50 protein-coding genes, 1 tRNA gene and 1 riboswitch (1 of these 52 running past the window's edge) are annotated in these 56,420 nt (G+C 76.4%); of the genes, 31 read left to right on the plus strand and 20 right to left on the minus strand.

Going from position 1 to position 56,420, the window contains the following annotated elements; genetic code table 11:
- Positions 1-323 precede the first annotated feature (323 nt).
- The gene (locus IEY94_RS10150; RefSeq protein ID WP_189169874.1) at positions 324-1,076 is read left to right on the plus strand and encodes a class I SAM-dependent methyltransferase; all 753 of its coding nucleotides are present in this window, start codon (positions 324-326) and stop codon (positions 1,074-1,076) included.
- Positions 1,077-1,177: 101 nt separating this feature from the next.
- Entirely contained in the window at positions 1,178-2,623 is a 1,446-nt protein-coding gene (locus IEY94_RS10155) for an MFS transporter (RefSeq protein ID WP_229783498.1), read from the plus strand.
- Positions 2,624-2,767: 144 nt separating this feature from the next.
- Here IEY94_RS10155 and IEY94_RS10160 read toward each other — a convergent pair whose 3' ends face one another.
- The gene (locus IEY94_RS10160; RefSeq protein WP_189169875.1) at positions 2,768-3,343 is read right to left on the minus strand and encodes an RICIN domain-containing protein; all 576 of its coding nucleotides are present in this window, start codon (positions 3,341-3,343) and stop codon (positions 2,768-2,770) included.
- A 645-nt stretch (positions 3,344-3,988) separates the two neighbouring features.
- Here IEY94_RS10160 and IEY94_RS10165 point away from each other — a divergent pair.
- The 4 genes from IEY94_RS10165 to IEY94_RS10180 all read left to right on the plus strand — a co-directional run bounded on the left by IEY94_RS10165 (position 3,989) and on the right by IEY94_RS10180 (position 9,183).
- Positions 3,989-6,421 carry a ribonucleoside-diphosphate reductase subunit alpha gene (locus IEY94_RS10165; protein WP_189170226.1) on the plus strand — a complete coding sequence of 811 codons (2,433 nt, stop codon included), beginning with the start codon at positions 3,989-3,991 and terminating at the stop codon, positions 6,419-6,421.
- Between the two features lie 65 nt (positions 6,422-6,486).
- Positions 6,487-7,482, plus strand: coding sequence for a ribonucleotide-diphosphate reductase subunit beta (locus tag IEY94_RS10170; RefSeq protein WP_373291266.1), 996 nt, complete (start codon positions 6,487-6,489; stop codon positions 7,480-7,482).
- A 416-nt stretch (positions 7,483-7,898) separates the two neighbouring features.
- Positions 7,899-8,711, plus strand: coding sequence for a hypothetical protein (locus IEY94_RS10175; protein WP_189169877.1), 813 nt, complete (start codon positions 7,899-7,901; stop codon positions 8,709-8,711).
- Positions 8,712-8,820: 109 nt separating this feature from the next.
- Positions 8,821-9,183 (plus strand): hypothetical protein, encoded by a 363-nt coding sequence (locus tag IEY94_RS10180; RefSeq protein ID WP_189169878.1) that lies wholly within the window; start codon positions 8,821-8,823, stop codon positions 9,181-9,183.
- 82 nt (positions 9,184-9,265) lie between these two features.
- Here the strand turns inward: IEY94_RS10180 and IEY94_RS10185 are convergent, their stop codons facing one another.
- The 3 genes from IEY94_RS10185 to IEY94_RS10195 form a co-directional block, all read right to left on the minus strand.
- Positions 9,266-10,198: a phosphotransferase family protein gene (locus IEY94_RS10185; protein WP_189170227.1), complete on the minus strand. Its 933-nt coding sequence runs from the start codon at positions 10,196-10,198 to the stop codon at positions 9,266-9,268.
- A 102-nt stretch (positions 10,199-10,300) separates the two neighbouring features.
- Positions 10,301-10,648, minus strand: coding sequence for a hypothetical protein (locus IEY94_RS10190; RefSeq protein WP_189169879.1), 348 nt, complete (start codon positions 10,646-10,648; stop codon positions 10,301-10,303).
- A gap of 10 nt (positions 10,649-10,658) precedes the next feature.
- Entirely contained in the window at positions 10,659-12,062 is a 1,404-nt protein-coding gene (locus IEY94_RS10195) for a ferredoxin reductase family protein (protein WP_189169880.1), read from the minus strand.
- A 168-nt stretch (positions 12,063-12,230) separates the two neighbouring features.
- On the opposite strand from IEY94_RS10195, the gene IEY94_RS10200 reads away from it, so the two are divergent.
- Positions 12,231-13,595, plus strand: coding sequence for an MBL fold metallo-hydrolase (locus tag IEY94_RS10200; protein ID WP_189169881.1), 1,365 nt, complete (start codon positions 12,231-12,233; stop codon positions 13,593-13,595).
- 83 nt (positions 13,596-13,678) lie between these two features.
- On the opposite strand, the gene IEY94_RS10205 is transcribed toward IEY94_RS10200, so the two are convergent.
- Both IEY94_RS10205 and IEY94_RS10210 read right to left on the minus strand, forming a co-directional pair.
- Positions 13,679-15,085, minus strand: a complete 1,407-nt coding sequence (locus tag IEY94_RS10205) for a D-glucuronyl C5-epimerase family protein (protein ID WP_189169882.1) — start codon at positions 15,083-15,085, stop codon at positions 13,679-13,681.
- 91 nt (positions 15,086-15,176) lie between these two features.
- Positions 15,177-15,794 carry a superoxide dismutase gene (locus IEY94_RS10210; protein WP_189169883.1) on the minus strand — a complete coding sequence of 206 codons (618 nt, stop codon included), beginning with the start codon at positions 15,792-15,794 and terminating at the stop codon, positions 15,177-15,179.
- Between the two features lie 112 nt (positions 15,795-15,906).
- On the opposite strand from IEY94_RS10210, the gene def reads away from it, so the two are divergent.
- The 3 genes from def (at position 15,907) to IEY94_RS10225 (ending at position 18,051) form a co-directional block, all read left to right on the plus strand.
- Positions 15,907-16,434, plus strand: coding sequence for a peptide deformylase (def, locus tag IEY94_RS10215; RefSeq protein WP_189169884.1), 528 nt, complete (start codon positions 15,907-15,909; stop codon positions 16,432-16,434).
- Complete coding sequence (gene tsaD / locus IEY94_RS10220; protein WP_229783673.1) at positions 16,431-17,471, plus strand: tRNA (adenosine(37)-N6)-threonylcarbamoyltransferase complex transferase subunit TsaD; 1,041 nt, start codon at positions 16,431-16,433, stop codon at positions 17,469-17,471. Before def ends, tsaD begins: the two co-directional genes overlap by 4 nt.
- A gap of 241 nt (positions 17,472-17,712) precedes the next feature.
- On the plus strand, positions 17,713-18,051 hold the full coding sequence (locus tag IEY94_RS10225; RefSeq protein ID WP_229783500.1) for a hypothetical protein: 339 nt from the start codon (positions 17,713-17,715) through the stop codon (positions 18,049-18,051).
- Positions 18,052-18,061: 10 nt separating this feature from the next.
- On the opposite strand, the gene IEY94_RS10230 is transcribed toward IEY94_RS10225, so the two are convergent.
- Positions 18,062-18,514 (minus strand): hypothetical protein, encoded by a 453-nt coding sequence (locus IEY94_RS10230; protein ID WP_189169887.1) that lies wholly within the window; start codon positions 18,512-18,514, stop codon positions 18,062-18,064.
- A gap of 388 nt (positions 18,515-18,902) precedes the next feature.
- Here IEY94_RS10230 and IEY94_RS10235 point away from each other — a divergent pair, with 388 nt between their 5' ends.
- The 4 genes from IEY94_RS10235 to IEY94_RS10250 all read left to right on the plus strand — a co-directional run bounded on the left by IEY94_RS10235 (position 18,903) and on the right by IEY94_RS10250 (position 22,353).
- Positions 18,903-19,295 carry a pyridoxamine 5'-phosphate oxidase family protein gene (locus IEY94_RS10235; protein ID WP_189169888.1) on the plus strand — a complete coding sequence of 131 codons (393 nt, stop codon included), beginning with the start codon at positions 18,903-18,905 and terminating at the stop codon, positions 19,293-19,295.
- A gap of 210 nt (positions 19,296-19,505) precedes the next feature.
- Positions 19,506-20,723, plus strand: a complete 1,218-nt coding sequence (gene cbiE, locus IEY94_RS10240) for a precorrin-6y C5,15-methyltransferase (decarboxylating) subunit CbiE (RefSeq protein WP_189169889.1) — start codon at positions 19,506-19,508, stop codon at positions 20,721-20,723.
- Positions 20,720-21,469, plus strand: coding sequence for a precorrin-4 C(11)-methyltransferase (cobM, locus tag IEY94_RS10245; RefSeq protein WP_189169890.1), 750 nt, complete (start codon positions 20,720-20,722; stop codon positions 21,467-21,469). The genes cbiE and cobM overlap by 4 nt, the downstream gene beginning before the upstream one ends.
- Entirely contained in the window at positions 21,466-22,353 is an 888-nt protein-coding gene (locus tag IEY94_RS10250; protein WP_229783501.1) for a cobalt-precorrin-6A reductase, read from the plus strand. Before cobM ends, IEY94_RS10250 begins: the two co-directional genes overlap by 4 nt.
- A gap of 75 nt (positions 22,354-22,428) precedes the next feature.
- Here IEY94_RS10250 and IEY94_RS10255 read toward each other — a convergent pair whose 3' ends face one another.
- The 6 genes from IEY94_RS10255 to IEY94_RS10280 all read right to left on the minus strand — a co-directional run bounded on the left by IEY94_RS10255 (position 22,429) and on the right by IEY94_RS10280 (position 28,396).
- Positions 22,429-23,256, minus strand: coding sequence for a sugar nucleotide-binding protein (locus tag IEY94_RS10255; RefSeq protein WP_189169891.1), 828 nt, complete (start codon positions 23,254-23,256; stop codon positions 22,429-22,431).
- Positions 23,257-23,289: 33 nt separating this feature from the next.
- On the minus strand, positions 23,290-23,583 hold the full coding sequence (locus tag IEY94_RS10260) for a hypothetical protein (protein WP_189169892.1): 294 nt from the start codon (positions 23,581-23,583) through the stop codon (positions 23,290-23,292).
- Between the two features lie 168 nt (positions 23,584-23,751).
- Positions 23,752-25,413, minus strand: coding sequence for a precorrin-3B C(17)-methyltransferase (gene cobJ, locus IEY94_RS10265; protein ID WP_189169893.1), 1,662 nt, complete (start codon positions 25,411-25,413; stop codon positions 23,752-23,754).
- Entirely contained in the window at positions 25,410-26,048 is a 639-nt protein-coding gene (locus IEY94_RS10270; RefSeq protein ID WP_189169894.1) for a precorrin-8X methylmutase, read from the minus strand. The genes cobJ and IEY94_RS10270 overlap by 4 nt, the downstream gene beginning before the upstream one ends.
- Positions 26,049-26,237: 189 nt before the next feature.
- Complete coding sequence (gene cobG / locus IEY94_RS10275; protein ID WP_229783502.1) at positions 26,238-27,494, minus strand: precorrin-3B synthase; 1,257 nt, start codon at positions 27,492-27,494, stop codon at positions 26,238-26,240.
- Between the two features lie 134 nt (positions 27,495-27,628).
- Complete coding sequence (locus tag IEY94_RS10280; protein WP_189169896.1) at positions 27,629-28,396, minus strand: VOC family protein; 768 nt, start codon at positions 28,394-28,396, stop codon at positions 27,629-27,631.
- A gap of 127 nt (positions 28,397-28,523) precedes the next feature.
- Positions 28,524-28,642: riboswitch (cobalamin riboswitch) on the plus strand.
- Positions 28,643-28,714: 72 nt separating this feature from the next.
- On the opposite strand from IEY94_RS10280, the gene cobN reads away from it, so the two are divergent.
- Positions 28,715-32,353, plus strand: a complete 3,639-nt coding sequence (cobN, locus tag IEY94_RS10285; RefSeq protein ID WP_189169897.1) for a cobaltochelatase subunit CobN — start codon at positions 28,715-28,717, stop codon at positions 32,351-32,353.
- Positions 32,354-32,362: 9 nt separating this feature from the next.
- Here the strand turns inward: cobN and cofC are convergent, their stop codons facing one another.
- On the minus strand, positions 32,363-33,019 hold the full coding sequence (cofC, locus tag IEY94_RS10290) for a 2-phospho-L-lactate guanylyltransferase (RefSeq protein WP_189169898.1): 657 nt from the start codon (positions 33,017-33,019) through the stop codon (positions 32,363-32,365).
- 42 nt (positions 33,020-33,061) lie between these two features.
- Between cofC and IEY94_RS10295 the strand changes: the two genes are divergently transcribed.
- The gene (locus IEY94_RS10295) at positions 33,062-34,078 is read left to right on the plus strand and encodes an LLM class flavin-dependent oxidoreductase (protein ID WP_189169899.1); all 1,017 of its coding nucleotides are present in this window, start codon (positions 33,062-33,064) and stop codon (positions 34,076-34,078) included.
- A gap of 96 nt (positions 34,079-34,174) precedes the next feature.
- Here the strand turns inward: IEY94_RS10295 and IEY94_RS10300 are convergent, their stop codons facing one another.
- Entirely contained in the window at positions 34,175-34,855 is a 681-nt protein-coding gene (locus IEY94_RS10300) for a dTMP kinase (protein ID WP_189169900.1), read from the minus strand.
- A gap of 175 nt (positions 34,856-35,030) precedes the next feature.
- On the opposite strand from IEY94_RS10300, the gene IEY94_RS10305 reads away from it, so the two are divergent.
- The 3 genes from IEY94_RS10305 to IEY94_RS10315 all read left to right on the plus strand — a co-directional run bounded on the left by IEY94_RS10305 (position 35,031) and on the right by IEY94_RS10315 (position 40,169).
- On the plus strand, positions 35,031-38,006 hold the full coding sequence (locus tag IEY94_RS10305; protein ID WP_189169901.1) for an AfsR/SARP family transcriptional regulator: 2,976 nt from the start codon (positions 35,031-35,033) through the stop codon (positions 38,004-38,006).
- Positions 38,007-38,109: 103 nt separating this feature from the next.
- Positions 38,110-39,465, plus strand: a complete 1,356-nt coding sequence (locus IEY94_RS10310) for a class II fumarate hydratase (RefSeq protein WP_229783676.1) — start codon at positions 38,110-38,112, stop codon at positions 39,463-39,465.
- Entirely contained in the window at positions 39,462-40,169 is a 708-nt protein-coding gene (locus IEY94_RS10315; protein WP_189169903.1) for an HAD family hydrolase, read from the plus strand. The genes IEY94_RS10310 and IEY94_RS10315 overlap by 4 nt, the downstream gene beginning before the upstream one ends.
- 73 nt (positions 40,170-40,242) lie before the next feature.
- Here IEY94_RS10315 and IEY94_RS10320 read toward each other — a convergent pair whose 3' ends face one another.
- On the minus strand, positions 40,243-40,632 hold the full coding sequence (locus tag IEY94_RS10320) for a MerR family transcriptional regulator (RefSeq protein WP_189169904.1): 390 nt from the start codon (positions 40,630-40,632) through the stop codon (positions 40,243-40,245).
- Between the two features lie 190 nt (positions 40,633-40,822).
- Between IEY94_RS10320 and IEY94_RS10325 the strand changes: the two genes are divergently transcribed.
- Positions 40,823-41,581 carry a sporulation protein gene (locus tag IEY94_RS10325; RefSeq protein WP_189169905.1) on the plus strand — a complete coding sequence of 253 codons (759 nt, stop codon included), beginning with the start codon at positions 40,823-40,825 and terminating at the stop codon, positions 41,579-41,581.
- A gap of 64 nt (positions 41,582-41,645) precedes the next feature.
- Here the strand turns inward: IEY94_RS10325 and IEY94_RS10330 are convergent, their stop codons facing one another.
- Positions 41,646-42,296, minus strand: coding sequence for a helix-turn-helix domain-containing protein (locus tag IEY94_RS10330; RefSeq protein ID WP_189169906.1), 651 nt, complete (start codon positions 42,294-42,296; stop codon positions 41,646-41,648).
- 312 nt (positions 42,297-42,608) lie between these two features.
- Complete coding sequence (locus IEY94_RS10335) at positions 42,609-43,622, minus strand: S1 family peptidase (RefSeq protein WP_268244831.1); 1,014 nt, start codon at positions 43,620-43,622, stop codon at positions 42,609-42,611.
- On the opposite strand from IEY94_RS10335, the gene cysS reads away from it, so the two are divergent.
- From cysS to IEY94_RS10350, 3 genes are all read left to right on the plus strand, one after another.
- Positions 43,546-44,949: a cysteine--tRNA ligase gene (cysS, locus tag IEY94_RS10340; protein WP_189169908.1), complete on the plus strand. Its 1,404-nt coding sequence runs from the start codon at positions 43,546-43,548 to the stop codon at positions 44,947-44,949. The genes IEY94_RS10335 and cysS overlap by 77 nt on opposite strands.
- On the plus strand, positions 44,949-46,067 hold the full coding sequence (rlmB, locus tag IEY94_RS10345; protein ID WP_189169909.1) for a 23S rRNA (guanosine(2251)-2'-O)-methyltransferase RlmB: 1,119 nt from the start codon (positions 44,949-44,951) through the stop codon (positions 46,065-46,067). Before cysS ends, rlmB begins: the two co-directional genes overlap by 1 nt.
- 31 nt (positions 46,068-46,098) lie before the next feature.
- Positions 46,099-46,175, plus strand: a tRNA-Thr gene (locus IEY94_RS10350).
- Between the two features lie 125 nt (positions 46,176-46,300).
- Here IEY94_RS10350 and IEY94_RS10355 read toward each other — a convergent pair.
- Complete coding sequence (locus IEY94_RS10355; RefSeq protein WP_189169910.1) at positions 46,301-46,906, minus strand: hypothetical protein; 606 nt, start codon at positions 46,904-46,906, stop codon at positions 46,301-46,303.
- A 139-nt stretch (positions 46,907-47,045) separates the two neighbouring features.
- Here IEY94_RS10355 and IEY94_RS10360 point away from each other — a divergent pair, with 139 nt between their 5' ends.
- The 8 genes from IEY94_RS10360 (at position 47,046) to paaN (ending at position 56,215) form a co-directional block, all read left to right on the plus strand.
- On the plus strand, positions 47,046-48,797 hold the full coding sequence (locus tag IEY94_RS10360) for an NAD-binding protein (RefSeq protein WP_189169911.1): 1,752 nt from the start codon (positions 47,046-47,048) through the stop codon (positions 48,795-48,797).
- A gap of 110 nt (positions 48,798-48,907) precedes the next feature.
- Complete coding sequence (locus IEY94_RS10365) at positions 48,908-49,612, plus strand: phosphatase PAP2 family protein (RefSeq protein ID WP_189169912.1); 705 nt, start codon at positions 48,908-48,910, stop codon at positions 49,610-49,612.
- Positions 49,613-49,747: 135 nt separating this feature from the next.
- Positions 49,748-50,533 (plus strand): DeoR/GlpR family DNA-binding transcription regulator, encoded by a 786-nt coding sequence (locus IEY94_RS10370; RefSeq protein ID WP_189169913.1) that lies wholly within the window; start codon positions 49,748-49,750, stop codon positions 50,531-50,533.
- Between the two features lie 71 nt (positions 50,534-50,604).
- Entirely contained in the window at positions 50,605-51,579 is a 975-nt protein-coding gene (locus IEY94_RS10375; RefSeq protein ID WP_189169914.1) for an ABC transporter ATP-binding protein, read from the plus strand.
- The gene (locus tag IEY94_RS10380) at positions 51,576-52,577 is read left to right on the plus strand and encodes an ABC transporter permease subunit (protein WP_189169915.1); all 1,002 of its coding nucleotides are present in this window, start codon (positions 51,576-51,578) and stop codon (positions 52,575-52,577) included. The genes IEY94_RS10375 and IEY94_RS10380 overlap by 4 nt, the downstream gene beginning before the upstream one ends.
- Complete coding sequence (locus tag IEY94_RS23455; RefSeq protein ID WP_229783504.1) at positions 52,574-53,104, plus strand: DUF3263 domain-containing protein; 531 nt, start codon at positions 52,574-52,576, stop codon at positions 53,102-53,104. The genes IEY94_RS10380 and IEY94_RS23455 overlap by 4 nt, the downstream gene beginning before the upstream one ends.
- A 368-nt stretch (positions 53,105-53,472) precedes the next feature.
- Positions 53,473-54,519 (plus strand): GNAT family N-acetyltransferase, encoded by a 1,047-nt coding sequence (locus IEY94_RS10390; protein WP_189169916.1) that lies wholly within the window; start codon positions 53,473-53,475, stop codon positions 54,517-54,519.
- Between the two features lie 28 nt (positions 54,520-54,547).
- Positions 54,548-56,215, plus strand: coding sequence for a phenylacetic acid degradation protein PaaN (gene paaN, locus IEY94_RS10395; protein WP_189169917.1), 1,668 nt, complete (start codon positions 54,548-54,550; stop codon positions 56,213-56,215).
- 41 nt (positions 56,216-56,256) lie between these two features.
- Here paaN and IEY94_RS10400 read toward each other — a convergent pair whose 3' ends face one another.
- Positions 56,257-56,420, minus strand: partial view of a GNAT family N-acetyltransferase gene (locus IEY94_RS10400; protein ID WP_189169918.1) — the 3' portion only. Its footprint extends 340 nt past the window's final position; only the last 164 of its 504 coding nucleotides appear in the window; its start codon lies off the right edge, out of view — the gene reads right to left on this strand; the stop codon is at positions 56,257-56,259.

Genomic DNA, 56,420 nt, shown 5'->3' on the forward strand with positions numbered 1-56,420 from the left:
GTCGGGAGTATGCGTACTACGACCCGATCGACACGCTGCCGGAGTCCGGCCAGCGCTGGTGGGCGGCCGAGCACGGAGCCACCATCCCGAACCCGCGGGTGGCGGAGTAGGGATGGCACCCGGTCGGTCCGCGGCCCGGTGGGGGGCGCGCGGGAGCGGTGTTTTGGGGACCCGCTCGTAGCCGACAGCCGGCCCGGACGGAGTCCGGGCCGGTATCGAGGGCGGGTCGCCGAGTGGGCGGCCCGCCCTTCGCCATGCCGCCCTACCGCCAGGGTAACGGGCTGGACTAGGCTCGGCTCATTACCCGACGGGAGGGCGGCGAGATGCTGGACGCGAGCGCGGCGCGGGCCTGGGTGGCCCGGTGGGACCGCCAGCAGGAGCGGTACCTGGCGGACCGCGAGGAGCGGTTCACCGTCATCGGCGACGTGGTCACCGCGGCGCTGGCCGACCGGCCCGCCCCGCGCATCCTGGACGTCGCCTGCGGGCCCGGTTCGCTCGCCGCCCGGCTGGCCCGCCGGCTGCCCGCGGCCGAGCTGGTCGGGTTGGACGCCGACCCCGTCCTGCTGGCCCTGGCCGGGGCGGCGTACCCGGCGGCGGCCCGGTTCGCGCACGCCGACCTGCGCGCGGCCGACTGGCCCGAGCGGGCGGGCGTCGCGGGCCCGCTGGACGCCGCCGTCTCCACCACCGCGCTGCACTGGCTGAGCGAGGCCGACCTGGGCGCGCTGTACCGGCGGCTGGGCGCGTTGATCCGGCCCGGCGGGGTGCTGGTCAACGCCGACCACCTGTACGACGACCAGCCCGGCGTGCGCGCGCTCGGCCGGGTCGTGCGCAAGGCCCGGGCCGCGCGTGCCGGGGTCGAGGACAACGAGGACTGGGACGCCTGGTGGGCGGCCGTCGAGGCGGCCCCGGAGCTGGCCGAGCCGGTGGCGCGGCGGCGGGCCAGCGGCTACGCCCACTCCGACGAGGCCGACCTGAGCGCCGACACGCACGCCCGGCTGCTGCGCGCGGCGGGCTTCGCGGAGGTCGGCGTGGTGTGGCGGTCCGGCGACGACACGGTGCTGGTCGCGCTGCGCTGACCGGGTCCGCGGGCCCGCCCGCCGGGCGTGTCGTGCACGGGGAGCACGGGTACTCGCGGGCATGAGCCTCAATGCGTACGCTGAGTGCGGGGGTGATTACCATGACGCCCATCCGTAGCCTGATCCCGGCCCGCCTGGACCGGTTGAACTGGGCCCCGTTCCACACTCGAATGGTGCTCGCGCTGGGCACCGCCTGGATCCTCGACGGCATCGAGATCACGATCGCCAGCGCGGCGACCGCCGTCCTCACCGATGACGCGACCCTCGGCCTGACCGTGGGCGAGGTGTCCGCGATCGCCACCGTGTACCTGCTGGGGCAGGTGTTCGGGGCGCTGTTCTTCGGCCGGCTCGCCGACGCGCTCGGCCGGCGCAAGCTGTTCATCATCACCCTGGGCGTGTACCTCGCCGGCAACGCGCTCACCGCCCTCACCTGGGGCAGCGGCGCCGGGGCGCTGATCTTCCTGTACCTGACCCGGTTCATCGCGGGGGCCGGCATCGGCGGCGAGTACGCCGCCATCAACGCCGCGATCGACGAGATGATGCCGGCCAAGTACCGCGGCCGGGTCGACATCGCCGTCAACGGCACCTACTGGGCCGGCGCGATCATCGGCACGCTCGGCACGTTCATCCTGCTCAACCAGGTCTCGCTGGACCTCGGCTGGCGGATCGGCTTCCTGCTCGGCCCGGTGCTGGGCGCCTGCATCTGGGGCATGCGCCGGCACCTGCCGGAGAGTCCACGGTGGTTGATCGTCCGCGGCCGGGAGGCCGAGGCGGAGGCCAACATCGCCCGGATCGAGGCCGAGGTGCGGGTCAGCGGCCAGGTGCTCGCCGACGTGCCGGACAGCGAGGCGATCGAGGTCCGGCCCAGCCAGCGGCACGGGTACCTGTCGCTGCTGCGGGTCCTGTTCGCCCGGTACCCGCAGCGGTCGGTGCTCAGCGCCACGCTGATGATCACGCAGTCGTTCCTGTACAACGCGATCTTCTTCACGTACGCACTGGTGCTCACCAAGTTCTACGGCGTGGCCGCCGCGGACGCGCCGCTGTACCTGATCGCCTTCGGCGTCGGCAACCTCGCCGGGCCGCTGCTCATCGGCCGCTACTTCGACACCTGGGGCCGGCGAAAGATGATCTCCGGCACGTACATCCTGTCCGGGCTGCTGCTGGCGGTGACCGCCGTCCTGTTCGACGCGGGCGCGCTGACCGCGACCACGCAGACGCTGGCCTGGTGCGTGATCTTCTTCTTCGCCTCGGCGGGGGCCAGCTCGGCGTACCTGACGGTCAGCGAGATCTTCCCGCTCGAGGTGCGCGGCCAGGCCATCGCCGTGTTCTTCGCCATCGCCCAGTGCTTCGGCGCGATCGGCCCGATCTTCTACGGCCACCTGATCGGCGAGGGCGAGGACCCGTCCCGGCTGTTCGTCGGGTACCTCGTCGGCGCCGGCGTGATGGTCGTCGGCGGGGTCGTCGAGTGGCTGCTCGGGGTCGACGCCGAGCAGCGCTCGCTGGAGGATGTCGCGCCGCCGCTGTCGATCGTGGAGCGGCCGGGCTGACCGGCCCCGGCCGTCCCGTCGCCGCCGGCCGGCCGGGGGGCCGTGCCGCCGGCTCCGGCCGGATCGTGCTCGATCGGTGCCGCGGGCCCACGCCGGATTGCCGACGTGGGCCCGCTCCCGGCGGCGGTCACCCGCCGCGGCGGGTCAGCGCTTGGTCCACTTCTGGTTGAGCCAGCCATTGCAGTCCCAGATCTGGACCCTGCTGCCGTTGTGGGTGCCGCCGGCGATGTCGAGGTCGAGGCAGCGGTTGTCGTGCCGGCTGACGACCGAGCCGTCGCCGTTGAACGTCCACTTCTGGTTGAGCCAGCCGTTGCAGTCCCAGAGCTGCACCTTGCTGCCGTTGTGGGTGCCGCCGGCGATGTCGAGGTCGAGGCAGCGGTTGTCGTGCCGGCTGACGACCGAGCCGTCGCCGTTGAACGTCCAGGACTGGTTCGCCCAGCCGTTGCACTGCCAGCCCTGCACCTTGGTCCCGTTGTGGGTGGCCGAGGACACATCGGCGTCCATACAGCGGTCGTCGTGCCGGCTGACGAGGGTGGCGGCGCGTTTGTCGCTCGCGGCCCTGCCGGTGGCGGCCTTGTCCGTTGCGGTCCGGTCGGGTGTGCTCGCGGCCCGGTCGGGCGCGGGGGCGGCGGTGGCCGCGGTCGCGGGGGCGGCGAGGGTGGCGGCCGTGAGCAGGCCGGCGGCGGCGCAGCGCGCGGCCGGGCCGATCAGGTGACGCATGCGGAGACCTCCCAGTGAGGGTGCCGCCCGCGGGGCGGCAGGGTGGGATCGGGCAGCCCTGACGGACAGTGCACAGTGGACGACCCGCGGTCATGCTATGGAGGCGCGTCGGCGCGCAGGGGCGTCCGCGCGCCGTTTCGAGGAGTGCTGGCATTCGGCGATGTCCGACAGATGCCGACGGGTCCGACCGGCCCCGATCGGCGCCCCCGCGGGCCGCCCGGCGGCGGCGTGTCGCACCGGTGAACGGGGTGTGTCGGCACGCCCCGTGGGCGGCTTCGCACAGGGCGTACCGGGGCCGGGAAAAGGCCGGACATCATGCCAGATCGCGGTGCCCCGCGCGGCCTCGACCCCCGATCGGTGCGGAGGAAATCACGACACGCCGACACGACATGTGGGGTTGTACTTTGCGGGCGGCACCCAGATATGGTGTTCGCACGACCGAACCGCCGTACTGACGCGGGGACGGCGAGGCATCACCGTGCGTGGTCGGACATGGGATCGACGCGGGCGGCGAGACGGCGGGTAATCCGGGGCACGACGCAGGTCGGACGGCGCGAGAGGCAGCGCCGCCCGCCGCTGACGCGCGCCCGGAACCGGCCGCGGGCAGAGGCTGAGTACGAGGAGGCAGGGTTGACGGTCACCGACATGCGTACGGCGGTCCGGGCGGCGGGCACCGGGGTGCCCGGCCAGACCCGCTCGGCGGGCGACGCCCCCGCCGAGGGGATCCTGGCGGCCGTCCGGGAGCTGGCCGCCGACCTGGCCGATGTGGAGCCCGAGCGGGTCGTCGCCAAGGCGCTCGCCGGCCTGCCGGCCGGCGCCGACCGGGCCGAGCTGGACCGGCTGCTCATCCACACCAGCGCCGAGCTGATCGGCGAGGAGCCGCAGTACTCCCGGCTCGCCGCCCGGCTGCTCGCCGCCGCCATCGACGGCGAGGTCGGCGCGCAGGGCGTGGCCAGCTTCAGCGAGTCGGTGGCCCTGGGCCACGCCGAGGGCCTGATCGGCGACGCGGCGCTGGAGTTCGTCACCCGGCACGCCGCCCGGCTGGACGCCGCGGTCGACCCGGACCGCAGCCGGCGGTTCGAGTACTTCGGCCTGCGCACGGTCTACGACCGGTACCTGCTGCGCCACCCCGAGTCGCGCAAGGTCACCGAGACCCCGCAGTACTGGCTGCTCCGGGTCGCCTGCGGCCTGTCCCGCACCCCGGACGAGGCCATCGGCTTCTACCGGCTCATGTCGTCGCTGGCCTACCTGCCGTCGTCGCCGACGCTGTTCAACTCCGGCACCCGGCACACCCAGATGTCGTCCTGCTACCTGGTCGACTCGCCGCGCGACGAGCTGGGCTCGATCTACGAGCGGTACGCCCAGGTCGCCCAGCTCTCGAAGTTCGCCGGCGGCATCGGCATCTCCTGGTCCCGGGTGCGCTCGCGCGGCGCGCTGATCCGCGGTACCAACGGCCACTCCAACGGCATCGTGCCCTGGCTGCGCACGCTGGACGCCAGCGTCGCCGCGGTCAACCAGGGCGGCCGGCGCAAGGGCGCGGCCTGCGTGTACCTGGAGCCGTGGCACCCCGACATCGAGGAGTTCCTCCAGCTCCGCGACAACACCGGCGAGGACGCCCGGCGCACCCACAACCTCAACCTGGCCAACTGGATCCCGGACGAGTTCATGCGCCGGGTCGACGCCGACGGGGTGTGGTCGCTGATCGACCCCAACGAGATGCCCGAGCTGGTCGACCTGTGGGGCGACGAGTTCGACGCCGCCTACCGGGCCGCCGAGGCCGCCGGCCGGTACGTCCGGCAGGTCAGGGCCCGCGACCTGTACGGCAAGATGATGCGCACGCTGGCCCAGACCGGCAACGGCTGGATGACGTTCAAGGACGCCGCCAACCGCACCTGCAACCAGACCGCCGGCGGCGACGTCGTGCACCTGTCGAACCTGTGCACCGAGATCATCGAGGTGTCCAGCGACGGCGAGACCGCCGTCTGCAACCTCGGTTCGGTCAACCTGGCCCGGCACCTGGACGCGGCCGGCGAGGTCGACTGGGCGAAGCTGCGGGCAACCGTCCGGACGGCGATCACGTTCCTGGACCGGGTCATCGACATCAACTACTACCCGAGCCCGCAGGCGGCGGCGTCGAACCCGCGCTGGCGCCCGGTCGGCCTCGGCCTGATGGGCCTGCAGGACGTCTTCTTCGCCCACAAGCTGCCGTTCGACTCGCCGGCGGCGCTGGAGCTGTCCACCCGGATCTCCGAGGAGATCTACCTGACGGCGCTGGAGACCTCCTGCGACCTGGCCAAGGAGTACGGGCCGCACCCGGCGTACCCGCAGACCCGGGCCGCGCAGGGGCAGCTCCAGCCCGACCTGTGGGGCGTCAGCGGGGCGCAGGCCGACCGCTGGGCGGCGCTGCGCGAGCGGGTCGAGGCGCACGGGCTGCGCAACTCGCTGCTCATCGCCATCGCCCCGACCGCCACGATCGCCTCCATCGCCGGCTGCTACGAGTGCATCGAGCCGCAGGTCAGCAACCTGTTCAAGCGGGAGACGCTGTCCGGCGAGTTCCTCCAGATCAACAACGCGCTGGTGCAGACGCTCAAGGCCCGCGGTCTGTGGACGGCCGAGGTGCGCGAGGAGATCAAGCGGTCCGAGGGCTCGGTGCAGGGCGTCGCCGCGCTGCCCGCCGACGTCCGCGAGCTGTTCCGTACCGCGTGGGAGCTGCCGCAGCGGGCGCTGATCGACCTGGCGGCGGCGCGGTCGCCGTACATCGACCAGTCGCAGTCGCTGAACCTGTTCCTCGCCTCGCCGACCATCGGCAAGCTGTCGTCGATGTACCGGTACGCCTGGGCGTCCGGCCTCAAGACCACCTACTACCTGCGGTCCCGCCCGGCGACGCGGATCCAGCAGGCCACCGTCAGCGTGGCCGGGCAGCTCTCGCTGAACGGCACCAGCCACGGCCTCGGCGGCGACCCCGCCATCCCGAGCCTGGCGGGCGACGACGCCGCCCTCATCCCGGCCGCCGCCGTCGACGCCGACGCGGTCGCCTGCTCCCTGGAGAACCCCGAATCCTGCGAGGCATGCCAGTGACCACGACCACCACCTCCGCGCCGGTACCCAACCCGCGCAGCGCCGCGTCGGGCGGGGCCAAGCAGATGCTGCTCGACCCCGGCCTGGACCTGACCCTGCGGCCGATGCGGTACCCGCACTTCTTCGACCGGTACCGGGACGCGATCAAGAACACCTGGACCGTCGAGGAGGTCGACCTCCACTCCGACCTCGCCGACCTGGCCAAGCTCACCCCGGCCGAGCAGCACATGGTCAGCCGGCTGGTCGCGTTCTTCGCCACCGGCGACACGATCGTCGCCAACAACCTGGTGCTGAACCTGTACCAGCACATCAACTCCCCGGAGGCGCGGCTGTACCTGTCGCGGCAGCTCTTCGAGGAGGCGGTGCACGTCCAGTTCTACCTCAACCTGCTGGACACGTACGTGCCCGGTGACGAGGACCGGGCGGCGGCATTCTCGGCCATCGAGAACATCCCGTCGATCCGGCGCAAGGGCGAGTTCTGCTTCAAGTGGATCGACAAGGTGTTCGACCTGCGCGAGCTGCGCTCGGCCGACGACCGGCGCAAGTTCCTGCTCAACCTGATCTGCTTCGCCGCCTGCATCGAGGGCCTGTTCTTCTACGGCGCCTTCGCCTACGTGTACTTCCTGCGCTCGCGCGGGCTGCTGCACGGGCTCGCCTCCGGCACCAACTGGGTGTTCCGCGACGAGTCGATGCACATGGCGTTCGCGTTCGACGTGGTGGAGCAGGTCCGGCGGGAGGAGCCGGAGCTGTTCGACGAGGAGATGGCCGAGCAGGTGCGGGCGATGCTGCGCGAGGCCGTCGAGTGCGAGACCCAGTTCGCCGAGGACCTGCTGGAGACCGGCGTCTCCGGGCTGCCGCTGGCGGACATGCGGCAGTACCTGGAGCACGTCGCGGACCGCCGGCTGACCCAGCTCGGCCTGGACCCGATCTACGGCTCGGCGAACCCGTTCGCGTTCATGGAGCTGCAGGACGTGCAGGAGCTGAGCAACTTCTTCGAGCGCCGGGTCTCGTCGTACCAGGTGGGGGTGACCGGCTCGGTCACCTTCGACGACGACTTCTGACCGACGGCATCGGGACGGGCGGCGCGGGCCTTCGGCCCCGCCGCCCGCTTTCGTTCCGGCCCACCCTCGGCCCGGTCCCGCCGCGGGGCGGGGGTCAGGTCGGGTGCCAGCCCGCGGCGCGCAGGGCCGCCGCCGGGTCGGCGGCCACCTCGGCCGGGCGGCGAGCACGCCCCGGATCGCCGTACCGGTCCCATTCGAAACACCCCCGGCGACCGGGTGGGGGTGGCCGGGGGAGTGGGTGCATTCGTGGTGCCGGGAGCGCCGCGGATGCACCCGCTCCGCTCCCGGCCGCGCCGGGGAAGTGGGCGAAAACGCCCACGGGGAAGGGGTCGGGTCAGGGACCATCGGGAGGTCCTCAACCCGGGGGCCGGGCGACCGAAGGGGGTGCTGGTTGTCATCCGTCCCGAGGAGCCCCCGTGCGTCGTCGTCTTCTGTCCGGCCTGCTCGTCGGAGCGCTCGCCGGGAGCTTCTGCGTGGCCGCCCCGGCCGCCGCCGCCGGCAGCGGTCCGAGCCTGGTCCTGCCGATCCTCGCCTCGATGCTGCCCGGCCAGCAGGGCTGGCTGAGCGCGCTGTGGATCAGCTCCGGCGACATCTGCAACGTCAAGATCACCGCGAGCGGCGGGAGCAGCCTCGGGGTGGACTACCCGACGAACACGGACACGTTCACGTCGTTCTACATCAACTCCGCGCTGGCCCACGGGAACATGGACTACAGCGCGATCAAGTTCGACATCCCGGACAACGCCCTGCTGGCGCAGATCGTCACGCTGAAGGTGTCCTGGGTCCAGATGAAGAACGACTCGTTCAAGAAGACCGACGACCTGCGGACGAAGAAGTTCACCTGCACCGGTACGGCCGACAGCGACACCGTGCTGGCCACGATCCCGATCGGCCTGAACCTCGGCGCCGCCGCGACGCAGGAGACCACGACCGCCTCGATCGCCCGCGGCACGCCGGCCTGGGTGAAGCTGACGTACTCCGGCACCAAGCCGGGCCTGGCGAACTTCCGGGTCAAGCTCACCCCGCCCACCGGCCTGACCGTGGCCTACCCGGGCGGCGCCACGTCGGCCGGGTTGAACGACAACACCGCGCTGCCGGTCGGCGGCGAGGACTACGCCTCGGTGTACCTGGACGCGAGCAAGCTCGCCGCCGGCGTGCACAAGATCCCGGTCTCGGCGACCTGGACCGGCGGGTCGCTGGCCGGCAACCTGTCCCTGACCGTCACCTGAGCCCCGACGGTCACCTGAGCCCTGACGGTCACCTGAGCCCTGACGGTCACCTGAGCCCTGACCGTCACCTGAGCCCGGGCCGCGCCGCCGCGGGCCCCGCGGAGGACGCATGAACCGCCGTACCCTCGCCGTGGTCCTCGGGGCCGTCGTCCTGGCCGGCATCGCCGGCACGGCCAGCGCCATGCTGATCGGCGACGACCCCGAACCGGCGCCGCCGAGCGTCGAGCAGGTGTTCCTGGAGGAGACCGCGCGGCACCTGTGCGCGGTGCAGTCCCGGGTGTACCCGGACCCGTCCGCGCTGGCCAGCGCGCACCGGTCGCAGCCGAGCTACGCGGCGGTGCCGGCGCCGTCGGTGTCCCCGCTGCGGGCGAAGCTGGACAGCGACCCGGCGTTCGCGGCCCGGCTCGCCGACGAGCTGCGCCGGAGCTGCCGCCCGGCCACCCCGACCGCCGGCCCCGGCCCCACCGGCTGACCCGCCGCCCGCGTCGCCCGGCCGAAACCGCGGCGGCGCCGGGAACCGCCGGCCGCGGCCGGCGGGCCGGCGGCGGGGCGGGTCAGGACAGGGGGAACAGGTCCGCGGCCGCGGCGGTCAGCGTCGGCGGCATCGCCGGCAGGTGGGTCAGCCAGGCCGGCAGGTTGCTGTAGTAGTGCAGCAGCGACCAGGCCAGCAGCCGCGCGCTGAGCGCGGGGTTCAGCTCGGTGTCCGAGTACCCGTACGCGCACAGCAGCCGGCGCAGGAACCGGGCGTCGCCGCGCGCCGTGAACACCCCGACGCCGACGAACTCGTACTCGGCGTCCCCGCGCATCGCCGGCTCGAAGTCGAACAGGCCGGTGAACCGCCAGCCGCGGCTGTCCCGGTCCACCAGCAGGTGCTCGGCCATGATCTCGGTGTGCAGCAGGACCGGGTCCCGGGTCGGCGGGCGCAGCGCGGCCAGCGCGTCCGGGATCTCCTCGGCCAGCGCGGGCGCCAGCCCGAGCGCGCGCTGCCGCGGCGCGCAGGCCGCCCGCTGCCCGGCCATGAACTCGGCCCAGTCGGTCGGCCACCAGCCGTCGATGTCCGGCAGCGGCAGCGAGTGCAGCACGCCGAGGGCGAGGCCGAGCTGGTCGGCGAGCCGGTCCCGGTCGCCGGGGCCGAGGTGCGGCCAGACGCTCGCCAGCGGCGTGCCGGGCAGCCGGCGCATGAGGACGTACCCCCAGCCGTCGTGCTCGCCGGCCGCGTACAGCTCGGGGGTCGGGATGGGCAGGTTGCCGGCCACGGCGGCGAGCACGCCGGCCTCGACCGGGTACTCGTCGCGGTGCACCTGGGGGAAGAGTTTGAGCACCCGGTCGCCCGCGGCGTACACGGGCAGCGAGCCGGTCGGGTACCGGGTGAGGTCCGCGGTGTCGACGCCGAGGCGCCGGAGCAGCCGGGCGACGCCGGGGCGGAGGGCGTCCTCGTCGTCGCAGATCTCGTCGAACGCGTCCTCGGTGTGAGCTTCGGGCAGCATCGTCACGGCTCCACGGTAGAGCGTCCCCCGATCGCGCTGCGTGACGCACTGCGGGTGTCCGATCCCGCGCAAATCAACCATCCCGACGCGGAGCATCGACGATCAGTTGCCATCCGGCAATCGACCCGGCCGCGTCTTCCCACCGGACCCGCCGTCGCCCTTCCCCTTGCCGCCCTTGCCCTTGCCGCCGCGACCCTCGTCGCCGTCGCCGTCGCCGTCGCCGCCGTCGCCGTCGTCCGCGTCGGTGGCGGCAGCGTCGTCGGGTTCGGCCGGCGAGCCGACCAGGCCGCTGGCCGGGGGGCGGGTCGGGCCGCCGCCGCCCGCCGGGGCCGTGGCCGGCGGGCGCCTCGGCCCGTCCGGTACCGCGGGCGTCTCGATGTGGGCGCGCAGGAAGGTCAGCAGGCCCGTACCGGCGACCAGTCCGATCGCGGCGGCGGTGGCGCGGCGCATCCCGTCCCCCTCACAGCTCGAAGGCGTCGACGTGGATCTGCCGGCGCGGCACCGAGAGCCGGCGGAGCTGGCTGTGCAGCATGCCGAGCAGGCCGGGCGGGCCGCACAGGTAGACGTCCCGCTCGGCGATGTCCGGCACCATCGCGGCCAGGCCGGCGGGGGACAGGGCCGCCCGCGGGCCGGCGTCGTACCGGTCGCCCACCACGTAGTGCACCCGGAGCTGCCGGCGGGCGGCCATCGCGTCCAGCTCGTCGGCCAGCGGCAGCTCGTCCGGGCCGTGCGCGCGGTAGATCACGACGACGTCGGCGGGCAGGGTGTCCAGCAGCGCGCGGACCGGCGCGATGCCGCTGCCGCCGGCGATCAGCAGCGCCTTGCCCCGGGTGCGCCACCGGGCGGTGAACGTGCCGGACGGGTTCGTGGCGATCACCGGCGTGTGCGGACGCAGCGTGCGCAGCAGCCGGGTGTAGTCGCCGCCGGTGTGCACGGTCAGCCGCAGCTCGCCCTCGCGCGGCGCGGCCGACAGCGAGAACGGGTGCGCCTGCCCCCACAGCAGCGGCGTCATGAACCGCCAGGTCAGGTGCTGGCCGGGCTCGATCCGCAGCTTGCGGTGGTGCCGGGCGGCCAGGTAGATCGAGTACACGTCGGCGGACTCGCGGACCAGCGCGGTCACCACGAACCGGTGCCGCAGGTTGAACAGCACCGGCCCGAGCAGCCGGCCCCAGAGCAGGGCGGCGCCGACGGCGGCGTACAGCAGGATCCAGTACGTGCGGGCGACCGGCTCGGCCAGGTCCGGCCCCTCGGTGAACTGGTGGGCGATGCCCAGCAGCAGCACGGCGTACGTGATGCCGTGCAGCAGCCGCCAGTGCTCGTACCGCATCCGCCGGCGCACGGACCGGACGGCCAGCAGCGCCGCCAGCACCAGCAGCCCGGCCGCGATCGTGGCCTGCACCAGCTCGGGCGTACCGGTCATCGTGCCCCACATGACCGGCAGCAGCGGCTGGCCGCGCCGGTTGGCGAAGCCCAGCGACAGCAGGGTGACGTGCGCGACCACCGCGGCCAGTACGGCCGGGCCGAGGTACCGGTGCCAGCGGACCAGCCCCGCGGCGCCCACGGACCGCTCCAGCCAGCCGAGCCGGCTGACGAGGGTGACCTGGGCGAGCATCAGGTACCCGGCGACCAGCCCGACGACCTTGCCGAGCTGGATGAGCTGCACGCCCGGTACCGCCAGCGACGCCGCCGGGGTGCGGAACGCCCACAGCGCCACGGTCCCGGCCAGCAGCACCCAGAACGCCAGCGCCACCAGCAGCCGGTCGCCGACCGCCCGGTCGGCGGGGGGCGCGTGCCGGTCCGCCGCCCAGCGGTGGGCGCCCCGGGTCGGCAGGAGCGGGAAGGGCCGGGGGAGCGCGCTGGCCATGGTCACCTCATTGAGAATCGTCTACGTACCGTGGTCGTACGACTCCGCCCGGGCGCCCCGCGGTTCCGCCGTGTTGCGGAATCGTGCCTACGTCCGTTTTCCCAGGTCACCGGGGGTGCTTGGCTACTGGTCTGGTCGGGGTTGCGGGGTACGTGCGACCATGCGGGTATGCGGCTCAGCCAGTACTACCTAGAGTGTTTGTCGCAGGCGTCGTACCTCGTCGCGGACGAGGCCAGCGGCCGGGCCGTCATCATCGACCCGCGCCGCGACCCGGGTGAGCTGCTGGCCGAGTGCGTCGCCGCGGGGCTGACCGTCGAGGGCGTGATCAACACCCACTTCCACGCCGATTTCGTGTCCGGCCACCTCGAGGTGGCGGCGGCCACCGGCGCCTGGATCGGGTACGGGCGGCGGGCCGAGACCGAGTACCCCATCCGCCGCCTCGCCGACGGCGAGACGATCGTCCTCGGCGACGTCACCCTGACGATCATGGAGACGCCGGGCCACACGCCGGAGTCGATCAGCATCCTGGTCCGCGAGCGCGCCGCCGACCCCGAGCCGCACGCCGTGCTGACCGGCGACACCCTGTTCATCGGCGACGTGGGGCGCCCCGACCTGCTGTCCTCGGCCGGGCTGACCGCGGAGGAGCTGGGCGGGCTGCTGTACGGGTCGATCCAGCGGCTGATGGCCCTGCCGGACGGGGTCCGGGTGCTGCCCGCGCACGGCGCCGGCTCGTCCTGCGGCAAGAACCTGTCCACCGAGCGGCACTCCACGATCGGCGAGCAGCGGCGGACCAACTACGCCTGCGCCCCGATGGGCGAGCGGGAGTTCGTCGCGCTGGTCACCAGCGGGCAGAAGGCGGCGCCGGGGTACTTCGCGTTCGCCGCCGCGCTGAACAAGCAGCAGCGCCCGCTGTACGCCGACCACCGCGTCCCGACGCTGGGCTGGCCCGCCGCGGCGGCCCTGCTGGCCGACGGCGTCGCGGTGCTCGACGCGCGGGACGCGGAGAGCTTCGCGCTGGGCCACCTGCGCGGCGCGGTCAACGTGCCGCTGGACGGCCGGTTCGCCGAGACCGCGGGCACGGTCCTGCGGCCGGACACGCCGCTGCTGGTCCTCGCCCCGGACGGCCGGGCCGACGAGGTGGTGACCCGGCTGGCCCGGGTGGGCTTCGACGCGCTGCGCGGGGTGCTCACCCCGCCGCTGCCGCTGCCGGCGCAGGTCCGCTCGGCCCGGGTGGACGCGCCGGTGCTGCGCGAGCTGCTGGCCGGCGCGGCGCCGCCGGTGGTGCTGGACGTGCGCAACGCCGGCGAGCGCGCGGACGGGGCGTACATCGAGGGGTCCCGGCACATCCCGCTGGCCGAGCTGCCGACCCGGCTGGGTGAGCTGCCGACGGACCGGCCGGTGGTGGTGCACTGCGCGGGCGGGTACCGGTCGTCGGTGGCGGCGTCGCTGCTGCGGCGGGCGACGCCGGACGCGGAGGTCAGCGACCTGCGCGGCGGCTACGCGGCCTGGGCCGCCCGCCAGCCCGCGAACTGACCCGCCACCGCCCGGCAGCGCGGCGGCGGTCCCGGCGTTCGCCGCGCCGGTCCCGGCGTTCGCGCTGACGGCCGGGCGGCCCGTCAGCGGCGGCGGACCAGGCGGCGCAGGCGGGCGCGCATCCGCGGCCGCGGCACGGGCGCCGCGGCCGGGCCGGGCGCCGGGGCGGCGGGCGGCGGCGCGGCCGGGTCGAACCGGGCCAGCTCGACCCCCGCCGCCGCGTACACCGGCAGCTCCGGCCAGCGGTTCGGGTAGTCGGCCCAGCGCCGGGCGTGGTACCCGATCATCTCGTCGCCGCTGCTGCGGTGCAGCGCCGTGAGCGTGTCGACGTGGATGAAGTGGTACACGTTGTACCGCCGCCCGGCGATCCGCTTGTTGAAGTTCGTCGGGTACGCCACCAGCTCCGCGCTGGTCCACGGGATCGGCACGTCGACCGCGTTCGCGCCCGGCGCCAGCTCGACCGTCGCCAGGTCGGCGTACCCCGTCGGCTGCACCCAGCTGTGCGCCGGCCGGTACGGCGCCTGCCCGATCCGGACGGTCAGCCGCGCCGCGGCGGGCACGGTCACGGTGGCGGTGAACCGGTTCGGGGCCGGCCAGGTCAGCCGGCAGAGGAACGCCTGGAGCAGCGCGGTGTGCCCGTCGACCGCGCCGTCGGCGGCGACGTGCGCCAGGAACCGGCTGTTGTCGGTGCCGCCGGCCGGCGCGACCGGGTGGGTGCCGTGGCCGGGCAGGACCACGGCCGCGTCGGCGATCCGCGCGCCCGGCGCGGTGAACTCCAGTTGCAGGGTGCCGTACCCGCCGAGCCGGTACCGGCTGTTGGCCAGCTCCGGCACGTCGTACAGCGGCAGCACCGCGGCCAGCGCCCGGACGCTGTCGGCGTGCAGCTCGGCCGCGAACGGGTCGCCGGTGCGCTCGGCGTGCTCGCCGACCAGGACGGTCGCCGTGGTCCAGCCGTTGAGGGTGTAGTCGGGGGCGGGGTGCGCGTACTCCTCCAGCACCACGCCGCCGTGCGCGGCCCGGGCGACGCCGCCGCGCTCGACCGGGATGCGCAGGCTGCGCAGCACGGCGGCGGTGGCCTCGGCGTACCGCGGGTCGCCGGTGGCGGCGTGCAGCTTGCCCAGGACGGCGACGTACCGGGCCTGGGTGAGGCAGCTGAAGTACTCGTTCGGCAGGTCGTTCAGCGCGCCGGGCTCGTACCGGAACACCAGCGCGTCGGCGTGCGCCGCCATCCGGGCCAGCGCCGCGTCGGCAACCCGGCGGGCGCCGGCGAGGTACGCGGCGTCGCCGGTCTCCGCGTGCCGCGCGAGGTACCCGTTGACCACGTACGTGCCGTACAGCGGGTGCGGCACGACCCGGTCGTCGGTGCGGCGGCCGGGGTAGCCGTCCGGCAGGAAGGCGATGCGGTACATCTCCCAGGCGGCCCGCCGGCCGGCGGGCAGGGGCGGCAGGCCGACCTCGGCCTCGTTGGTGACCATCGGCTCCGCGCTCACGAACCGAGGGTACGCCGTATTTCTACCGAGATGTCCGGTGGGGCGGGGCCGCCGCGCTGGCGGTCTGCGGCGGCCCGTCCGTACCGGTGGTTCAGCCGAGCGGGACGTTCGCGGCGCGGGCCGCGGCGAACCGCTGCTGCACGTCCGACCAGTTGACCAGCTTCCAGAGCTGGTCGACGTAGTCCGGGCGCACGTTGCGGTACTGGAGGTAGTACGCGTGCTCCCACGCGTCGAAGACCAGCACCGGGATGCTGCCCTGGCCGACGTTGCCGTGGTGGTCGTACACCTGCTCGACGAACAGGCGCTGGCCCAGCGGCTCCCAGGCGAGCACGCCCCAGCCGGAGCCCTGCACGCCCTTGGTCGCCGTCGAGAGCTGCGCCGAGAACGACTCGAACGAGCCGAAGTGCTCGTCGATCGCCGCGGCCAGGTCGCCGTCGGGGCGGTCGCCGCCGTCCGGCGACAGGTTCTTCCAGAAGATCGAGTGCAGGACGTGCCCGGACAGGTTGAAGGCCAGGGTCTTCTCCAGCCCGACCAGGCCGCCCAGCGCCCCCTTGTCCCTGGCCTCGGCGATCTGCTCCAGGGTGTCGTTGGTCCCCTTGACGTACGCCGCGTGGTGCTTGCCGTGGTGCAGTTCGAGGATCTCGCCGGACATCGCCGGCTGGAGCGCACCGTAGTCGTACGGCAGATCGGGCAGGGTGTACGTGCTCATCGGTGGAGCCCTCCTGATGCCATCTGATCGGTAAGTGGTGGTCCGTCTCATGCAGCCTACCGACGGCCCACCCGGTGCCGCGCGGGACCGAGCCGCGCGGGAAGATGGGGGCATGACCGAACCATCAGCCGGTGCGGCCCGGCCGATCACGTACTACGGCACCGAGGTGCTGCACCGCCGCTGCGCCGAGGTCACCGCCTTCGACGCGGACCTCGCGCGGCTCGTCGACGACATGTTCGCCAGCATGTACGCCGCCAACGGCGTCGGCCTGGCCGCCAACCAGATCGGCGTCGACGCGCGCGTGTTCGTGTACGACTGCCCCGACGCCACCGGCAAGAACCGGGTCGGGCACGTCGTCAACCCGGTGCTGCACCTGCCCGAGCCCCCGCGCGAGCTGGACGACGACGACGAGGGCTGCCTGTCCGTCCCCGGCCAGCAGGGCGAGCTGGCCCGCCCGGCCAACGCCCGGGTGACCGGCGTGGACAGGGACAACAAGCCGGTCGAGATCGTCGGCACCGGCCTGCTCGCCCGCTGCCTCCAGCACGAGGTGGACCACCTCGAGGGCATGGTCTACGTGGACCGGCTGCCGGCCAAGGAGCGCAAGCGCATCCTCAACGCCGCCGGCCTCAGCCGGGCCTGACCGCCATGCCGCTGATCCTCGGCATCGAGACCTCCTGCGACGAGACCGGCGTCGGCCTGGTCCGCGACGGCGTGCTGCTCGGCGACGCGCTGGCGTCCAGCGTCGACGAGCACGCGCGGTTCGGCGGCGTCGTGCCGGAGATCGCCGCGCGGGCCCACCTGGAGGCGCTCACGCCGATGGTGGACCGGGCCCTGGCCAACGCGGGCGTGACCCTGCGCGACGTCGACGCCGTCGCGGCCACCGCCGGCCCGGGCCTGGCCACGGCCGTCCAGGTCGGGCTGGCCGCGGGCAAGGCGTACGCGGTGGCGCTGGACGTCCCGCTGTACGGCGTGCACCACCTCGCCGGCCACGCCGCCGTGGACGTACTGGAGCACGGGCCGCTGCCGGCCCGCTGCGTGGCGCTGGTCGTCTCCGGCGGGCACACCTCGCTGCTGCTGCTCGGCGACCTCGCCCGGGACCCGGTCGTGCACCTCGGCGACACCGTGGACGACGCCGCCGGCGAGGCGTTCGACAAGGTGGCCCGGCTGCTCGGGCTGCCGTACCCCGGCGGCCCGGTGATCGACCGGGTGGCCCGCGACGGCGACCCGGCGGCGATCGCGTTCCCGCGGCCGATGACCGGGCCGCGCGACCCGGCGTACGGCTTCTCGTTCTCGGGGCTGAAGACCGCGGTGGCCCGCTGGGTCGAGGGGCACCGCGGGCCGGTGCCGGTGCCGGACGTCGCCGCCTCGTTCCAGGAGGCCGTGGCCGACACGCTGACCCGCAAGGCGCTCGCCGCCTGCGCGGCGCACGGCGCGGACACACTGCTGCTGGTCGGCGGCGTCGCGGCGAACAGCCGGGTGCGCGGGCTGGCCGAGCAGCGGTGCGCGGCGGCCGGGGTCCGGCTGCGGGTACCGGCGCCGCGGCTGTGCACGGACAACGGCGCGATGATCGCCGCGGTCGGCGACCTGCTGGTCCGGTCGGGGGCCGAGCCGGCGCCGCTGACGCTCGCCGCCCGGCCCGCCGCGGTGCTGACGAGGGCGTGGATCGGGCCGGCGTGAGCCCCCCCCGCGGGTGGGTTCCGATCAAGTACGCGACGCGGTACCGTCCTTACAGGATGTAACGGGCGGGTGACCGTGCTGCGCTGATCCGACCGGTGGTCGATCCAGGGCCGCCGTGCCGGGGTGGCACGGGCGTCGTCCGGTCGTCCGGACGGTCTGTTCGGTGGAAGCACCCCTGCCAGTCGCGGGAGGCGTCATGCGTCCGTACACGCTCGTCGGTCGGTCCGGTCTCGTTCTCGGAATGGTCCTCGCCGCCCTCTGGGTGGCCAGCCCCGCGCAGGCGTTCGCGCACAACGCCATCAAGAACCCGTACCTGCACGCGCTGTTCGACGGCCTCACCCTCGCCGTCGTGACCGCGCCGCTGTGGTCGGCGTACCTGTGGGGGCGCGGCCGCCGGTCGCTGCTGCTCGCGCTGATCGGGGCGGTGCAGGTACCCGTGGCGGTGATCGCCTTCGTGCCGATCGACTCGCCCGTGCTGCACGCGATCCTGCTGCCCCTGGCCCTGATCATCACGGTCGCGAGCGTCGTCGCGGTCCGCCGGGCGGACGCCGTCCCGGAGCCCGCGCCCGCGCCGCACTGACTGCGTCGGCTCACCCCGGCCCGCGGCTGCCGCGGGCCGGCCCGGCGGTCGGCGCGCTGCCGCTGCGCGCCGACCCGGGGCGGGTGCGGGTGTCCGGGCCGGTGCTGTCGGTACCGGGGTCGCCGATCCAGCGGCCCCGCCGGTCGCGCACGGCGAAGCCCGCCACCGGCCCGTCCGCATCGCCGCCGGCGCGCCGGACCCGGACGGTAGGGCAGCCGCGGGTCGCCGGCTCCCAGCCGTCCGCGCCGCGCACGGCCGAGGCGCGGCAGTGCTCCTCGTCCACGTACCCCCACGCCAGGAGCAGCTCCCGCCCGGCGTACGTGTAGTGGCCCACGCTGGCGATCCGGCGCCCGGCCGGGCGCCGGTAGAAGCGCGCGGTGAGCCCCGGTACGGCGACGCCCTCGAACTCCGCGTCCTCCGCGGTGCGGTGCAGGTCGTACCCGGCGAGATCGGGAATCTTCATGAATACGGATATAGCGTGTGGTGTCGTATGGGTTACCGGAGGGGTATCCGCATCCACTGTCAACAATGCGTCCGCTGTGCAGGCATACGCGCGGGTAGCCCCTAGCATCAGCGGAATCGGAAAGTTGGTCAGCTCGCCTCCCGAACCCGGGAGCGTGTCCCGACAGACAGGGGTAGCCCATGACGGTGCACCGCAACCGCACGACCCCGCCCCGCGACATCGACTGGGTCTGACGATCCTTCGCACGACCGCGTCGACCGGCCCGTCCGGCGGCGCGCCCGGCCCGCGGGGCCGCGGACCGAGGCCCGGCGGCCACCGCGTACGGTGACGCCGGGTGCACGGCCGCGCTCCGGGCAGCCGCCGCCCGCGACGCGGCGGAGGACCGACGATGCGACGCAGTCACCGGCTGACGATGGACGACCCCCGGCTGCGGCGGTTCTGGACCGAGCGGCACCTGTGCACGTTGACGACGCTGCGCCCCGACGGGACGCCCCACGTGGTACCCGTCGGGGCCACGCTCGACCCCGACGCCGGCCTCGCCCGGGTGATCACGTCCGCCGACTCGGCGAAGGCGCGGCACGCCGCGCGCGGGCCGGTCGCGCTGTGCCAGGTCGACGGCGCCCGTTGGTGCACGGTCGAGGGGACGGCGGTGGTCCGCGCGGAGCCCGCGGCGGTGCGGGACGCGGAGGAGCGGTACGCCGCCCGCTACCGGGTCCCGCGGGTGAACCCGCAGCGCGTGGTGGTGGAGATCACGATCAGCCGCATCCTGGGCTCGCTGTAGCCGACCTCGCGGTGGGGCCGGGTAGCCCGACATCCCGGCGGCCCGCTGGGGTGACCCGAGATCCCGACACGCCGACATCCCGGCGGCCGGTCCGCTCGGCGCGACATCGCGGCGGTCGGTTCGGGTGGCCGGCCAGCGCGGCATCCGGACGGCGGCCCGCGCGGCGGGTCCGGTCGCGGCGGTGTCCGGCGGCGGCGCTACGGTCGGGTGGTGAGCGCAGCGGAGATCATCGTCGTCGGCATCGGCGCCGACGGCTGGCCCGGCCTCCCCGAGCCCAGCCGCGCCGCGCTCGCCGCGGCGAACGTCCTGCTCGGCGGCCCCCGGCAGCTCGACCTGCTGCCCGCCGCCGTACCCGGCGAGCGGGTGCCCTGGCCCACCCCGCTGCTGCCGGCCGTCCCCGACCTGCTCGCCCGGTACGGCGGCCGCGGCCTCGCCGTGCTGGCCAGCGGCGACCCCATGCTGTACGGCATCGGCGCCACCCTGGCCCGGATCGCCGGGCCGGACCGCCTGCGCGTGCTCCCGCACCCGTCGTCGACCGCCCTGGCCGCCGCCCGGCTCGGCTGGCCGCTGGACGGCGTGACGGTCGTGTCGGTGTGCGGGCGGCCGCTGTCCCTGCTGCACCCGGCCGTGCAGCCCGGCCAGCGGATCCTCGTGCTCAGCGCCGCCGCGGACACCCCCGGCGCGGCGGCCGCGCTGCTGGTCGCGCGCGGGTACGGCGACAGCGTCCTCACCGCGCTGAGCCGGCTCGGCGCCGCCGACGAGCACCGGGCGACCGGCACCGCCCGGGCGTGGGCGGCCGCGCCGCCAGCGGTGGACGACCTGCACGTCCTCGCCGTCGAGGCCGTCGCCGGGCCGGGCGCGCCGCTGCTGCCGACCACCCCCGGCCTGCCCGACGCCGCGTACGAACACGACGGGCAGCTCACCAAGCGGGAGATCCGGGCGATCACGCTGGCCCGGCTGGCCCCCGTACCGGGGCAGCTCCTCTGGGACGTCGGCGGCGGCGCCGGCAGCATCGCGATCGAGTGGCTGCGCGCCGACCCGCGGTGCCGGGCCGTCGCGGTCGAGCGGGACCCGGCCCGGGCCGCCCGGCTCGCCGGCAACGCCGCGGCGCTCGGCGTACCCGGCCTGCGGGTCGTCACCGGCGCCGCGCCCGCCGCGCTCGCCGACCTGCCCCCGCCGGACGCCGTGTTCGTCGGCGGCGGCGCGACCGAGCCCGGCGTGCTCGAGCGCTGCCACGCCGCCCTGCGGCCGGGCGGCCGGCTGGTGGTCAACGCGGTGACGATGGAGGCGGAGGCGCTGGTGCTGCGCTGGTCCGAACGGCACGGCGGCGACCTCACCCGGATCGCCGTCAGCCGCCCCGCGGCCGTCGGCGGCTTCACCGCCTGGCGCCCGGCGCTGCCGGTCACCCAGTGGGCGGTGACCGCGTGACCGTCCACTTCATCGGCGCCGGCCCCGGCGCGGCCGACCTGATCACCGTCCGGGGGCGCGACCTGATCGCCGCGTCGCCGGTGTGCCTGTACGCCGGCAGCCTCGTCCCGCCGGAGCTGCTCGGGTACTGCCCGCCCGGCGCCACCCTGGTCGACACCGCGCAGCTCAGCCTGGACGAGATCGTCGCCCACCTGACCGCCGCCCACGCCGCCGGCCGGGACGTGGCCCGGCTGCACTCCGGCGACCCGTCGCTGTTCTCGGCGATGGCCGAGCAGATGCGCCGGCTCGACGCCGCGGGGGTGCCGTACGACGTGACGCCCGGCGTGCCCGCGTACGCCGCGGCCGCCGCCAGCCTGGCCCGCGAGCTGACCGTACCGGGGGTGGGCCAGTCGGTGATCCTCACCCGGACCGCCGCCCGGGCCACCCCGATGCCGGCCGGCGAGGACCTGGCGACGCTCGGGGCGAGCGGCGCGACGATGGTGCTGCACCTCGCCGTACAGCGGATGGACGAGGTCGTCGCCGAGCTGCTCCCGGTGTACGGGGCGGGGTGCCCGGTCGCCGTGGTGGCGCGGGCGAGCCGGGCGGACGAGCTGATCGTGCGGGGGACGCTCGCCGACATCGCGGACGCGGTCCGGGCGGCGGGGATCCGGCGGACGGCGGTGATCGTGCTGGGGGCGGTGCTGACGGCGGCGGCGTTCCCGGACAGTCACCTGTACTCGGCCGACCGCTGCCGGGCCGAGCCGTGACGCGGCACCTGCTGATCCTGGGCGGTACGACGGAGGGCCGCCGCATCGCCGAGGCCCTGGCCGCCGGCGGTCTGGCCGGTGTCGTCGGCGGTGTGGCGGCCGGTGGCGGGGCGGGGCGGGTCGGGATCCGGGCGTCGGACGGCCAACCGGCGGTCGCCGCGGGTTCGGGCGGCGGCTCGGCGGGGTGGCGGGTGACGACCTCGCTGGCCGGGCGGGTCAGCGCGCCGCGGCCGGCGCCGGGGACGAACCGCTCCGGCGGGTTCGGCGGGGTCGAGGGGCTGGCGGCGTGGCTGCGGGGCGAGGACGTGGCGGCGGTGATCGACGCGACGCACCCGTTCGCGGCGCGGATCACGGCGAACGCGGCGGCGGCGTGCGCGGCGACCGGGGTGCCGCTGCTGGTGGTGCAGCGGCCGGGCTGGCGCGAGGGTCCGGGGGACCGGTGGGAGCGGGTGCCGACCCTGGCGGCGGCGGCCGAACGGGTGCCGGCGCTGGCCGCCGCGCCGGCTACTGAGCGGGGGGCCGGCGGGGCGCCGCGGGTGTTGCTGGCGACCGGGCGGCAGAGCCTGCCGGCGTTCGTCGGGTGCGCGGGCGTCCACTTCGTCGCCCGGATGGTCGACCCGCCGGACGGGCCGCTGCCGCCGCGGTGCGAGGTGGTGCTGTCCCGGGGCCCGTTCTCGCTGGACAGCGAGCGGGCCCTCCTGGACCGCTACGCCATCGACCTGGTGGTCACCAAGGACAGCGGCGGCGACGCCACGGTGGCCAAACTGCACGCCGCCCGCGAACGCGCCCTCCCGGTGATCATGGTCAACCGCCCGCCCCTCCCGCCCGGCGTTACAACGACCCCCACGGCCCCCGGGGCCCTGACCTGGCTGACCACCCACTGACCAGCACCGCCCGCCGGCCGGTCTTGGTCAACATGAGCTGGGATACCCAATGCGGTCCCCGAAAAGTACTTCCTCTCATGATCGCGGGTGGGGAGTGAGGAATTCAGGGGCGCCGCGGAGGGGGGTGGTCAGGCGGGTGCGGGTTGTCTCGCAGTTCAGGCGGAGGGTCAGGGGGCCCGGAGTGTCGGTGTCGGCGCGGCGGGCCGTCGGCAGGCGGGTCTCGTCGAGGCCGTCGCGGCGGGCGATGAGTATGCCGAGTTCGTGACGGGTCACCGCGGCGGCGCCGGCGACGTGGTGGATGCCGGCGTGCGGGGAGGCGGCGAGTTCCAGCAGCGCCGACGCGAGGTCGGCCACGTGGATCGGGCAGCGGACGTCGTCGGTGAACAGGGCGCCGGCCGTCGTACCCGCCGCCAGCGCGTGCACGTACGCCTCGTGGGTCGAGTCGCCGTTGCCGATGATGAGCGAGGTCCGGGCGATGATCGCCGCGGGGTCCAGGCCCTTGACGGCGGTTTCCGCGGCGGCCTTGGCGGCGCCGTACGGGGTACCGGGGTTCGGCGGGTGCGCCTCGTCGTAGGGCTCCGGCGAGCCGGCGAACACCGCGTCGCTCGACACGTGCACCAGGCGGGCGCCGGTGGCGGCGGCCGCCGCGGCGACGTGCATCGCGCCGTCCGCGGTGGTGGCCCAGTCCGCCTGCCGGTGCGCGGCGTTGACGATCGTGGTGGGGCGGAGTCGGCGGACGAGGGCGGCCACGGCGGCGCGGTCCCGGATGTCGAGCCGGTGCCGGTCCGGGCCGGCGGCCGGGGCACGGTGGACGGTGGCCGCCACGCTCGTCCCCGACCGGCGGGCCTGTCGGATCAGCTCCCGGCCGAGCAGGCCGCTGCCGCCGACCACGAGAAGTGTCATCGGCGACCACGCTAGCCCGCCGCCGGACGTTCGTCAGGCAGGTTGTGTGGTGCGGCGGGAGCGGGCCACCCGGACGCCGCCGATCGCCAGCAGGGCCACCCCCACCACCGGCGCCGCCCGGCTGACCAGGCGGTTCACCTGCTGCTTGTCCTCGTACGTGGACACCCGCTCCCGCCCGAACCGCCCCTGCTCCACGCAGGTCTGGTCCGGTGTCATCGCCACGCCGTGGCAGCTCGGGTCGGGGTCCAGGGTGGCCATCACCCCGAGTCCGACGAAGATCGCGCCGATGATGAGCATGCCCCACGTGGTCCAGAATCGCCTCAGCATGACCAGCCCCGTTGCCGTGCGGCGCGCCGGCTGCGCGGCCGCGGTCCGCCGTACTCTATGGGCGCCCCCGGCCCGCGCGACCCGCCGCGGCTGTCGCCTTGCCGACCACCGCGGCGGCGGCGTGCGCCGGTCGCGAATTCCGGACCGGACGGTCGCCTTCCGGCGGTGTCAGCCGGGGTACCAGCGGGGGGTGTAGACCGTGTCGTGCGGGCCGCGGCGGGTGCGGGTCGAGCCGATGATCACGAGGGTGCGCATGTCGATCGCGGCCGGGTCCAGGGCCGCGAGGTCGACCACCGCGACCGTGCCGCCCGGCTCGCCGACCGCGCGGCCGACCACCACCGGGGTGTCGGGGGCGCGGTGGGCGAGGAACAGGTCCCGGACCTCGGCGATCCGGTTGCGCTCCCGGGACGCCGGGTTGTACAGCGCCGCCACCAGGTCCGCCGCCGCCGCGGCGGCCAGCCGCTGCCGGATCACCGGCCAGGGCTTGAGGCGGTCGGACAGCGACAGCACGCAGAAGTCGTGCCCCAGCGGCGCCCCCGCCCGGCTCGCCACCGCCTGCGCGGCGGTCAGGCCGGGCAGCACGCGGACGGGCACGCCCCGCCAGCGCGGCTCCGCCGCGACCTCCAGCACCGCCGCGGCCATCGCGAAGATGCCGGGGTCGCCGGCCGACACGACGGCGACGGTGCGGCCGCGGGCGGCGAGGTCCAGGGCGAACTCCGCGCGCTCGGCCTCGACGCGGTTGTCGGAGCGGTGCCGGCGCTGGCGGGGGTTGGCGGGGAGGCGGTCGACGTACGGGCCGTAGCCCACCACGTCGTCAGCGGCCGCGAGGGCGGCGGCGGCCTCGGGGGTGAGCCAGTCCCGGCCGGCGGGCCCCAGCCCGACCACGACGACCCCGCCCGCGACCCCGGCCGGTCCGGCGTCGCCGACATCCGGCTCCGTGGCGCCCGCCGGCTGCGTGGTGCCCGCCGGCTCCGTGTTGATCGCCGGCTGCGCGGTGACATCGCGCTCCGCGGTGGCCGCCGACTTCGCGGTGACGTCCGGCTCCGCCACGCCCGTCGGCTCCGCGGTGACCGTCGGTTGCGCCGCGGCCGCGGCGGCGGGCGGGTCGGGGGCGCCGAGGCGGCTCGGGAGGAGGGCCACCGCGAAGTACGGCACCGACGCCGGGTCGATGTCGGCCAGCTCGCCCACGCGCTCGCCGGGGTGGGAGGCCCGCTCGACGTACCGGGCCTCGGCCAGCCGGCCCGCGTCGGCGAGGGCCGTGCGGACGCCGGCGAAGGTGCGGCCCAGCTTCATCAGCACCGCCGGCTGGTCGCCGGCCAGCCGGCGGGCCAGCTCCGCCGCCGGGAGGGTGGCCGGCAGGATGGTCAGGACCTCGTCCCGCTCGGCCAGTGGCCGGCCCAGGGCCGCCGCGGCCGCGGTGACCGACGTCACACCGGGGACCACGGTGGTCGGGTACCGGTGGGCGAGGCGCTTGTGCAGGTGCTGGTACGAGCCGTACAGGAACGGGTCGCCCTCGGCCAGCACCACCACGGTCCGGCCGGCGTCGAGGTGGGCGGCGAGGCGGGCGGTGGCGGCGGCGTAGAAGTCGTCCAGGGCGCCGCGGTAGCCGCCGGGGTGGTCGGTCGACTCGACCGTCACCGGGTACACCAGCGGCTCCTCGACCACGCCCGCGGCCAGGTACGGCGCGGCGGCGGCGCGCGCGGTGCTGCGGCCGTGCCGGGCGCTGTGGTACGCCACCACGTCGGCGGCGCCGATCAGCCGGGCGGCGCGGACGGTCACCAGCTCCGGGTCGCCGGGGCCGACCCCGACGCCGTACAGGTGGCCGCTCATACCTCGGACTCGCTGGCCAGCGCGTTGAGCGCCGCGGCGGTGATCGCGCTGCCGCCGCGCCGGCCGCGGACGACGAGGTACTCCAGGCCGAGCCGGTTCGCGGCGAGCGCGTCCTTGGACTCGGCCGCCCCGATGAAGCCGACCGGGATGCCCAGGACGGCGGCCGGGCGCGGGGCCCCGGCGGCGACGAGGTCGAGCAGGTGGAACAGCGCCGTCGGCGCGTTGCCGATCGCCACCACGGCACCGCCGAGGCGGTCGCCCCACAGCTCCAGCGCGGCGGCGCTGCGGGTGGTGCCGAGGCGTGCGGCCAGTTCCGGTACGCCCGGTTCGCGCAGCGTGCACAGGACCTCGTTGCCGGCGGGCAGGCGGCGGCGGGTGACGCCCGCGGCGACCATGTGCGCGTCGGTGAGGATCGGCGCGCCGGCGCGCAGGGCGGCCCGGGCGGCGGGTACGGCGTGCACGGACCAGCCCAGGTCGCGCACCAGGTCCACCTGGCCGCAGGCGTGGATCATGCGGACGGCGACCCGGGCCACGTCGTCCGGTACGCCGGAGAAGTCGGCTTCGGCGCGGATAGTGGCGAACGAGCGGCGGTAGATCTCCGCCCCGTCCCGGATGTACTCGTGCCGCTCCGCCACCGTGCCTCCCCAACCGACCCCGGCGACACTAGCAACGCCCCCGCCCCGCCACGAAACCCCGACCGGCGGCGGCCGCTGCGACCGGCCGCTGCCGGCGGCCGGACCCCAGAGCGGCGAGGGCTGCGACCGGCCGCTGCCGGCGTGCGGTCGTGAACGTCGCCGGCGCGGCCCTGCCGATGGGGGTGGTGGTCAGCGGTCGAGCAGGGTGGCGATGCGGGCGGTGGTGGCGGGGTCGCCCTCGTACCCGTAGCCGGCCGGGCCGGCGGTGATCCGGACCGCGGTGCCCGCCGGCTGGCCGCACCGGCGGTCGCAGCCCGACCAGTGCGCCGGCCCGGCCAGGCCGTGCCGCCCGTGCACCGCGCGGGCGTCGGCGTGCACGTCGGCGAGCGCGGACGCGCACCCGGTACCGGCGCAGGCCGTCACCCCCACCCACGGCGACCGGGGGTCGGTGACCAGGCCGGCCGCGGCGAGCGCGCGCAGCGCCGCCGGGGCGTCGGCGAGGTCGGGCAGGACGACCGACCGCCACGGTGTGACCACCAGCTCGCCGGCGGCGCGGTCGGCCAGGGCGTCGACCTGCGCGGCGGTCAGCCGGCCGAGCGGGGCGACGACGCCGACGGCGGTCCGCCCGTCGCGCTGCGCCACCGGCCCGACCGGCCCGCGCCCGCCCGGGCCCGAGGGGTCGGCGATTCGTCCGTCGCCGCCGTCACCCGCGGAGTCGCCGCCGGGCGGTCCGTCGAGGGGGGTACCGGGGACGGGGTCGGTGAGGGTCGCGGCGACGCGGGCGGCGATCGCCGCCGGGCCGTCCGGCAGCTCCGCGATCCGCCAGGCCGTCGAGCCGCGCGCGGCGCGCTCGGCGAGGAACGCCGTCGCCGCCGCGAGCAGGGCCGCCGGGCCGGCGGGGGCCGGTACGCGCAGGCCGGCGTCGGTACCGCCGAGCCAGAGCGCGACCCCGCCGGGCGCGCCGAGCAGGGCCGCGTCGGCGCGCAGCGGCAGGACGTCGCGGCGGCCGTCGTCCAGGGCGAACAGGAAGCGGCCGGGCAGCCGGGCGAGGTCCGGGTCGGCGCAGAGGCCGGCGTCCAGCGCGCGGACCAGCGGGCGGACGTCCAGCAGCCCGGGGCCGGCGCGGCCGGACAGCGGCGAGGCGACGACGTTGCGGACGCGGTCGTGCGCGGGGGCGGGCAGCAGGCCGGCGGCGGCGAGGTCGGCGGCCAGCGCCGGTTCGGCGCCGGGGCGGACGCCGCGGAGCTGGACGTTGCCGCGGCCGGTCAGCTCGAGAGTGCCGGCGGCGTGCCGGCGGGCGGCCGCGGCGAGCGCCCGCCAGCGGGCGGTGTCGATCGCGCCGCCGGGCACGCGGACCCGGACCAGGCCGCCGTCGGCCGCCGGGTGCACGCGCAGCGCCCCCGGGCAGCGGTCGTCCGGCCCGGCGCGCTCGGCTCGCCTCGACACGCGCCGCATCCTACGTCCCGCCGGTTGCCGCCCCGCCCGGCCGACCGCCCGGGATCACCCCGCCACTGACCCGACCGGTCCGGCCGCCGTACCGCCGCCGACCGGCCCGCGGCCGGCGTGCCCCGGCCGGGTGGTCACATGGTGAAGTCGGGGTTCGGGTTCATGATCGAGAAGAAGCCGCCCTGCGGGTCCAGCAGCATCGCCATCCGGCCGGCCGGCACGTCCGCGCGCATGATCTCCCGGGCGCCCCGCTCGACCGCGGCGTCGGCCACCGCGTCCACGTCCTCGACCCGGAAGAAGACGCTCCACGCCGAGCGCATGTCGCCCATCTCGGGCGTGATCCGGAGCGCCCCGGCGACGGGCTGCCCGCCCACCTCGAACAGCCGGTACACCTGGCCGCCGGGCAGGTCCACGTCGCGGACCGTCGCGCCGAGGACCTCGGTGTAGAAGTCGGTGACGGCGTCGCGGTCGGTGGAGAACAGCTCGACCCAGTGCAGCGCGCCCGGCGCCCCGACCAGCTCGGCGCCGGGGTGGGCCCTCGGCTCCCACAGCGAGAAGTGGCCGTCGGCCGGGTCCCGGGCGACCGCCATGCGGCCCTTGTCCATGATGTCCACCGGGCCGAAGACGGCCGTGCCGCCGTGCTTGGCGACCGCGCGCAGCGACTCGTCCAGGTCCGCGGTGGCGAAGTACACCGCCCAGGAGGTACCGCGGGCGGCGTCGGTGGCCGGGCCGAGGCCGGCGACCTGCTTGCCGTCCTTGCGGAAGATGCGGTACGCGCCGCCGTCCGGGCCGAGGTCCTCGGCGGTCCAGCCGAGCAGGCCGGTGTAGAAGGTGGCGGCGGCGTCGACGTCGGAGCTGCCGAGGTCGAGCCAGCAGGGCGTACCGGGTGCGAAGTCGGTCATGCGCCGATCCTTGCCCGATGGCTCGTCCGTTATGCGTGATTTGCCAATATCGTGCCCGCGCGATCGACAGCGACACGCGGGCCGTCGGGCCACTAGAGTGGGCGACGCCCAACGCGGTGGTGCAGGCAGGAAGCCGGTGGAAGTCCGGCGCGGTCCCGCCACTGTGACCGGGGAGCGCACCCGCACGCACGGCCACGGCAGCCGCCGGAGGGCCGCGCTGCGCCGCGATCCGGGAGCCAGGAGACTCCGGCCACCGCAGCGGCGCCGACCGGCGCCGCACACCTCGACGCGGGGCGCGGACCCCGAGGGAGCGAGCCGATGCATACCGTCCTGCTGCTGTCGACCTCCGACACCGACCTGCTCTCGGCCCGGGCCAGCGGCGCCGACTACCGGCTGGCCAACCCCGCCCGCACCGCCGTCGCCGACCTGCCGGCGCTGACCGCCGGCGCCGACCTCGTCGTGGTCCGCCTGCTCGGCGGGCGGCAGGCGTGGGAGGAGGGCCTGGACGCCGTCCTCGCCGGGCCCGCGCCGGTCGTGGTCCTGGGCGGGGAGCAGGCGCCGGACGCCGAGCTGATGGGCCACTCGACCGTACCGGCGGGGGTGGCCACCGAGGCGCACGCGTACCTGGCCCACGGCGGCCCCGACAACCTCGCCGAGCTGCACCACTTCCTCACCGACACCGTCCTGCTGACCGGGCACGGCTTCGCCCCGCCGCGCAGCCTGCCGGCCTGGGGCGTGCTGGACCGGGCGGCCACCGCCGGCGGGCCCGCCCCGGCCGGCGCGGCCGCGAAGCCGACGGTCGCGGTGCTGTACTACCGGGCGCACCACGTCGCCGGGAACACCGCGTTCGTCGAGGCGCTGTGCGCCGCGATCGAGGCCGCCGGGGGCGTGCCGCTGCCGGTGTACTGCGCCTCGCTGCGCGCCGCCGAGCCGGCGCTGGTCGCCACCCTGCGCGACGCGGACGCCCTGGTCGTGACCGTGCTCGCCGCGGGCGGCAGCACCCCGGCGGCGGCCGCGGCGGGCGGCGACGACGACGCCTGGGACGTGGGCGCGCTCGCCGCCCTGGACGTGCCGATCCTGCAGGCGCTGTGCCTGACCGCCGGGCGGGCGCAGTGGGCGGACAACGACGACGGGCTGTCCCCGCTGGACGTCGCCACCCAGGTGGCGATCCCGGAGTTCGACGGGCGGATCATCACCGTCCCGTTCAGCTTCAAGGAGATCGACCCGGACGGGCTGACCGTCTACGTCGCCGACCCCGAGCGGGCCGCCCGGGTGGCCGGCATCGCCGTCCGGCACGCCGCCCTGCGGCACACGCCGCCGGAGCAGCGGCGGGTGGTGCTGATGCTGTCGGCGTACCCGACCAAGCACGCCCGGGTCGGCAACGCGGTCGGGCTGGACACCCCGGCGTCGGCGGTCCGGCTGCTGGCCGCGCTGCGCGCGGCGGGGTACGACCTCGGCCCGGCCGACGGGCCCGGCGCGCTGCCCGGCGTGGCCGACGCCGACGGCGACGCGCTGATCCACGCGCTGATCGCCGCCGGCGGGCACGACGTGGCCTGGCTGACCGAGGAGCAGCTCGCGGCGAACCCGGTGCGGGTGCCCGCGGCCCGGTACCGGCAGTGGTTCGACGCCCTGGACCCGGACCTGCGCGCGGCCATGGCGCAGCACTGGGGCGAGGCCCCCGGCGAGCTGTACGTGGACCGCAGCGCCCACGCCGACGGCGAGATCGTGCTGGCCGCGCTGCGCGCCGGCAACGTGGTCGTGATGATCCAGCCGCCGCGCGGCTTCGGCGAGAACCCGGTGGCGATCTACCACGACCCGGACCTGCCGCCGAGCCACCACTACCTCGCCGCGTACCGGTGGCTGGCCGACGAGTTCGGCGCGCACGCCGTCGTGCACCTCGGCAAGCACGGGAACCTGGAGTGGCTGCCCGGCAAGACCGTCGGCATGTCCGCCGGCTGCGGCACGGACGCCACTCTCGGCGACCTGCCGCTGATCTACCCGTTCCTGGTCAACGACCCCGGCGAGGGCACGCAGGCCAAGCGCCGCGCGCACGCCACCCTGGTCGACCACCTGGTGCCGCCGATGGCCCGGGCCGACTCGTACGGCGACATCGCCCGGCTCGAACAGCTCCTGGACGAGTACAGCACCATCGCCGCGATGGACCCGGCCAAGCTGCCGGCGATCCGGGCGCAGATCTGGACGCTGCTCCAGGCCGCCAAGCTGGACCACGACCTCGGCATCGCCGAGCGCCCCGACGACGAGGGCTTCGACGACTTCCTGCTGCACGTCGACGGCTGGCTGTGCGAGGTCAAGGACGTCCAGATCCGGGACGGCCTGCACGTCCTGGGCGCCGCGCCCGAGGGCGAGGCCCGGGTGGACCTGGTGCTCGCGATGCTGCGGGCCAAGCAGATGTGGGGCGGCACGGTGGCCGCGCTGCCGGGGCTGCGCGAGGCGCTCGGGCTGGTCGAGGACGGCGCCGCCGGCCGGGCCGCGGTGGACGACGCCGAGGCGACCGCCCGGGCGCTGGTGGCGGCGATGGACGCCCGCGGCTGGGCGGCCGACGCCGTCGACCCGGTGCAGTCGGACGTGCTCGGCGTGGTCGACGACACCGTCGGGTCGGTGCTGCGGTTCGCCGCCGCCGAGGTGGTGCCGCGGCTGGCCCGGACCACCGACGAGGTCGCCCACCTGCTGCACGCCCTCGACGGCGGGTACGTGCCGGCCGGTCCGTCCGGCTCGCCGCTGCGCGGCCTGATCAATGTGCTGCCGACCGGCCGCAACTTCTACTCGGTCGACCCGAAGGCCGTGCCGAGCCGGCTGGCCTGGGAGACCGGGCAGGCGATGGCCGAGTCGCTGCTGTCCCGGTACCGGGACGAGCACGGCGAGTGGCCGACCAGCGTCGGCCTGTCCGTCTGGGGCACGTCGGCGATGCGCACCGCGGGCGACGACGTGGCCGAGGTGCTGGCGCTGCTCGGCGTCCGGCCGACGTGGGACGAGCAGTCCCGCCGGGTCAACGGGCTCGCCCCGATCCCGCTGGCCGAGCTGGGCCGCCCGCGGATCGACGTGACCATGCGCATCTCCGGGTTCTTCCGGGACGCGTTCCCGCACGTGGTCAACCTGCTGGACGACGCGGTGGCGCTGGTCGCCGGGCTGGACGAGGCGGACGCGGACAACTTCGTCCGGGCGCACGTGGCCGCCGACGTGGCCGAGCACGGCGACGAGCGGCGGGCCACCACCCGGATCTTCGGCTCCAAGCCGGGCACGTACGGTGCGGGGCTGCTCCAGCTCATCGACTCCCGGAACTGGCGCGACGACGCCGACCTGGCCGAGGTGTACGCGGTCTGGGGCGGCTACGCGTACGGGCGCGGGCTGGACGGCGCGGCCGCCCGCCCGGACATGGAGACGGCGTACCGGCGGATCGCCGTCGCGGCGAAGAACATCGACACCCGCGAGCACGACATCGCCGACTCCGACGACTACTTCCAGTACCACGGCGGCATGATCGCCACCGTCCGCGCGCTGACCGGGAAGGCCCCGGCGGCGTACGTCGGGGACTCCACCCGGCCGGACGCCGTGCGCACCCGCAGCCTGCACGAGGAGACCGCGCGGATCTTCCGCGCCCGGGTGGTGAACCCGCGCTGGCTGGCGGCGATGCAGCGGCACGGGTACAAGGGCGCGTTCGAGCTGGCGGCCACGGTGGACTACCTGTTCGGGTACGACGCCACGACCGGGGTCGTCGCGGACTGGATGTACGAGAAGCTGGCGCAGACGTACGCGCTGGACCCGCAGTTGCAGAAGTTCTTCCAGCAGTCGAACCCGTGGGCGCTGCACGGGATCGCGGAGCGGCTGATCGAGGCGGCGAACCGCGGGCTGTGGGAGCACCCGGAGGAGGGGACGCTGGCGGCGCTCCAGGAGGTGTACCTGGCCACCGAGGGCGACCTGGAGGACGGCACGGCCTGAGCCGCCCCCTCATTCGGGAGCGGGGAACGCGCCGGCCGGCGCGGCCCGGGCGCCCGGGCGCCCCGGCCGGGCGTCCGCGGCGGGGGCCGCGAGCAGGCGCGCGGTGTGCGGGCCGACGCCCAGGGCCCGCGCCGCCGCCAGGTCGGCCAGCGTGTCCACGTCCCGGCGCAGGCCCGGCGCGTCCACCGCCGCGGTGAGGTCCGCCGCGCCGCCGCGCCCGTGCCGCGCGCGCGAGCCGGCGCCGAAGGCCGGGCGCAGCGCGGCGGCGGCCGCGGCGGCGAGCAGGGTCGTGCCGGTACCGGCGGCGTCGGCCACCAGCGCCCGCGGGTGCCCCGCCGCCGCGGCCAGCGCCGCCGCCAGCTCGGCCGGGCGCAGCGCCGGCAGGTCGCCGACCAGCACGGCCACCGGCCCGGGGCCCGCCGCCGGTACGGCGTGGGCGACCGCGGCGGTGAGGCCCGGCGGCGTCGGCCGGACCGGTGCGCCCAGCCGCCGCCAGTACGGGTCCCCGGTCAGCAGCACCGGCCGGGCCACCGCGGCGACCGCGGCGAGCACGTCGCGCAGCATCGCCTCGGCGAGCGCCGCGCGCCGCTGCGGCGGCAGGGCGAGGCGGCTCTTGGCCGCCGCCCGCGCCTTGACGGGTATCCACACCGTCCACTCGGTCCGCACTCGGCCATTCTCGGGCATCCCGCCCGGCCGTAGACTGCGCGGATGGTCGCGCCGGTCGCCGTCGATGTGTTCCTGCTCGCCGGGCGGTTCCCCGGCACCGACGACGCGGCCGCGCTGCGGCACGCCCTCGCGTACGGCGCCGCCGCCGAGGCGGCCGGCTTCGGCGGGGCGTGGGTGGCCGAGCACCACTTCATCCCGTACGGCGTGATCCCGTCGGCGACCGCGTTCGCCGGGCACCTGCTCGGCCGCACCCGGACGCTGCGCGTCGGCACCGCCGCCTGCCTGCTGTCCGTGCGGCACCCGGTGGCGCTGGCCGAGGAGGCGGTCCTGCTGGACGAGCTGTCCGGCGGCCGGTTCGACCTGGGCGTGGCGCGCGGCGGGCCGTGGGTGGACCTGGAGGTGTTCGGGGCCGGCGACGCCGGCTACGCGCCGGCCGGGTTCGCCGAGGCGCTGGACGTGCTCGGCGCGTGGCTGTCCGGCCGCGCGCGGGTGGGCGGCGCCGGGCCGCGGTTCGCGTTCCGGCCGGTCGACGTCGTACCGCGCCCGCGCCGGCCGGTCGGCACCTGGGTGGCGGCGACGTCGGCCGGCACCGCCGCGCTGGCCGCCGCGCGCGGCCTGCCGCTGCTGCTGGGGCTGCACGCCCCGGCGGCGGCGCACGCCGAGCTGCTCGCCGGCTGGGCGGCGGCGGCCCGGGCGCACGGGCACGACCCGGCCGGCGCGCCGCACGCCGCGGCCCACCTGGCGTACGTGGCGGACAGCCGGGACGAGGCGGTCGCCGCGGTCCGCGCGGCGCTGCCGGGGTGGGTGGCGACGACCGGGGCGTACGTGCGGCTGGACGGCGAGCAGGGCGGCAGCCGCGACCCCGCGGGGTACGCCGAGCGCCTGCTGGACCTGCACCCGGTCGGCCCGCCGGCGTACTGCGTCGAGGTGCTGCGCCGGTCGCTGGCGGTCAGCGGCGCCCGCCGGCTGCTGCTGCTCGTCGAGGCGGCCGGCGACCCGGCGCTGACGCTGGCCAACATCGCCCGCCTCGGCGCCGAGGTCCTCCCGGCCCTGCGCTGACGCCCCGCACGGCCGGTCGCGGCGGTGCCGGGCGGAGCAGCGGGCCGGCTGTCGGTGCGGGCTGCGGCGCCGGGGCGGGAGCGCGCCGGCGGGACGTCAGGCGGCCGGGCGCGGGGCGGGGCGGCGGGTGCCGGGGCGGTCGGCCGGGCGGCGGGGGGCCGGGAGCAGGTCGGCGACCGCGTCGGTCAGCGCCGCCAGCACCTCCGGCATCGCCCCGTCGGCCGGGATGACCCGGAACCGGGTGGCCTCGGGCAGCTCCCGGTACGCCGCGTCCAGCGCCCGCAGGTACGCCAGCTCCTCGGTGTCCAGCCCGCGCGCGGTGATCCGCCGGTGCGCCGCCGGCGGGCTGACGCTGAGGAAGCAGACGAGGTCCGGGGCGGGGAACAGCGCGTACCCGGCCCGGACCAGCCGGCCCCCGCGGTCCCCGCGGGCGCGCATGGCGGCGTACTGGCAGTACGTGTACCGGTCCATCACCGCGGCCCGGCGGGTGAGCCGCGCCCGCAGCAGCGACCGGGCGATGGCCAGGCCGCGCAGCGTGGCCTCGGCGGCGACGAAGCCGCCCCGGCCGAGCAGGTCGACGGCGTCGAGCCGGCCGAGCCGCTGGCCGAGCCGGCCCAGCGCCACCCGCCCGCCGGGGTTGCGGCAGTGGGTGGCCGGGACGCCCCGGTCGCGCAGCCAGTCGGCCAGGGCGGCGGCGTGGCTGGACTTGCCGGCGCCGTCGATCCCCACCAGCGCGATGACTGGCGGCCTGCGCCGGGGGGCCGGGGGGCGGTTCATGCGCCGACCATAGCCAGCCCGCGCCCGCCCCGGCACCTCCGGTCGGCGGCGATCACCGACCGGCCGCACCTTTATCACGGGCCGCTACCACCGCCCTACTCCGTGCGGCCGCGGGCCTGTCACCGGGCTGTCGCGCGCAGTATGTTGCCCCCGGGACGGCCGGGGAGGGTGGGCAATGCGGTTCGAGATCCTGGGTCCACTGCGGGTCACCGACGCCGGCGGCGCGGACCGCACGCCGCGCGGCGGGCGCGAGCGCACCGCGCTGGCCGCGCTGCTGCTCGCGGCCGGGCAGCCGGTCGGCCGGGACCGGCTCGTCGATCTCATGTGGGGCGACGACCCGCCGGCGACCGCGCCGGCGCAGGTGCACACGACGATCTCCCGGCTGCGCCGCGCGCTGGCCGCGGCCGGCGCGGCGGACGCGCTGGCCACCGTCCCGGCCGGGTACCGGCTGCGGGTCCCGCCGGACAGTGTGGACGTCCACCGGTTCGACCGGCTGGTCGCCGCCGCCCGCGGTGCCGAGCCGGCGGTGGCGTACCGGCGGCTGCGCACCGCGCTGGCGCTCTGGCGCGGGCCGGCGCTCGGCGGCGTGGACGCCGCCCGGGTGGCCGAGCTGGCCGGGCCGCTGGACGAGCGCCGGCTGGCCGCCGTCGAGGAGGCGCTGGACCTCGCGCTGCGGCTCGGGCACGCCGCCGCGGCGCTGGCCGAGCTGGCGGCGTGGGTACCGCGGCACCCGCTGCGCGAGGGGCTGCGCGCGCTGCACCTGCGGGCGCTGTACCTGAGCGGGCGGCGGGCGGACGCCCTGGCCGCGTACCGGGACGCCCGCCGCGCCCTGGTCGACGAACTGGGCGTCGAGCCCGGCCCCGAGCTGGTCCGGCTGCACCGGGCGATCCTGGCCGGCGAGCCGCTGGACGCCCCGCCCGCGCCGCCGGCCCCGCCCGAGCGTGTGCGCTGCCTGCCGCGGGCGCTGCCCGACTTCACCGGCCGCGGCGCGGCGCTGGCCGAGCTGGCCGCCGCCTGCGCGCCCGGGCCGGCGGTCCTGGTGATCGACGGGATGGCCGGCTGCGGCAAGACCACGCTCGCCCTCGCCGTCGCGCACCGGGTGGCCGCCGACTTCCCGGACGCCCAGCTCTACGTCGACCTGCAGGGCCACAGCGAGCGCGAGCCGCTCGCCCCGGCCGCCGCGCTGGGCGTGCTGCTGCGCCAGCTCGGCCTGCCCGGCGAGGTGCTGCCCGACGACCTCGACGGCCGGGCCGCCCGCTGGCGGGCCGAGCTGGCCGACCGGCGGGCGCTGGTCCTGCTGGACAACGCCGCGGACGCCGCGCAGGTCCGGCCGCTGCTGCCCACCGGTACGGCGACCTGCGCGATCGTGACCGGGCGGCGGCGGCTGGTCGGCCTGGACGGCGTCCGGGTGCACTCGCTGGCCACGATGGAGCCCGGCGAGGCCCGCGACCTGCTCGGCCGGGTCGCCGGCCCGGCCCGGGTCGCCGCCGAGCCGGCCGCGGCCGCCGAGGTGGTGGACCGCTGCGGGTACCTGCCGCTGGCCGTCCGGCTGGTCGGCGCCCGGCTGGCCCACCGTCCCGGCTGGACGGTCGCCGACCTCGCCCGCCGGCTCGCGCCGGACCGGCCGCTGCTGCCCGAGCTGGCCGCCGGGGACCGGACCGTGCGCAGCGCGCTGGACCTGTCGTACACCCACCTGCCGGAGCCGGCGCAGCGGGTGTTCCGGCTGCTGGCCGAGCTGCCGCTGGGCACGTACGACCCGCTGACCGTGGCCGCGCTCGCCGACCTGGACCGGGCGGCCGCCGAGGAGCAGTTGGAGGTGCTGGTCGACCACCACCTGCTGAGCGAGCCGGAGGCGGGCCGGTACCGGCAACTCGACCTGGTCCGCGAGTACGCCGGCGCCCTGCCCGACCCCGAGCGCCCGGCGGCCCGGGCCCGGGCGCGCGGCTTCTGGCTGGCCGCGCTCGCGGCCGTCGAGGCCGCGCTGGCCGCGCCGAGCCTGCCCCCGCCCCCGGCGGCCCGGCCCGACCTGGTCGCCGCGGTCGCCGCCGCCCCGCTGGCCTGGTTCGCGCCGCAGGCGGCGCTGCTCGCCCCGCTGGTCCGGGCGGCCGTCGCCGACGGCGACGCGGACACGGCGTGGCGGCTGGTCCGGCTGGCGTTCCGGCCGTGCGAGTTCCGCGGGTACGTCGACGAGGTGCTGGCCGCCGCCCGGGCCGCCGAGCCGGCCGTCGAGGCCGGCGGCGACCCGGCCGGGCGGGAGGCGATCCAGTACGTCATCGGCACCACCCACTTCGTCTGCGGCCGGTACGCCGCCGCGGTCGGCCCGTTCGGGCGGGCGCTGCGGCTGGCCGAGTCGGCCGGGCTGATCGTCCGGGCGGCGCACGACCGGCTCAGCCTGGCGCTGGTGCACCGGAACCTGGGGGAGTTCGACGCCGCCCTCGGGTACGCCCGGGCCACCTTCGCCGACCCGGCGCTGGCCGCCGACCCGGAGCTGCGGTGGCGGGCGTGGAGCACGTACGCGACAGTGCTCCAGTACCAGCGGCGCTGGCCCGCGGCGCTGGCCGCGCACCGGCACTCGCTCGCCCTGGCCGCCGGGCTCGGCCTGCACTCGCGGGTGTTCACCCTGCTGGCGATCGGCGCGGTCCGGCGCGAGCTGGGCGAGCTGGCCGCCGCGGACCGGCTGCTCACGCTGGGGCTGAACCTGATGGGCCGGACGGCGTACCGGTTCCACATCGCGTTCGCCGGCATCGAGCTGGCGCTGCTGCGGGCGGCGCAGGGCCGGGCGGCCGAGGCGCTGGCGCTGCTGGACACCGCCGGGGCGACGGTCGCCGAGATCGGCCACCGGCAGGGGCAGGCGCGGGTGGCGGTGGAGCGGGGCGACGTCCTGCGCGGGCTGGGGCGGGCGGCGGCGGCCCGGGCGGCGTACGCGGCGGGGGCGGCGCTGGCGGAGGCCGGCGGGTACCGGCCGCTGGGCGACCGCGCCCGCGCGGGCCTGGCCGCCCTGGCCGCCCCGCCCGCCGGGCGGGCCGCGCCCGGCGCGGTGCCGGCGCCGCGGCTGGGGGACGCGGACCCGGTGCCGGGCGTGCGGCCGCCGGGCACTGAACCCGGCCCGCGGGCGGCGGGATGCGCGGAACACCCCGGTACGGGGGGATAGCCCGGCGGGGGAGTGTGACGAAATCCGCGCTGTCGGCGGGGCGGATCGGCGGCAGGATGGGGGCGTGACGACCACCGAGGACTACCGCATCGAGCGGGACACGATGGGCGAGGTCCGGGTACCGGCCGCCGCCCGCTGGCGGGCCCAGACGCAGCGCGCCGTGGGCAACTTCCCGATCTCCGGCCGGGGGCTCGAACCGGCCCACGTGCACGCGCTCGCCCGGATCAAGGGCGCCGCCGCCCGGGCCAACGCCGACCTGGGCGTGCTGGACCCGGCCGTCGCCGGGGCGATCGGCGACGCCGCCGCCGACATCGTCGCCGGCCGGCACGACGACCAGTTCCCGATCGACGTGTTCCAGACCGGGTCCGGCACGTCGTCCAACATGAACGCCAACGAGGTCATCGCCACTCTGGCCAGCGCCGCGCTCGGGCAGCCGGTGCACCCGAACGACCACGTGAACGCGTCCCAGTCCAGCAACGACGTGTTCCCGTCCTCGATCCACCTGGCCGCCACCGCCGCGCTCGTCGGCGACCTGGACCCGGCCCTGCGGGTGCTCGCCGACGCGCTCGCCGCCAAGGCGGCCGAGTTCGCCGCCGTGGTCAAATCCGGCCGCACGCACCTGATGGACGCCACCCCGGTGACGCTGGGCCAGGAGTTCGGCGGGTACGCCGCCCAGGTGCGGTACGGCATCGAGCGGCTCCAGTCCGTCCTGCCGCGCCTGGCCGAGCTGCCGCTGGGCGGCACCGCCGTCGGCACCGGCGTCAACACCCCGCCCGGCTTCGCCGCCGCCGTGATCGACGCGCTGCGCGCCGACACCGGCCTGCCGCTGACCGAGGCGCGGGACCACTTCGAGGCGCAGGGCGCGCGGGACGCGCTGGTCGAGGCGTCCGGGCAGCTCCGGACGATCGCGGTCGGCCTGTACAAGATCGTCAACGACATCCGGTGGATGGGCTCCGGCCCGCGCGCCGGCCTGCGCGAGCTGCGCCTGCCCGACCTCCAGCCCGGCTCGTCGATCATGCCGGGCAAGGTCAACCCCGTCGTCCCGGAGGCGGTCCGGCAGGTCTGCGCGCAGGTGATCGGCAACGACGCCGCAGTCGCGTTCGCCGGCACCCAGGGCGACTTCGAGCTGAACGTCATGCTGCCGGTCATGGCCCGCAACCTGCTGGAGTCGATCCGGCTGCTGGCCAACGCCAGCCGGCTGCTGGCCGAGCGGTGCGTGGCCGGGCTGGCCGCGGACGAGGACGTCTGCCGGGCGTACGCCGAGGGGGCGCCGTCGATCGTCACCCCGCTCAACCGGTACCTCGGGTACGACGAGGCCGCCGCCATCGCCAAGGAGGCGCTGGCCACCGACCGCAGCATCCGCGCGGTCGTGCTCGCCCGCGGGCACGTCGAGGCCGGCACCCTGACCATCGAGCAGTTGGACGAGGCGCTGGACGTCCTGCGCATGACCCGGCCGTGACCCGCCCGGCGGTCGAGGCGATCGTCTTCGACGCCGACGGGACCCTGCTCGACCTCGTCCCCGGCATCCGCGGCGCCGAGGCCGCCGTCGTCGCGCACGCCGCCGCCGGCGGGGTCGCGCTGGCGGCGGCGGACCTCGCCGCGGACGCCCGGGCCGAGTGGGCGCGCCGCCGCGGCCAGCCGCCGTGGCAGATCCGCCGCGCCGCGCTGCGCCGCTCGTGCGCGCGGATCGGCCGGCCGGACCTGCTGGACGAGCTGACCGACGTCTACTTCGCCACCCGGCTGCGGCTCACCCGCCCGTACCCCGACGTGCTCGCCGCGCTGGCCGAGCTGCGCGCCGCGCACGTGCTCGGGTACGCCACCAACGGCAACAGCCGGGCGTACCGGTGCGGGCTCGCCGACCAGTTCGGCTTCGAGCTGTACGCGCACATCAACGGCCTGGCGCCCAAGCCGGCGCCGGCGTTCTTCGCCGCGGTGCTCGCCGCGGCCGGCGGCCCGGACCCGGGCCGGGTGCTGTACGTCGGGGACGAGTGGGCGTACGACATCGCCCCGGCCCGGGCGGCGGGGCTGCGCACGGCGCTGGTCCGCCGGCCGGGGCCGTCGCCGGCGGCGCCCGGCGCGGACCCGCCGCCGGGCGAGGCGGCCGACGTGACGCTGGCGTCGCTCGCGGACCTGCCGGCGGCGCTGCGCACCCTGGCCCGCTGACGCCGGCCGCTGGGCCGGGGCGCCGCAGGCGTCGCGCCGGGTCGGGTCGGCGCGGTTGCGGCGCGGGCGCGGGTCAGCCGATCGTGCCGGCCAGTTGCAGGGCCGTGATGATCAGCGCGTGGGCGCGGCTCGTCAGCAGCGCCAGCAGGCCCGCCAGGTGCGGCGGGGCGACCGTCAGCAGCTCCTGCAGCGCGGCCGTGTCCGCGTGCAGCTTGTCCAGCGTCGGGGCGGTGGCCGCCGCCCCGACCGCCAGGGCGCGGGCGAGCTGGTCCAGGCTGATCCCGTTGGCCTCGGCCGTGCGGATCGTCTTGATCAGCTCGATCGACTCCGGGGGGTACAGCCGGAAGCCGCCGGCCGACCGGTCCGCCGGGGTGAGCAGCCCGAGCTGCGTGTAGTGGTCGATCGTGCGCGGGCTGACGCCGGCGCGGTGGGCCAGCTCGCCGATGCGGAGCAGCGTGCGCATCCGGGTGTCCTCCGTGGGGGCGACTCACGGCAACCGTACGGTTGCGCGGGTTAGTGTCCGAATGTCCTGTTCGCGTTCGTGGGGTGTCCGGCCATTTTCGTGGGTGTCCGGCTATTCTCCGGCACTCGCGCCATTCCGCCACCGGCGGCCCGGACGCGGACGCCCGGTCGACCACCGAAAGGGATCGGCAATGGTGTTCACGAGGCTGCTCGGCGCGCTCGGCGTCGGCGTACCGCGGGTCGCGACCGTCCTCGCCGCGCCCGCCGCGCGGCCGGGCGAGCTGCTGGCCGGGGAGGTCCGGCTGACCGGCGGCCGGCGCGACGCCGAGGTGGCCAGGGTCGCGGTCGCGCTCGTCGCGCTGCTGCCCGGCGGCCCGGTCGAGCTGGACCGGCTGCGGGTCGCCGCCCGGCTGCGGCTCGGCGCCGGGCAGCGGTGCGCGCTGCCGTTCGACCTGGCGCTGCCGTGGTCCACCCCGTTCACCGAGGCGTACGGCGCACCGCTGGCCGGGCACGCCGTCGTGCTGCGGACCGAGGTGGTCGCCGACCGGACGGTGGCCCGGCGCGACCCGCCCCCGCTGCGGGTACCGCCGCTGCCGGCGCACGACGCGGTCCTCGACGCGCTCGCCCGGCTCGGCTTCCGGCCGGTGGCCGCGCCCGGCGGCGAGCCGGGGGCGCCGGGGCAGCGGCTGGTGTTCCGCCCGGCGGCCCAGTACGCCCACGCCTGCTCCGGCCTGGCCGCGGTGCTGCGGGCGGACGCCGGGGGCGTCGCGGCGGAGCTGGCGGCGGACCTGCGCGGGCGGGCGGTGCGCGGCTCGCTGTGGGTGCCGCACGGCGAGCCGGGGGCGGACCGGGCGGCCGAGATCGACGACTGGTTCCAGCGCACGGTCCTCCCGGCGGCCGACGGGGCCGGGTGGACGGCGACCGGAGCGCGGCCGGCCAACGGGAGTTGACGCCGCGCTCCGGGCCGGCGGTGCCGACGACCGGTCCGCCGGCGCCCGCGTGCGCCGGGCGGGGTCAGCGGAGGGCAGCGGCGATCGCGGTGGCGGCGGTCAGGACCGCGCGGGCGGCCGTGCGCTGGTCCAGCGGCCCCAGCGCCACCACGCCCACGCTGGCGTCCAGCCCCTCGACCCCGACGACCGGCGCGGCCACGCCGTACGCCTCCGCCTGGAGTTCGCCCGCCGTGATCACCGGCCCCGGCCGCCCGGCCCGGCCGGCGAGGATCGCCTGCCCGGCGGCGCCGCGGTCGAGCGGGTGCCGGGTGCCGCTGCGGTACGCCACGTGCATGCTGGTCCAGCTCGGCTCGACCACGACCAGCGCGGTCGCCTCGGCGCCGTCGGCGACCGTCAGGTGCGCGGTGGCGCCCACGTCCTCAGCGAGCCGGCGCAGCGCCGGGCGGGCGGCGTCGGCGATCAGCGGGCGGGCCCGCCGGGCGAGCTGGAGCAGCCCGACGCCGAGGCGCAGGCCGCCGTCGCGGTCCCGGCGCAGCAGCCCGTGCGCGCTGAGCGTGCCGATCAGCCGGTACACCACCGTACGGCCGATGCCGAGCTGGCCGGCCGCCTCGGTGACGCTGAGCCCCGGCGCCTCGCCGACCAGGGTCAGCAGGCGCAGGCCGCGGTCCAGGGTCTGCGCGGTCTCGCCCCGCCGCGGCGGTTCGACGTCGCTCACCGGGGCAGCGTAGCGCCCGCATGATCAAGCGGCGCGGCCCCGGCGGAACCGGGGCCGCGCCGCACCCATCCGGTCGGGCTGCGGGGCCCGGCGCGGTCCACTCCCGACCGGTTGGGCCGGGCCGAGGGGTTGGGCCGGGCCGAGGGGCGGGCCGGGCCGGGAGGGCGGGCCGACCGGCGCCCGGACCGCTCGGCCGCGGGCACCACGTCCACCGCCGGGCCCAGCGGCCCGGGCCCCCGACCCGGCCCGCGCCGACCGCGGGCCAGCCGATGTCGGCGGCGGCGGTCGGCGGGGCGTGGTCCGCGCGGGCGGTCAGGGGGCGGTGGCCGGGGGCTGGCCGCCGATCGCGGCGATCGCCGCGCGGATCTCGTCGGCGTACACGCTGACCTGCGTGAACCGGGCCGGGTCGCCGCCGGTCCCGCACCGGTACCCCCAGCTCGTGATCCCCACCAGCGTCCAGTCGCCGGGCCCGGCGTCGTCCGGCCGCTGCCCCGGCGGCGGGGCGAGCAGCGGCCCGCCGGAGTCGCCCAGGCACGTCTGCGCCTCCCGTCCGCCGGCGCAGATGTGCTGCTCGGGGTGGTCGTGCGCCTGCCCGCACCGCGGGTCGGCGTCGGGGACCAGCGGCAGGTCCACCCGGCGCAGCAGCTTCGGCATCGGCCCGGCGTACGCCGTCATGCCCCAGCCGATCGCCCGCAGCGTCGGCGCGGCGTCCAGCGCCCCGGTGGCCGGGAACCGGGGGAGCGCCGCGGGCCGGTACGGCTCGCTCAGCTTGATCACCGCCCAGTCGCCGCGGTTGACCCCGCCGCCGTACCGGTACGCCGTGCCGGTCCGCTGCCGCCCGGCGCCGGCCGCGGCGGCCGGGTCGCGCGTGCCGATGTCCAGCACGATCCCGGACGGCCGGCCGTCCGGCGAGGTCTCCCGGAAGCAGTGCGCCGCCGTGACCACCACATCGGGGGAAACCTGCGTGCCGCCGCACATCGCGACCCCGCGCGGGACGGTCGGTGACACCTTGGTCATCCACGGATACCGTGCGTCGTCCGGCACCTCGACGCCGCCGATGATCCGCGGTGTCGCCGTCGCCGGAACCGGTGTGAACGCCACCGCCACCAGGAGGGAAAGCGCAGCTCGCCGAGTCCATCTGTTCACATCGGCAAGAATGGATCCGCTGTGAACGGCCGGCAAGCGGCCCCGCCGATCTGGCAAGTGGCCGGGACCCCGGGGTCCGGGTCCGGCTCGGTACCCTGGTCGCGTGGGTATTCGGCTGTACGACACCGCGGCACGCACCGTGCGGGAGTTCACCCCGCTCGTCCCCGGACGGGCGGGCATCTACCTGTGTGGTGTCACGGTGCAGGCCGGGCCGCACGTCGGCCACCTCCGCTCGGGTGTGAACTACGACGTACTGCGGCGGTGGCTCGGCTACCGCGGGTACGACGTCACGTTCGTCCGGAACGTCACCGACATCGACGACAAGGTGCTCGCCAAGGCGGCGGCGGCCGGGCGGCCGTACTGGGCGCTGGCCTACGCCAACGAGGTGCAGCTCGCCGCCGCGTACCGCGCCCTGGGCGTGCTCCCGCCGACGTACGAGCCGCGGGCCACCGGGCACATCCCGGACATCCACGGGCTGATCGCCGACCTGCTCGACCGCGGCCACGCGTACGCCGCCGCCGACGGCTCCGGCGACGTGTACTTCGACGTCCGCTCGTACGCCGACTACGGCGCCCTCTCCGGCCAGCAGCCCGACGACATGCTGCCCTGCGGCGACGGGCCCGACCGGGCCAAGCGCGACCCGCGCGACTTCGCGCTGTGGAAGGGCGTGAAGCCGGACGAGCCGGCCGACGCGTACTGGCCGAGCCCGTGGGGCCCCGGCCGTCCCGGCTGGCACATCGAGTGCTCGGCGATGGCCCGCCGGTACCTCGGCGGGGCCTTCGACATCCACGGCGGCGGCCTCGACCTCACCTTCCCGCACCACGAGAACGAGATCGCCCAGTCCCGGGCCGCCGGCCTGCCCTTCGCCGGGTACTGGGTGCACCACGCGCTGCTCAACCTCGGCGAGGCCAAGATGAGCAAGTCGCTGGGCAACGTCATCGACCTCGCCGCCGTGCTCGCGCTGGGCGTGCGCCCGGTGGAGCTGCGGTACTACCTCGCCGCCCCGCACTACCGGTCCCGGATCGACTACTCCGACGAGTCGCTGCGCGAGTGCGCGGTGGCGTACCAGCGGATCGAGAACTTCATCCGCCGCGCCGTCGAGCGGGTCGGCCCGGTCGACCCGGCGCCGGTCCCGGACGCGTTCGCCGCGGCGATGGACGACGACCTCAACACGTCGGCCGCGCTGGCGGTCCTGCACGACACCGTCCGGGCGGGCAACGCGACCCTGGCCGCGGGCGACGACCCGGCGCCGGCGCTGGCGGCGGTCCGTGGGATGCTCGACGTCCTCGGCGCCGACCCCCTGGCGGCACCCTGGCGCGACGAGGCGGCCAGTGACCTGACCGCCGTGGTCGACGGCCTGGTGGCCCTGGCCCTGGAGCAGCGCGCACAGGCCCGGGACCGGAAGGACTGGGCCTGCGCCGACGCCGTCCGGGACCGGCTCAAGCAGGCCGGGGTCATCGTCGAGGACACTCCGCACGGCCCCCGATGGACAGTAGGCGAGCACTGATGCCGGGCAACTCCCAGCGACGCGGCAAGCGCAGCACCACGAAGAAGGGCGCCGTCGGCGGCTCCGGCGGCAAGAACCGGTCCGGCCTGGTCGGGCGGGGCCGCACCCTGCCCGCCGACGAGCGCCCCTGGCACAAGGGGTACTCCGGCACCGAGAAGCTGCCGTCCAAGACCGCTTGGAAGCAGGAGAAGGAGCGGCGCGCGGCCGACGCCGAGGGCCGGGCGCCGAAGATCGGCAAGCCCGGTACGAAGGACACCACCTGGGGACGCGGCGGCGGCCGCGACGCCACCGCCGGCGCCCGCGCCGGCACCGGCCGCCCCGGCGCCGCCCGCGGCCCGCGGGTCGCGCCCGGCCGCCGGTCGACCCCGCCGCGGGACGCGCCCGAGCTGCTCGTCGGCCGCAACCCGGTGGTCGAGGCGCTGCGGGCCCGGGTCCCGGCCACCGCGCTGTACATCGCGCACGGCATCGACATCGACGACCGGATCAACGAGGCCGTCCGGACCGCCGCCGACCGCGGCATCGCCCTGCTGGAGATCACCCGGACCGAGCTGGACCGGATGACCGGCGGCGTGCTGCACCAGGGCATCGGGCTCCAGGTGCCGACGTTCGCGTACGAGACCCTCGACGACCTGATCGCCGCGGCGGCCGAGCGGACCGCGCCCCTGCTCGTCGCCCTCGACGGCGTGACCGACCCGCGCAACCTCGGGGCGGTCCTGCGCTCGGCGGCGGCGTTCGGCGCGCACGGCGTCTTCCTGCCCGAGCGGCGGGCCGCCGGCATCACCGCGACCGCCTGGCGCACCTCGGCCGGCGCGGCCGCCCGGGTCCCGGTGGCCCGGGTGACCAACCTGACCCGGGCGCTGCGCTCCTGCCAGCGCGCCGGCTGGACGGTCGTCGGCCTGGACGCGGACGGCGAGGTCGACGTGTACGACCTGGCCGTCGCCGTCGGCCCGACGGTGCTGGTGGTCGGCTCGGAGGGGCGCGGGCTGTCCCGGCTGGTGGGGGAGACCTGCGACCTGCTGACCCGGATCCCGATGGCCTCCGAAGTGGAGTCGCTCAATGCGAGCGTGGCGGCGGCGGTGGCGCTCGCCGAGATCACCCGGCGGCGGTCGGCGGGGTAGGCTGAGCGGGCTGCAACGCCCTTGCAGCCGTGCCCTTGTAGCTCAGTTGGCCAGAGCAGCCGCCTTGTAAGCGGCAGGTCGCCGGTTCGAGTCCGGCCGGGGGCTCCACAGCCGTCCTCGGGGATCATGGGCTGAGCCGCCGAATGCCCGGTATTTCACCCCGTGTTGATCGCACACATGGTGAGGTGCCCCGGCTCGCGGTGAGCGGGGGCACCCCGTGGTGCGCGGGCGGGTTACTTGGTGTCGCGGTCGGGGTCGGCCGCGTCGAACAGCTCCGGGTGGGCCGCCGTCATCTCCTCCCAGATCACCGCCGGCAGCGGCGACTGGCGGTCCTTGGCGTGCCAGACGCCCAGCAGGTCCACCCGCATGCCCTCCGGCTCGCGCATCCGCGGCACCCGGGCCCGCCCGCGCGCCGGCGCCGGCGCGGACAGCGGCGCCAGCGGTACCGGCTTGAGCAGCGCCTCCGCCGCCTCCTCGGCCCCGCCGGCCGCCGTCTCCTCGGCCCGGCCGGCGGCCGCCCCGTCGGCGGCGTCGGTGTCGGGTGCGGCCGTACCGGTCTCGTCGGCCGTGCTGCGCGCGCTGATCGCCAGCGGGCGGCGCGTCGTCGTCGTGGTCTCGCTCATGGCCACCTCCGGGTGCTGCGGGTCGGGCGGGCTGGTCGGTGTCTTGGCGACCGCGCGGGCGGCGCCGACGTACGGTCGCGGGGCGGCGACGCCGGGCAGGCTGTCGGGGAGCCGGTGGGCGCCGACCGGGTTGAGGAGGGCGTCGAGGATGTCCGGGGTGCGGCTGTCGGCAGCGACATCCACCGAACGGCTGGTGCGCGCGAACTTGTTGTCCATCCTGGAGTCCATTCAAATCTGCGAACCGGTGAACGCCGGGCCAGCACCACGCCAACGCGGCAGGAGAACTCGTCTATTTCGGTCAACGAGTCACTGTGGAGCCCCGTTTCGGCATGGTTCTTTAACATATGATTTGTCCATGTCCACTGACGACTGGCGCGAACGCGCGCTGCGGGCCCTCGCCGGGCGGGTGCCGCCCGCTCTCCGCCGCGGCCCCGAGGATGCGCCCCGACTCGTGGTCTGCGGCGACACTCTGCTCGCCCACGAGTTGATCCGGGAGTTGCAGACAGGTGACGCCCGAATAACCGCGGTGATCCCGCGCCAGCGGAATCGCCGGTCCGCGGACGTGGAGAGCATCCGGGGCGTCCGGCTGGTCCGGGCCGACCGCACCGACGCCGCCGCGCTGCGCGCCGCCGGCGTGGCCGGCGCCGACGCCGTGGCGCTCACCGACCCGGACGACGTGGCGAACCTGCACGCCGCACTGTGCGCCCGCGAGGTGAACCCCGGCGTACGGCTGGCCATCCGCATGTTCAACTCCCAGCTCGCCGCCGGCACCCGGGAACTGATCCCCGACTGCGTGGTGCTGTCCGACGCGTCGATGGCGGCGCCGGCGTTCGTCGCCGCGGCGCTGGGTGCCGTCGTACCCGAGCACTTCCGCCTCTTCGGCCGCACCCTCACGGTCGCCCGGCGGGCCGACACCCGGCCCGGCGAGGTGGTCTGCGGGCTGGCCGCCCCCGGCCCGGACGGCCGGACGGTCCTGCTGCCCGCGGACGAGGCCGCCGCCGACCTGGTGCTCGCCGAGGCGCCCGGCCGGTCCAACGGCGCCGCCCGCGAGGTGCGCCGGCTGGCCCGGACCGGCCGCTGGCGGCGGCCGTTCACCGACGCCTGGTGGACGCTGCGCGAGCTGGGGCGCCGCGGGACGACCGTCGCGCTCGCCGTCTGCGTGCTGGCGGTGGCGGTGGCCGGCGCGGTGCTCGCCCGGGCCCAGCGGGTGCCGGACCTCTTCGAGGGCCTGTACCTGGTCCTGCTCACCGCCGCCGGCAACGCCGACATCGAGCCGGCGGCCGGCGGGCCGGCGCAGGCCGCGCAGCTCGTGCTGACGCTGGCCGGGCTGGCGTTCGTGCCGCTGCTGACCGCGGTGATCGTCGAGACGCTGGTCAGCGTGCGGCTGGCCCGCGAGACGCACCGGCTGCGCCACCCGTGGCAGGACCACATGGTCGTGGTCGGGCTGGGGCACGTGGGCGTCCGGGTGATCCGGCAGCTCCGGGACCTGGGCGCGGAGGTGGTCGCGGTCGAGCGGGACCCGGCCGTCCGCGGGGTCGGCGTGGCCCGCGAGCTGGACGTACCGGTGATCATCGGCGACGCCGCCGACGAGGGCGTGCTGCGCGCCGCCCGGGTCGAGCAGTGCCGGGCGCTGGTGGTGCTGTCGACCGACGACGTAGCGAACCTGGAGTCCGCGCTGACCGCCCGCGCGCTGCGCCCGGACCTGCGGGTGGTGCTGCGGCTGTTCGACGGGGACTTCGCCGAGCGGGTCCAGCGGACGTTCCGGATCGCGATCTCGCGCAGCGTGGCCAAGGTGTCGGCCCCGATGTTCGCGGCGCAGATGCAGGACCGCGAGGTGTTCGCGACGATCCCGGTCGACCGCAACGTGCTGCGGGTCGCCCGGTTGACCGTGGCCGAGGGGGCGCCGCTGAGCGGGGCGCCGGTCGGCGCCGCGGCGCGGCCGGGGCAGGTCCGGGTGATCGCGGCGGAGGTCGGCGGCGAGCGCCACTGGAACCCGGACCCGGGCCTGGTGCTCGCGCCCGGCGACCGGGTGGTGGCGGTCTGCCGCGGCGAGGGCCTGGCCCACCTGGCGGCGAGCGCCCAACTCCTCCCACCCCACCAGCCCTGACGCGGCCCCCGCGCCCGGCGGGCGCCGACAGCCGACGGCCCGGGGCCCGGCGCGGCGGTCGGCGGGTGGCGCGGCGGCGCGGGCTGGTCGGCGCGGGCTAGCGTGGCCGTATGGCGGGGCAGCGGGTGCGGTTCGGGTGGTGGTACGAGGCGGTGCTCCTCGGCGTGGTCGTCGGCGTCACCGCGGCGCTGGCCACCGGCCACCTCGGCGGGCTGGACCTCGCCGTCCGGGACTGGTGCGCCGCGCACCGCGGGGCCGTCGCCGTCGGCGTCGCCCGGGCGTTCAACCTGCTCGGCCAGGGCGGGCCGCTCACGCTGATCGCCGTCGGCCTGGCCGGCTGGCTCGCCGGGCGCCGGCGGTCGGTGCGGCCGCTGCTGCCGGTGGCGTTCGTGTTCGGGGCGCTGTACCTGACGATCGGGCCGCTGAAGCTGTGGTCCGGCCGGCCGTACCCGCGCGAGGCCGTCGACCCGCACCCGGAGCTGTTCTTCCGCGCGGTGGAGCACGACCGGGCGTTCCCGTCCGGGCACACCGCCAACGCCGTGGTCTGGCTCGGCGTGATCGTCCTGCTGGCGGGGGCGCTGCGCCGGGCGTACGGGCGGGCGTCGGTCGCGCCGCGCGCGGTCGCGGTGCTGCGGGTGGCGGCGCCGGTGATCGTGGTCGCGACGACGGTCTACTTGCAGTACCACTGGCTCACCGACTCGATCGTCGGCCTGGCCATCGGCCTGCTGCTCGACCGCCTGCGCCAGCGGGTCCCGTGGGACCGGGTGCCGCTGCCCGGTGTACCGGAGCGCTGGCGCCGCCCGGCCCTCGACTGACCCCGGCCCCCGGCCCCCGGTCGCGCGGTCGCGCAGGCGCGGCGTTTGCCACTCCGCCTTTTCGCGCACTATCGTGCGCGCTACAGGCGGTTTCGCGCAGGAACGGAGCGCGAACGGGCGCGGCGGAGGAGTCAGGTGGACCGGTACGCGCGCTGGAATGCGCTCCTCGAACTGCTCGCCGAGTCCGGCCGCACCACCGTCGACCAGGCCGCCGAGCGGCTGGGGGTGTCCCGGGCCACGATCCGGCGCGACTTCGACCAGCTCGCCCAGCAGCAGATGATCACCCGGACCCGGGGCGGGGCCGTCGCCAACGGCGTCTCGTACGACCTGCCGCTGCGGTACAAGACGGCCAAGCACTCGGCCGAGAAGCAGCGGATCGGCGCCGCCGCCGCGGCCCTGGTCGCGCCGGGCATGGTGGTCGGGCTGAACGGCGGCACCACCACCACCGAGGTCGCCCGCGCCCTGGCCGCCCGGGCGGACCTGGCCAGCGGCGCCGAGCACACCCCGCTGACCGTCGTCACCAACGCGCTGAACATCGCCAACGAGCTGCTGGTCCGCAGCCGGATGAAGATCGTGGTGACCGGCGGGGTGGTCCGGCCGCAGTCGTTCGAGCTGGTCGGGCCGCTGGGCGGCGGCATCCTCCGCGAGGTGACCCTGGACCTGGCCCTGCTCGGGGTGGACGCCCTCGACGTCACCCTCGGTGCCGCCGCGCACCACGAGGGGGAGGCGGCGATGAACGCGCTGATGGTCCAGCGCGCCCGCCGGGTCGTGATCATCGCGGACTCGTCCAAGCTGGGCGGTCACGCGTTCGCCCGGATCTGCCCCATCGACCGGATCGAGACGCTGGTGACCGACTCCGGCGCGCCGGAGTCCGTGGTGGAGACGTTCCGGGACGCCGGGGTGACGGTCGTCCGAGCCTGATCATGGCGGCGGACACACAGGATGGTCATCGATGGGTAGGGTGGCCGGATGAGGCGCGACAGAGGCGGATCATGACGGCCGTCGTCGAGATCGAGGGCCTGATCAAGTCGTACCGGCGGCGCGGCCGGCGGCACCGCGCGCTCGGCGGTTTCACCATGGCGGTCGAGCAGGGGCACGTGCACGGCTTCCTCGGGCCCAACGGCTCCGGCAAGACCACGACCCTGCGCGCGCTGCTCGGCCAGATCCGGGCCGACGGCGGCGCGATGCGGATGTTCGGCCGGCTCGTCCCCGGCGCGCTGCCCGACGTCCTCGGCCGGGTCGGCGCGGTGATCGAGAACCCGCGGTTCTTCCCCGGCTTCTCCGGCCGGGACACCCTCCGGCTGCTCGCCGACGCCGGCGGCGTCGCCCGCAAGCGGGTGGACGAGGTGCTGGGCACCGTCGGCCTCGCCGACCGCGCCGGCGACCGGGTGCGGACGTACTCGCTCGGCATGCGGCAGCGGCTCGCGGTCGCGTCCGCGCTGCTCAAGGATCCGGAGCTGGTCATCCTCGACGAGCCCGCCAACGGCCTCGACCCGGCCGGCATCCGGGAGATGCGCCGGCTCATGCGGGACCTGGCCGACCGCGGCGTGACCGTCCTGTTCTCCAGCCACATCCTCGGCGAGGTGCAGCAGGTCTGCGACGCCGTCACGATCATCGCCAACGGCAACCGGGTGGCCGCCGGGCCGGTGGACGAGGTGCTCGCCGCGCACGCCGACGGCGCCGTCCGGGTCCGGCTGGGCGCGGGCGAGCTGGGCCCGGCGGCCCGGGTGCTGGTCCGGGCCGGCGCGACCGTCCGCAACGAGGGCGACCACCTGCTCGTCGGCAACGTGCAGCGCCCGGCCTGGGTGACGTACGTGCTGGCCGAGCACGGCCTGTTCCTGGAGGAGCTGGTCCCGGCCACCGCCGACCTGGAGAGCGTGTTCCTGGCGCTCACCGGCGGCGACGCCGACCCGCCGGCCGCCGAGCCGGCCCCGGCCGCGCCCGCCCCCGAGGGGGTGGCGGCGTGAGGCTGCTGCGCGCCGAGGCCAGCCGGTTCGCCAAGCGGCGGCTGGTCCGCTGGGGCGTCCTCGGCCTGCTCGCCGCGCTCGCGCTGGTGCTGGCCGGGGTGAGCCAGCAGAGCCGGCCGGCCACCGCGGCGGCCCGTGCGGCCGCCGGCGCCGAGGCCGACCGGGCGTACGCGGCGGCGCTGGCCGAGCACCGGGCCCTGGTCGAGCGCTGCCGGGCCGACCGGGCCGCCGGCCGGGCGGCGTTCGCCGCCGACCCCGACTGCGGGGTGGGCGCGGAGCCGGCCCGGGAGTGGTACACGGCGGAGGGCTACCTGCCGTACCAGCTCGTGTTCGCCCGCGAGATCAGCGCGTTCATGCTGCTGTTCACGGCGCTGCTGGCGCTGCTCGCGGTACTGCTGGCGGCGTCGTTCATCGGCGCCGAGTGGCACTCGGGCGGGCTGGCGAACCTGCTGCTCTGGCGGCCGCAGCGCGGCCGGGTGCTGGCCGCGAAGCTCACCGTGGCGCTGGCCGGGACGCTGGTCGTCGGCGCGGTCGCCGCGGTGCTGTGGGTGGGCGCGGTCTGGGTGCTGGCCCGGTACGACGGCAGCCTCGCCGGGACGACCCCCGGCGTGCTCCGCTCGGTCGGCCTGGACGCCGCCCGGGCGGTGGGGCTGGCGCTGTTCGCCGCGGCGTTCGCGTTCTGCCTCGCCTCGGTCGGGCGGCACACGGCGGCGGCGTTCGGCGCGGTGCTCGCGGTCGGGCTGGTCTCCGAGGTGGGGGTGCGGTTCGCGGTCGGCGTGCTGCGGGTGCCGTTCCCGGACCGGTACCTGCTGTCGACGTACGCCGACGCGTGGCTGGGCAAGGTCACCACGATCCGGGCCGGCGACTGCCTCGACGCCGGCTGCCTGCTGCTGACCAGGGACGTGCACTGGTACGAGGCGCTGGTGGTCTTCGGCGCCGGGACGGCCCTGGCGGCGCTGGCGGCGTTCGGCACGATCGGGCGGCGGGCGATCACGTGAGCGAGCGGGTGACCCGGACGGCTGACGGGCGGGCCGCGGCGCCGGCGCCGCGGGTAGAGTCCGATCCGGATGGTGCCGCGCTGATCGGCGCCCCCGCACCGACCGACCCCCATCCCACCGAACTCCATCCCACCGAACCCGATCCCACCGAACCCGATCCCACGGGTACCGATCACGCCGGCACCGATCCGGGCGGCGCCGAGACCGTCGGTGCCGGTCCCGCGGGAGGCGGCGGCGCGGACGGCGCCGAGGCCGTCGGGGCCGAGACGCCGGACGCCGGGGCGGGCGGGCTCACCGACCGGGAGCGGGCGATCCTGGACTTCGAGCGGCGCTGGTGGCGCCACCCGGGGGCGAAGGAGCAGGCGGTCCTGGAGACGTTCGCGCTGTCGGCGACCCGGTACTACCAGGTGCTGCGCGGCCTGGTCGACAAGCCGGCCGCGGTGGCGTACGACCCGGTGCTGGTCAGCCGCCTGCGCCGGCTGCGCGCGCGCCGCACCCGGGCCCGCGGCGGCCCGATAGCCGATTGATACGTCTCGAAAAAGCACTTATCAGACTGTTTGCGCTGAATCAGCTAATAACATCCACCGAACAGTTTCTTTGCCTCAGCCGAACGTCCGATCACCGGTAGCGCTGGGTGAGGGTGAATTTGCCCTGCGTCGAGAAATGGCAGCGAAAAAGTCTTGACGACCGGTTTCCCCGCGGCGCACCATTTTCTAGCGGGGGGATGCACCGCCGTTACGACTTCGTTAGTCCTCACGTTCCCAGCACCGACGAGCCCTGCGCCGAAGGTGCTGTGCGGGCATCCTCCCGACCAAACGTGCACCGCATGGCCCCTCCTCTCGCGCGCCCGGAAATCCGGTCGCGCGAGCCGTGTTTCCGGGGCCACCCTGGGAGCATGCCGCTGACGATCGCCGCCGCCACCCCGGCCGACACCGACCTCTTCCCCGCCCTGCGCGCCCTCGACGCCGCCGTCGGCCGCGCCGATCGCTGGGACATGCCGCTGCTCGACGCGCAGCCGTACCTCGCGTTCCACCGCAATCCGCCGCCGGACCACGACGTCGCCTACGGCCTGGCGTACGCGGGCGCCGAGCTGGCCGGGTACACCTCGCTGCTGTTCCCGCTGCGGGAGAACACGCACACCGTCGAGGTGCACGTCCTCGACGTGCACCCGGAGCACCGGCGCCGCGGCGCCGGCCGCGCGCTCGCCGACTTCGCCGTCGCGCAGGCCCGCCGCCGCGGGCGGACCACCCTGCTCGGGCCGACGGCCAGGCAGCTCCCCGGCGGCCCGCCCCGCCCGGCCGCCGGCCCGGCCTTCGCCGCCGGGCTGGGCGCCGCGAACGCGCTGGACGAGGTCCGCCGCCGGCTGGACGTGCGCGCGGTCGACCCGGCCGCGCTGGCCGCCCTGGTCGACGCTGCCCGCCCGCACGCGGCCGGCTACTCGCTGGTGCGCTGGGGGGCCGCCGCGCCCGCCGAGTACGTCGAGGACGTCGCGTACCTGGACAGCCGGCTGCTCGGCGACGCCCCGCTCGGCGACCTGGCGCTGGAGCCGCAGCGGGTCGACGCCGCCCGGGTCCGGGCGACGGAGGAGCTGGCGGCCGCCCGGCTGGCCCGGCCGTACAACGTCGGGGCCCGGCACGACGCCACCGGCCGGCTGGTCGCCTGGACGCAGGTCCGCTGCACCGACAACGACCTGGGCCACGCCTGGCAGCAGATCACCCTCGTCGACCCGGCCCACCGCGGGCACCGACTGGGCCTGCTGATCAAGGCGGAGAACCTGCGGTACGCCCTGGCCGGCGAGCCCGGCCTGCGGGTGATCGACACGTTCAACGCCGCGGTGAACGGTCCGATGATCGCCATCAACGAGCAGCTCGGGTACCGCCCGCTGGACGGCTGGGACAACTGGCAGTGGGTGCTGCCGCCGGCGGCCACCGTCGATGGTTGAGCGGCGGCGGGTGCGGCATGATGAAGCCATGACGCACCCGCTTGCCACGGCCCACGCCGACACCCTGCAGCGCGCCCTGACCGCGATCGCCGAGCGGTCGTACTGGTCGAACTACCCCGAGTCGCCCAGCCCCCGCGTCTACGGCGAGACCGCGGCCGAGGACGGCCGGGCCGCGTACGAGGGGCTGCTGGGCGGCCGGTTCGCGATCGACGGCCAGCCCGCCGACGGGCAGTGGGTGGCCACCGAGCGCAGCCCGTTCGGCGGCGAGCTGGCGGTGGAGTACCCGCACGCCGACGCCGACGCGCTGGTCGCCGCCGCCCGGGCGGCGCTGCCGACCTGGCGGGACGCGGGCCCGCGGGCCCGCGCCGGGGTGTGCCTGGAGATCCTCGCCCGGATCCACCGGGACGTGTTCACCCTGGCCAACGCGGTGCAGTTCACCACCGGGCAGGCGTTCGTGATGGCGTTCCAGGCCGGCGGCGCGCACGCGCTGGACCGGGCGCTGGAGGCGGTCGCGTACGGGTACGCCGAGATGACCCGGCACCCGGCCGGCGCCGACTGGGAGAAGCCGGCGGGCAAGGGCGCCACGCTCGCCCTGACCAAGACCTTCCACGTCGTGCCGCGCGGGGTGGCGCTGGTCGTCGGCTGCCGGACGTTCCCGACCTGGAACTCGTACCCCGGCCTGTTCGCCTCGCTCGTCACCGGCAACCCGGTGCTGGTCAAGCCGCACCCGTCGGCGGTGCTGCCGCTGGCGCTGACCGTGCGGTACGCCCGCGAGGTGCTGGCCGCCGCCGGCTTCGACCCGAACCTGGTGCAGCTCGCCGCCGAGGCGCCGGGCGAGGCGCTGGCCAGCACGCTGGCCACCCACCCGGCGGTCCGGATCGTGGACTTCACCGGCTCGACCGAGTACGGCGACTGGCTGGAGGCCAACGCCGCGCAGGCCCAGGTGTACACGGAGAAGGCGGGCCTGAACAGCGTCGTCATCGACTCCACCGACGACTTCGCCGGCCTGTGCCGGAACCTGGCGTTCACGCTGACGCTGTACTCCGGGCAGATGTGCACGACCTCGCAGAACCTGTTCATCCCGGCCGGCGGCATCGGGACCGACCAGGGCCACAAGTCGTTCGACGAGGTCGCCGAGGGCATCGCCGCCGCGGTCGGCAAGCTGACCGGCGACGACGCCCGGGCGGTCGAGCTGACCGGCGCGATCGGCGACGAGCGAGTCCTGGAGCGGCTCGACGCCGCCCGCAAGGCCGGCGCGGTCGTGCTCGACTCCCGCGAGATCACCCACCCGGCCCACCCGGACGCCGTCGTCCGCACGCCGCTGCTGGTCAAGCTCGACGCCGCCGACACCGCGGTGTACGGCAGCGAGTGGTTCGGCCCGATCACCTTCCTCATCGCGGTCGAGTCGACAGCGGCCGCGGTGGACCTGCTGCGCCGGACCGTCGGCGAGCGCGGCGGCCTCACCCTCGGCGTGTACAGCACCTCCCCGGCAGTGCTGGACGCCGTCGAGGAGGCGGCGCTGGACGTCGGCGTGCACCTGTCGGCGAACCTGACCGGCGGGGTGTTCGTCAACCAGTCGGCGGCGTTCAGCGACTTCCACGGCAGCGGCGCGAACGCGGCGGCGAACGCCGCGCTGACCGACGGCGCGTACGTGGCCAGCCGGTTCCGCATCGTCCAGTCCCGCCGCCACCGCTGACCCGGCCGCCCGGCCCGCCCTTCCGGGGTGGGCCGGTGGCGTCAGGCCGGGCGGCGGAGGCGGATCTCCGTCTCGCCCGGCTTGGTCGGGTGCGGCAGCAGCTCGCCGGTCCCGACGAAACCCAGTTTCGCGTACGCCCGCTCGGCCCGGTCGTTGCCGGTGACCACCTCCAGCACGAGGTGCGGCCGCCCGATCGACCGGGCCC

Origin of the sequence: Pilimelia anulata (genome assembly GCF_014647895.1) — a bacterium.
In the GTDB taxonomy this organism is placed as follows: domain Bacteria; phylum Actinomycetota; class Actinomycetes; order Mycobacteriales; family Micromonosporaceae; genus Pilimelia; species Pilimelia anulata.

Coding starts and splice junctions, on each gene's coding strand:
- IEY94_RS10185 (WP_189170227.1), bottom strand. CDS start 10,198: ATGCTGCCCGAAGCTCACACCGAGGACGCGTTCGACGAGATCTGCGAC.
- paaN (WP_189169917.1), top strand. CDS start 54,548: ATGACGCACCCGCTTGCCACGGCCCACGCCGACACCCTGCAGCGCGCC.
- def (WP_189169884.1), top strand. CDS start 15,907: ATGACCGAACCATCAGCCGGTGCGGCCCGGCCGATCACGTACTACGGC.
- IEY94_RS10180 (WP_189169878.1), top strand. CDS start 8,821: ATGAACCGCCGTACCCTCGCCGTGGTCCTCGGGGCCGTCGTCCTGGCC.
- IEY94_RS10155 (WP_229783498.1), top strand. CDS start 1,178: ATGACGCCCATCCGTAGCCTGATCCCGGCCCGCCTGGACCGGTTGAAC.
- cobN (WP_189169897.1), top strand. CDS start 28,715: ATGCATACCGTCCTGCTGCTGTCGACCTCCGACACCGACCTGCTCTCG.
- IEY94_RS10320 (WP_189169904.1), bottom strand. CDS start 40,632: ATGCGCACGCTGCTCCGCATCGGCGAGCTGGCCCACCGCGCCGGCGTC.
- IEY94_RS10225 (WP_229783500.1), top strand. CDS start 17,713: ATGGTCCTCGCCGCCCTCTGGGTGGCCAGCCCCGCGCAGGCGTTCGCG.
- IEY94_RS10355 (WP_189169910.1), bottom strand. CDS start 46,906: ATGGACAACAAGTTCGCGCGCACCAGCCGTTCGGTGGATGTCGCTGCC.
- IEY94_RS10280 (WP_189169896.1), bottom strand. CDS start 28,396: ATGACCGACTTCGCACCCGGTACGCCCTGCTGGCTCGACCTCGGCAGC.
- rlmB (WP_189169909.1), top strand. CDS start 44,949: ATGCCGGGCAACTCCCAGCGACGCGGCAAGCGCAGCACCACGAAGAAG.
- IEY94_RS10295 (WP_189169899.1), top strand. CDS start 33,062: ATGGTCGCGCCGGTCGCCGTCGATGTGTTCCTGCTCGCCGGGCGGTTC.
- cobJ (WP_189169893.1), bottom strand. CDS start 25,413: ATGAGCGGCCACCTGTACGGCGTCGGGGTCGGCCCCGGCGACCCGGAG.
- IEY94_RS10235 (WP_189169888.1), top strand. CDS start 18,903: ATGCGACGCAGTCACCGGCTGACGATGGACGACCCCCGGCTGCGGCGG.
- IEY94_RS10390 (WP_189169916.1), top strand. CDS start 53,473: ATGCCGCTGACGATCGCCGCCGCCACCCCGGCCGACACCGACCTCTTC.
- IEY94_RS10300 (WP_189169900.1), bottom strand. CDS start 34,855: ATGAACCGCCCCCCGGCCCCCCGGCGCAGGCCGCCAGTCATCGCGCTG.
- IEY94_RS10195 (WP_189169880.1), bottom strand. CDS start 12,062: ATGGCCAGCGCGCTCCCCCGGCCCTTCCCGCTCCTGCCGACCCGGGGC.
- IEY94_RS10230 (WP_189169887.1), bottom strand. CDS start 18,514: ATGAAGATTCCCGATCTCGCCGGGTACGACCTGCACCGCACCGCGGAG.
- IEY94_RS10335 (WP_268244831.1), bottom strand. CDS start 43,622: ATGCCCGCCCGTCCGGGGACGAGCGGGGTGAACTCCCGCACGGTGCGT.
- IEY94_RS10325 (WP_189169905.1), top strand. CDS start 40,823: ATGGTGTTCACGAGGCTGCTCGGCGCGCTCGGCGTCGGCGTACCGCGG.
- IEY94_RS10310 (WP_229783676.1), top strand. CDS start 38,110: ATGGGCGAGGTCCGGGTACCGGCCGCCGCCCGCTGGCGGGCCCAGACG.
- IEY94_RS10255 (WP_189169891.1), bottom strand. CDS start 23,256: ATGACACTTCTCGTGGTCGGCGGCAGCGGCCTGCTCGGCCGGGAGCTG.
- IEY94_RS10160 (WP_189169875.1), bottom strand. CDS start 3,343: ATGCGTCACCTGATCGGCCCGGCCGCGCGCTGCGCCGCCGCCGGCCTG.
- IEY94_RS10190 (WP_189169879.1), bottom strand. CDS start 10,648: ATGCGCCGCGCCACCGCCGCCGCGATCGGACTGGTCGCCGGTACGGGC.
- IEY94_RS10260 (WP_189169892.1), bottom strand. CDS start 23,583: ATGCTGAGGCGATTCTGGACCACGTGGGGCATGCTCATCATCGGCGCG.
- IEY94_RS10200 (WP_189169881.1), top strand. CDS start 12,231: ATGCGGCTCAGCCAGTACTACCTAGAGTGTTTGTCGCAGGCGTCGTAC.
- IEY94_RS10210 (WP_189169883.1), bottom strand. CDS start 15,794: ATGAGCACGTACACCCTGCCCGATCTGCCGTACGACTACGGTGCGCTC.
- IEY94_RS10360 (WP_189169911.1), top strand. CDS start 47,046: ATGTCCACTGACGACTGGCGCGAACGCGCGCTGCGGGCCCTCGCCGGG.
- IEY94_RS10150 (WP_189169874.1), top strand. CDS start 324: ATGCTGGACGCGAGCGCGGCGCGGGCCTGGGTGGCCCGGTGGGACCGC.
- IEY94_RS10165 (WP_189170226.1), top strand. CDS start 3,989: ATGCGTACGGCGGTCCGGGCGGCGGGCACCGGGGTGCCCGGCCAGACC.
- IEY94_RS10305 (WP_189169901.1), top strand. CDS start 35,031: ATGCGGTTCGAGATCCTGGGTCCACTGCGGGTCACCGACGCCGGCGGC.
- IEY94_RS10375 (WP_189169914.1), top strand. CDS start 50,605: ATGACGGCCGTCGTCGAGATCGAGGGCCTGATCAAGTCGTACCGGCGG.
- IEY94_RS10170 (WP_373291266.1), top strand. CDS start 6,487: ATGCTGCTCGACCCCGGCCTGGACCTGACCCTGCGGCCGATGCGGTAC.
- IEY94_RS10365 (WP_189169912.1), top strand. CDS start 48,908: ATGGCGGGGCAGCGGGTGCGGTTCGGGTGGTGGTACGAGGCGGTGCTC.